General features: G+C 58.6%; 56 protein-coding genes (2 of these 56 running past the window's edge). 32 read left to right on the top strand and 24 right to left on the bottom strand.

What is annotated here, in order from left to right; genetic code table 11:
- The 13 genes from ACB032_RS06115 to rmf form a co-directional block, all read left to right on the top strand.
- Positions 1 to 279, top strand: the 3' portion of a protein-coding gene (locus ACB032_RS06115) for a GAF domain-containing protein (protein ID WP_257702670.1). 180 nt of this gene lie to the left of the window's left edge; 279 of the gene's 459 nt are visible here — the last part of the coding sequence; its start codon lies beyond the left edge, outside the window; it ends in the stop codon at positions 277 to 279.
- A gap of 101 nt (positions 280 to 380) precedes the next feature.
- A complete protein-coding gene (gene proQ, locus ACB032_RS06110) occupies positions 381 to 1019 on the top strand; it encodes an RNA chaperone ProQ (RefSeq protein WP_371137566.1) in 639 nt (212 codons plus the stop codon).
- An 8-nt stretch (positions 1020 to 1027) separates the two neighbouring features.
- Positions 1028 to 3043 (top strand): carboxy terminal-processing peptidase, encoded by a 2016-nt coding sequence (prc, locus tag ACB032_RS06105; protein ID WP_371137565.1) that lies wholly within the window; start codon positions 1028 to 1030, stop codon positions 3041 to 3043.
- A 134-nt stretch (positions 3044 to 3177) separates the two neighbouring features.
- Positions 3178 to 5802: an aminopeptidase N gene (gene pepN / locus ACB032_RS06100; protein WP_371137564.1), complete on the top strand. Its 2625-nt coding sequence runs from the start codon at positions 3178 to 3180 to the stop codon at positions 5800 to 5802.
- Positions 5803 to 5874: 72 nt separating this feature from the next.
- Complete coding sequence (locus ACB032_RS06095; protein WP_005300804.1) at positions 5875 to 6096, top strand: DUF2835 domain-containing protein; 222 nt, start codon at positions 5875 to 5877, stop codon at positions 6094 to 6096.
- Between the two features lie 278 nt (positions 6097 to 6374).
- Positions 6375 to 11234, top strand: coding sequence for an NAD-glutamate dehydrogenase (locus tag ACB032_RS06090; protein WP_371137563.1), 4860 nt, complete (start codon positions 6375 to 6377; stop codon positions 11232 to 11234).
- A 76-nt stretch (positions 11235 to 11310) separates the two neighbouring features.
- Complete coding sequence (pyrD, locus tag ACB032_RS06085) at positions 11311 to 12321, top strand: quinone-dependent dihydroorotate dehydrogenase (RefSeq protein ID WP_219281310.1); 1011 nt, start codon at positions 11311 to 11313, stop codon at positions 12319 to 12321.
- A gap of 87 nt (positions 12322 to 12408) precedes the next feature.
- A complete protein-coding gene (locus tag ACB032_RS06080; protein WP_029303055.1) occupies positions 12409 to 12945 on the top strand; it encodes a cell division protein ZapC in 537 nt (178 codons plus the stop codon).
- Between the two features lie 681 nt (positions 12946 to 13626).
- Positions 13627 to 15798 carry a bifunctional 23S rRNA (guanine(2069)-N(7))-methyltransferase RlmK/23S rRNA (guanine(2445)-N(2))-methyltransferase RlmL gene (gene rlmKL, locus ACB032_RS06075; protein WP_162498694.1) on the top strand — a complete coding sequence of 724 codons (2172 nt, stop codon included), beginning with the start codon at positions 13627 to 13629 and terminating at the stop codon, positions 15796 to 15798.
- Positions 15798 to 16028, top strand: a complete 231-nt coding sequence (locus ACB032_RS06070) for a glutaredoxin family protein (protein ID WP_371137562.1) — start codon at positions 15798 to 15800, stop codon at positions 16026 to 16028. The genes rlmKL and ACB032_RS06070 overlap by 1 nt, the downstream gene beginning before the upstream one ends.
- Positions 16029 to 16102: 74 nt before the next feature.
- A complete protein-coding gene (locus tag ACB032_RS06065) occupies positions 16103 to 18025 on the top strand; it encodes an ABC transporter ATP-binding protein (RefSeq protein WP_371137561.1) in 1923 nt (640 codons plus the stop codon).
- 8 nt (positions 18026 to 18033) lie between these two features.
- Positions 18034 to 19671 (top strand): DUF3466 family protein, encoded by a 1638-nt coding sequence (locus ACB032_RS06060; protein WP_324016591.1) that lies wholly within the window; start codon positions 18034 to 18036, stop codon positions 19669 to 19671.
- 160 nt (positions 19672 to 19831) lie between these two features.
- The gene (gene rmf, locus ACB032_RS06055) at positions 19832 to 20011 is read left to right on the top strand and encodes a ribosome modulation factor (protein WP_005315693.1); all 180 of its coding nucleotides are present in this window, start codon (positions 19832 to 19834) and stop codon (positions 20009 to 20011) included.
- An 82-nt stretch (positions 20012 to 20093) separates the two neighbouring features.
- On the opposite strand, the gene fabA is transcribed toward rmf, so the two are convergent.
- The 3 genes from fabA to ACB032_RS06040 all read right to left on the bottom strand — a co-directional run bounded on the left by fabA (position 20094) and on the right by ACB032_RS06040 (position 23087).
- Entirely contained in the window at positions 20094 to 20654 is a 561-nt protein-coding gene (gene fabA / locus ACB032_RS06050) for a 3-hydroxyacyl-[acyl-carrier-protein] dehydratase FabA (RefSeq protein WP_016350690.1), read from the bottom strand.
- An 81-nt stretch (positions 20655 to 20735) separates the two neighbouring features.
- The gene (locus ACB032_RS06045) at positions 20736 to 22715 is read right to left on the bottom strand and encodes a Lon protease family protein (protein ID WP_371137560.1); all 1980 of its coding nucleotides are present in this window, start codon (positions 22713 to 22715) and stop codon (positions 20736 to 20738) included.
- A gap of 174 nt (positions 22716 to 22889) precedes the next feature.
- The gene (locus ACB032_RS06040) at positions 22890 to 23087 is read right to left on the bottom strand and encodes a hypothetical protein (protein WP_268038673.1); all 198 of its coding nucleotides are present in this window, start codon (positions 23085 to 23087) and stop codon (positions 22890 to 22892) included.
- Between the two features lie 56 nt (positions 23088 to 23143).
- Here ACB032_RS06040 and ACB032_RS06035 point away from each other — a divergent pair, with 56 nt between their 5' ends.
- On the top strand, positions 23144 to 23290 hold the full coding sequence (locus ACB032_RS06035) for a hypothetical protein (RefSeq protein WP_268038672.1): 147 nt from the start codon (positions 23144 to 23146) through the stop codon (positions 23288 to 23290).
- 75 nt (positions 23291 to 23365) lie between these two features.
- Here the strand turns inward: ACB032_RS06035 and ACB032_RS06030 are convergent, their stop codons facing one another.
- From ACB032_RS06030 to ACB032_RS05980, 11 genes are all read right to left on the bottom strand, one after another.
- Complete coding sequence (locus ACB032_RS06030) at positions 23366 to 23620, bottom strand: hypothetical protein (RefSeq protein ID WP_268038671.1); 255 nt, start codon at positions 23618 to 23620, stop codon at positions 23366 to 23368.
- A gap of 468 nt (positions 23621 to 24088) precedes the next feature.
- Positions 24089 to 25099, bottom strand: coding sequence for a zonular occludens toxin domain-containing protein (locus tag ACB032_RS06025; protein WP_268038670.1), 1011 nt, complete (start codon positions 25097 to 25099; stop codon positions 24089 to 24091).
- 35 nt (positions 25100 to 25134) lie between these two features.
- The gene (locus ACB032_RS06020; RefSeq protein ID WP_268038669.1) at positions 25135 to 25401 is read right to left on the bottom strand and encodes a DUF2523 family protein; all 267 of its coding nucleotides are present in this window, start codon (positions 25399 to 25401) and stop codon (positions 25135 to 25137) included.
- Entirely contained in the window at positions 25401 to 26522 is a 1122-nt protein-coding gene (locus ACB032_RS06015) for a hypothetical protein (protein ID WP_268038668.1), read from the bottom strand. Before ACB032_RS06015 ends, ACB032_RS06020 begins: the two co-directional genes overlap by 1 nt.
- 105 nt (positions 26523 to 26627) lie before the next feature.
- A complete protein-coding gene (locus ACB032_RS06010) occupies positions 26628 to 26786 on the bottom strand; it encodes a hypothetical protein (protein WP_153810816.1) in 159 nt (52 codons plus the stop codon).
- A gap of 18 nt (positions 26787 to 26804) precedes the next feature.
- Positions 26805 to 26927, bottom strand: a complete 123-nt coding sequence (locus tag ACB032_RS06005; protein ID WP_268038667.1) for a hypothetical protein — start codon at positions 26925 to 26927, stop codon at positions 26805 to 26807.
- The gene (locus ACB032_RS06000; protein WP_268038666.1) at positions 26924 to 27208 is read right to left on the bottom strand and encodes a hypothetical protein; all 285 of its coding nucleotides are present in this window, start codon (positions 27206 to 27208) and stop codon (positions 26924 to 26926) included. Before ACB032_RS06000 ends, ACB032_RS06005 begins: the two co-directional genes overlap by 4 nt.
- Positions 27208 to 27549: a DNA-binding protein gene (locus tag ACB032_RS05995; RefSeq protein WP_268038665.1), complete on the bottom strand. Its 342-nt coding sequence runs from the start codon at positions 27547 to 27549 to the stop codon at positions 27208 to 27210. Before ACB032_RS05995 ends, ACB032_RS06000 begins: the two co-directional genes overlap by 1 nt.
- A 51-nt stretch (positions 27550 to 27600) precedes the next feature.
- Positions 27601 to 29325: a phage/plasmid replication protein, II/X family gene (locus ACB032_RS05990; protein ID WP_268038664.1), complete on the bottom strand. Its 1725-nt coding sequence runs from the start codon at positions 29323 to 29325 to the stop codon at positions 27601 to 27603.
- Positions 29326 to 29774: 449 nt separating this feature from the next.
- Positions 29775 to 30071, bottom strand: a complete 297-nt coding sequence (locus ACB032_RS05985; protein WP_268038663.1) for a hypothetical protein — start codon at positions 30069 to 30071, stop codon at positions 29775 to 29777.
- 268 nt (positions 30072 to 30339) lie between these two features.
- Positions 30340 to 30702 carry a helix-turn-helix domain-containing protein gene (locus ACB032_RS05980; protein WP_371137559.1) on the bottom strand — a complete coding sequence of 121 codons (363 nt, stop codon included), beginning with the start codon at positions 30700 to 30702 and terminating at the stop codon, positions 30340 to 30342.
- Between the two features lie 124 nt (positions 30703 to 30826).
- Here ACB032_RS05980 and ACB032_RS05975 point away from each other — a divergent pair, with 124 nt between their 5' ends.
- From ACB032_RS05975 to ACB032_RS05935, 9 genes are all read left to right on the top strand, one after another.
- Positions 30827 to 31078, top strand: a complete 252-nt coding sequence (locus tag ACB032_RS05975) for a hypothetical protein (RefSeq protein WP_029300906.1) — start codon at positions 30827 to 30829, stop codon at positions 31076 to 31078.
- A gap of 144 nt (positions 31079 to 31222) precedes the next feature.
- The gene (locus tag ACB032_RS05970; RefSeq protein WP_371137558.1) at positions 31223 to 32713 is read left to right on the top strand and encodes a replication initiation factor domain-containing protein; all 1491 of its coding nucleotides are present in this window, start codon (positions 31223 to 31225) and stop codon (positions 32711 to 32713) included.
- 26 nt (positions 32714 to 32739) lie between these two features.
- Positions 32740 to 33063, top strand: coding sequence for a hypothetical protein (locus ACB032_RS05965; RefSeq protein ID WP_017408443.1), 324 nt, complete (start codon positions 32740 to 32742; stop codon positions 33061 to 33063).
- 300 nt (positions 33064 to 33363) lie between these two features.
- Positions 33364 to 33579: a hypothetical protein gene (locus ACB032_RS05960; protein WP_017408442.1), complete on the top strand. Its 216-nt coding sequence runs from the start codon at positions 33364 to 33366 to the stop codon at positions 33577 to 33579.
- A 39-nt stretch (positions 33580 to 33618) separates the two neighbouring features.
- Complete coding sequence (locus ACB032_RS05955; RefSeq protein WP_234030831.1) at positions 33619 to 35007, top strand: hypothetical protein; 1389 nt, start codon at positions 33619 to 33621, stop codon at positions 35005 to 35007.
- 3 nt (positions 35008 to 35010) lie between these two features.
- Complete coding sequence (locus tag ACB032_RS05950) at positions 35011 to 35325, top strand: DUF2523 family protein (protein ID WP_017408439.1); 315 nt, start codon at positions 35011 to 35013, stop codon at positions 35323 to 35325.
- Positions 35326 to 35328: 3 nt separating this feature from the next.
- On the top strand, positions 35329 to 36531 hold the full coding sequence (locus tag ACB032_RS05945; protein WP_371137557.1) for a zonular occludens toxin family protein: 1203 nt from the start codon (positions 35329 to 35331) through the stop codon (positions 36529 to 36531).
- A gap of 316 nt (positions 36532 to 36847) precedes the next feature.
- The gene (locus ACB032_RS05940; protein ID WP_371137556.1) at positions 36848 to 37195 is read left to right on the top strand and encodes a hypothetical protein; all 348 of its coding nucleotides are present in this window, start codon (positions 36848 to 36850) and stop codon (positions 37193 to 37195) included.
- A gap of 31 nt (positions 37196 to 37226) precedes the next feature.
- Positions 37227 to 37781 (top strand): hypothetical protein, encoded by a 555-nt coding sequence (locus ACB032_RS05935; RefSeq protein WP_371137555.1) that lies wholly within the window; start codon positions 37227 to 37229, stop codon positions 37779 to 37781.
- Positions 37782 to 37921: 140 nt separating this feature from the next.
- Here ACB032_RS05935 and ACB032_RS05930 read toward each other — a convergent pair whose 3' ends face one another.
- The 4 genes from ACB032_RS05930 to ACB032_RS05915 form a co-directional block, all read right to left on the bottom strand.
- Entirely contained in the window at positions 37922 to 38221 is a 300-nt protein-coding gene (locus ACB032_RS05930; RefSeq protein ID WP_139392274.1) for a hypothetical protein, read from the bottom strand.
- A gap of 212 nt (positions 38222 to 38433) precedes the next feature.
- Positions 38434 to 38628: a phage protein gene (locus tag ACB032_RS05925; protein ID WP_265342902.1), complete on the bottom strand. Its 195-nt coding sequence runs from the start codon at positions 38626 to 38628 to the stop codon at positions 38434 to 38436.
- A 351-nt stretch (positions 38629 to 38979) separates the two neighbouring features.
- Entirely contained in the window at positions 38980 to 40257 is a 1278-nt protein-coding gene (locus ACB032_RS05920; RefSeq protein WP_371137554.1) for a tyrosine-type recombinase/integrase, read from the bottom strand.
- Positions 40258 to 40535: 278 nt separating this feature from the next.
- Positions 40536 to 40850 (bottom strand): YebG family protein, encoded by a 315-nt coding sequence (locus ACB032_RS05915; RefSeq protein WP_043122939.1) that lies wholly within the window; start codon positions 40848 to 40850, stop codon positions 40536 to 40538.
- Positions 40851 to 41023: 173 nt separating this feature from the next.
- Here ACB032_RS05915 and ACB032_RS05910 point away from each other — a divergent pair, with 173 nt between their 5' ends.
- Positions 41024 to 41920, top strand: a complete 897-nt coding sequence (locus ACB032_RS05910; RefSeq protein WP_371137553.1) for an esterase/lipase family protein — start codon at positions 41024 to 41026, stop codon at positions 41918 to 41920.
- Positions 41921 to 41969: 49 nt separating this feature from the next.
- On the opposite strand, the gene ACB032_RS05905 is transcribed toward ACB032_RS05910, so the two are convergent.
- On the bottom strand, positions 41970 to 43940 hold the full coding sequence (locus ACB032_RS05905; RefSeq protein ID WP_371137552.1) for an SDR family oxidoreductase: 1971 nt from the start codon (positions 43938 to 43940) through the stop codon (positions 41970 to 41972).
- A 248-nt stretch (positions 43941 to 44188) separates the two neighbouring features.
- Between ACB032_RS05905 and ACB032_RS05900 the strand changes: the two genes are divergently transcribed.
- From ACB032_RS05900 to ACB032_RS05885, 4 genes are all read left to right on the top strand, one after another.
- Positions 44189 to 44770 (top strand): phasin family protein, encoded by a 582-nt coding sequence (locus tag ACB032_RS05900; RefSeq protein WP_371137551.1) that lies wholly within the window; start codon positions 44189 to 44191, stop codon positions 44768 to 44770.
- Positions 44771 to 44858: 88 nt separating this feature from the next.
- Complete coding sequence (locus ACB032_RS05895) at positions 44859 to 46043, top strand: patatin-like phospholipase family protein (protein ID WP_045789864.1); 1185 nt, start codon at positions 44859 to 44861, stop codon at positions 46041 to 46043.
- A gap of 1 nt (position 46044) precedes the next feature.
- Complete coding sequence (locus ACB032_RS05890) at positions 46045 to 46695, top strand: TetR/AcrR family transcriptional regulator (protein WP_016350698.1); 651 nt, start codon at positions 46045 to 46047, stop codon at positions 46693 to 46695.
- Positions 46696 to 46737: 42 nt separating this feature from the next.
- Positions 46738 to 47538 (top strand): hypothetical protein, encoded by an 801-nt coding sequence (locus ACB032_RS05885; RefSeq protein WP_139750244.1) that lies wholly within the window; start codon positions 46738 to 46740, stop codon positions 47536 to 47538.
- Positions 47539 to 47655: 117 nt separating this feature from the next.
- On the opposite strand, the gene ACB032_RS05880 is transcribed toward ACB032_RS05885, so the two are convergent.
- Both ACB032_RS05880 and ACB032_RS05875 read right to left on the bottom strand, forming a co-directional pair.
- Positions 47656 to 49080 carry a wax ester/triacylglycerol synthase family O-acyltransferase gene (locus tag ACB032_RS05880; protein WP_139750243.1) on the bottom strand — a complete coding sequence of 475 codons (1425 nt, stop codon included), beginning with the start codon at positions 49078 to 49080 and terminating at the stop codon, positions 47656 to 47658.
- A 282-nt stretch (positions 49081 to 49362) separates the two neighbouring features.
- The gene (locus ACB032_RS05875; RefSeq protein WP_029303024.1) at positions 49363 to 49740 is read right to left on the bottom strand and encodes a polyhydroxyalkanoic acid system family protein; all 378 of its coding nucleotides are present in this window, start codon (positions 49738 to 49740) and stop codon (positions 49363 to 49365) included.
- Between the two features lie 199 nt (positions 49741 to 49939).
- Between ACB032_RS05875 and ACB032_RS05870 the strand changes: the two genes are divergently transcribed.
- The gene (locus ACB032_RS05870) at positions 49940 to 50683 is read left to right on the top strand and encodes a hypothetical protein (protein ID WP_139750242.1); all 744 of its coding nucleotides are present in this window, start codon (positions 49940 to 49942) and stop codon (positions 50681 to 50683) included.
- A gap of 84 nt (positions 50684 to 50767) precedes the next feature.
- Here the strand turns inward: ACB032_RS05870 and ACB032_RS05865 are convergent, their stop codons facing one another.
- The 3 genes from ACB032_RS05865 to prpB form a co-directional block, all read right to left on the bottom strand.
- Positions 50768 to 52213, bottom strand: a complete 1446-nt coding sequence (locus tag ACB032_RS05865) for a bifunctional 2-methylcitrate dehydratase/aconitate hydratase (RefSeq protein ID WP_139750241.1) — start codon at positions 52211 to 52213, stop codon at positions 50768 to 50770.
- A gap of 129 nt (positions 52214 to 52342) precedes the next feature.
- Positions 52343 to 53470, bottom strand: a complete 1128-nt coding sequence (gene prpC, locus ACB032_RS05860; RefSeq protein WP_113995007.1) for a 2-methylcitrate synthase — start codon at positions 53468 to 53470, stop codon at positions 52343 to 52345.
- 11 nt (positions 53471 to 53481) lie between these two features.
- On the bottom strand, positions 53482 to 54369 hold the full coding sequence (prpB, locus tag ACB032_RS05855; protein ID WP_024945212.1) for a methylisocitrate lyase: 888 nt from the start codon (positions 54367 to 54369) through the stop codon (positions 53482 to 53484).
- 148 nt (positions 54370 to 54517) lie between these two features.
- Between prpB and ACB032_RS05850 the strand changes: the two genes are divergently transcribed.
- The 3 genes from ACB032_RS05850 to ACB032_RS05840 all read left to right on the top strand — a co-directional run.
- The gene (locus ACB032_RS05850) at positions 54518 to 55150 is read left to right on the top strand and encodes a paraquat-inducible protein A (RefSeq protein WP_371137550.1); all 633 of its coding nucleotides are present in this window, start codon (positions 54518 to 54520) and stop codon (positions 55148 to 55150) included.
- Positions 55128 to 55736, top strand: coding sequence for a paraquat-inducible protein A (locus ACB032_RS05845; protein ID WP_371137549.1), 609 nt, complete (start codon positions 55128 to 55130; stop codon positions 55734 to 55736). The genes ACB032_RS05850 and ACB032_RS05845 overlap by 23 nt, the downstream gene beginning before the upstream one ends.
- A 77-nt stretch (positions 55737 to 55813) precedes the next feature.
- Positions 55814 to 56820: the start of an MlaD family protein gene (locus ACB032_RS05840; RefSeq protein ID WP_371137548.1), read on the top strand. Its footprint extends 1546 nt past the window's final position; 1007 of the gene's 2553 nt are visible here — the first part of the coding sequence; its start codon is at positions 55814 to 55816; the stop codon falls past the right edge of the window.

Below are 56820 nucleotides of genomic sequence, written 5' to 3'. Positions count from 1 at the left end.
TTCCAGGGCAAGCCGGCCTGCGTGCGCATTCCGGTCGGGCGCGGGGTGTGTGGTACGGCGGTGGCCGAGGGCAAGACCCAGCTCATCGACGACGTGCACCAGTTTGAAGGTCACATCGCCTGCGACGGTGCCAGCAATGCCGAAATCGTGATCCCGCTGCGGCGTGGTGGCGAGATCATTGGCGTACTGGATATCGATAGTCCAATCTTTAACCGCTTTGATGCGCAAGACCAGATTGGACTGGAAGAAACGGTGCAAATTTTGGAAAGCATGCTCTAAGTCATTGCTTGATGGTTCGCAAAAGGCCCCAAGCTCTCTATAATGGGGCCTTTGTTGTGCTCGGGTGTGCCCGCGCGTTTATATGAAAGCCAAGGTTATACATGGAAAACACTGAGAAGCTGAAGAACAGTAAAGAGATCGTTGCCTACCTGGTCGAGAAATTCCCGGCCTGCTTCATTGCTGAAGGAGAGGCCAAGCCGCTCAAGATTGGCATCTTCCAGGATTTGGCCGAGCGTCTTGCTGACGACGCCAGAGTCTCCAAGACCATGCTGCGTTCTGCTCTGCGTCAATACACCTCCAGCTGGCGTTACCTGCATGGCCTCAAGGCTGGCCAGGCCCGTGTCGATCTGGACGGCAATCCGGGCGAGCTGCTCACCGAAGAGCACATCGAGCACGCCAAGCAAGCCCTCAAAGAGAGCAAAGAGCGTGTCTTTGCCAGCCGTCGTACCAACACCAAGGAAGAGAAGGCCAAGCAGCCACGTCGTCCTGCCCCGCGCAAGGCCGATGCTGCCGCCAAATCCGACAAGCCGAAAGCCGCTCCCAAGGTTGCTCCCGCTGCTGTCGAAGCACCGCTGGTCAAAGTGGATGCCGCTACCCTGAAAGTGGATCAGGGCGTCCGGGTTGTGCTGGGCAAGTCTCCGGTGCCGGCCACCATCAAGGAAGTGACCAAGGATGACGTTCAGGTTCAATTGCAGACCGGCATGATGCTGCGGGTCAAATTCGAGCACCTGGTTCTCTAAGGAGACAAATGTTGAAGCATGGCGTAATTCGTTTTTCCCTCGTTGCCTGTAGCCTGGCGCTTGCCGGGCTTGCACAGGCCATCGAGCCGGTGCTCAAGGAAAGTGATTTGCCTGTGTTGGCTCAGGAGAGCCAACATGCTACGGCTAGCAAGCGAATTGCCAATCTGTTTACCCGCTCGCATTACAAGCAGTTCAAGCTGGACGATGCCTTTTCCTCCGTGATCTTTGACAAGTATCTGGAGAATCTGGACTACAGCCGCAACCTGTTTCTGGCCTCTGATATCAGCCGCTTTGAAAAGTACCGTACCGGTTTTGACACCGACCTCGAGAGAGGACGGCTGGCCCCGGCTTACGAGATGTTCAATCTGAGTCAGCAGCGGCGTTATGAGCGGTTCGAATACGCCCTCAAACTGCTCGATACTCCTTTCGATTTTACCCAGCCCGACAACTACATCTTTGATCGGGAAGGGGCGGCCTGGCCGAAAGACGAAGCCGAACTCAACGAGTTGTGGCGCCAGCGGGTCAAGTTCGATGCCCTGAGCCTCAAGCTCAGCGGCAAGGAGTGGCCCGAGATCAAGGAACTGCTTGGCAAGCGTTACAACAACGCCATCAAGCGGATGTCCCAGACCGAGAGCGAGGACGTGTTCCAGCTCTTCATGAACTCCTTCGCCCGCGCCATCGAACCGCACACCAGCTATCTGTCTCCGCGCAGCGCCGATCGTTTCAACACCGAGATGAACCTCTCGCTGGAGGGGATTGGTGCCGTGCTGCAGGCCGAGGATGACTTTACCGTCATTCGCTCCCTGGTGCCCGGTGGTCCGGCTGCCAAGTCCAACCACCTCAAGCCTGATGACAAGATCGTCGGGGTAGGGCAGGACGACGGCAAGATTGTCGATGTGATCGGCTGGCGTCTCGATGACGTGGTCGAACTCATCAAAGGACCAAAAGGCAGCAAGGTGAAGCTGGAGATCCAGCGTGGCAAAGGCGCCGCCGCCAAGACCGAGCAGATCGAGCTGGTGCGCGACAAGGTGCGTCTGGAAGACCGAGCTGCCAAGTCCAAGGTGATCACAGCCGAAGGCAAGAAGATTGGGGTGCTAGAGATCCCGAGTTTCTACGTCAACCTGCACGATGACGTGATCAAGGAGCTCTCCAGCCTCAACAAGCAGAAGATCGATGGCCTCATCGTCGATCTGCGTGGCAACGGCGGTGGTGCACTGACCGAAGCCTCTGCCCTGAGCGGCCTGTTCTTCGCCAGCGGTCCCGTGGTGCAGATCCGGGATCACATGGGCCGCATCACCGTCAACGGTGATGACGACGGCAACGTCTACTACGGCGGCCCCATGTCGGTGATGATCGACCGCTACAGCGCCTCGGCCTCCGAGATCTTTGCCGCCGCCATGCAGGATTACGGCCGCGCCCTGATCCTCGGCGAGAATTCGTTCGGCAAGGGGACGGTGCAGCAGCATCGCAGCCTCGCCAAGGTGTACGACTTCTACGAGCAGCCGCTCGGTCACGTGCAGTACACCATCGCCAAGTTCTACCGGATCAACGGTGGCAGCACCCAGAACAAGGGCGTCGCTCCGGACATCAGCTTCCCGACTGCGGTAGCGCCGGAAGAGACGGGCGAGAGCCGCGAGTTCAACGCCTTGCCGTGGGACAAGATTGCATCGGCCAAGTATGACAAGCTCGGCAACTTCGCCAGTTTGCTGCCCAAGCTGCAGTCTGCCCACGAGGCACGGATCAACAAGGATCCGGAGTTTACCTACGTGATGCAGGACATTGCCGACTACAAGGAGGAGAAAGACAAGAAGTCGGTCTCCCTCAACGAGGCGGAGCGTCTGGCGGATCAGGCCAAGCAGGACGAGAAGGCTCTCAAACGCACCAACGAGCGCCTTGCCCGTCTCGGCAAGCCGGCGGTGAAGAGTCTGGATGAACTACCTGCCGATTTCGAGGCCCCCGACGAGTATCTGGTCGAGGCAGCCAACATCACGGCGGACTTGGCCAAGCTCAGCAAACGCAGCTGATCATCGGCGAGTCAATTAATCAACAAGGGCGACTGAGGTCGCCCTTTCTTTTGCCTGAATGCAAACTATTTGACCCTGCCAACCGGTTGTGACAGCCTCTGACACGTCAATTACAAGCGTGGAAGCAAACAATAATGACCGATCACTCCCAGGCCATGACGGCCAAATATCGCCAGGATTACCGGGCTCCGCTCTACTGGATCGACAGCATCGATCTCGACTTTCAACTGCAGGAGCCGCTGACCCAGGTGACCGCCATCTCCCGTCTGCGGCGCAATGGCGAGCACAATGAACCGCTGGTGCTGGATGGGGAGGGGCTCTCCCTGCACAGCGTCAGCGTGGATGGGGTGCCCTTCACCCAGTACGAGCAGGGCGAGAGCAGCCTGACCCTGTTCAACCTGCCGGCCGAGTGCGTGCTGACCATCGTGACCCTGCTGGATCCGGCTGCCAACACCGCGCTGGAAGGGCTCTACAAGTCCGGCGACGCCTACTGCACCCAGTGCGAGGCGGAAGGGTTCCGGCGCATCACCTATTATCTGGACCGGCCCGACATTCTGGCCCGTTACAGCACCCGCATCACCGCCGACAAATCCCAGTTCCCTTTCCTGCTCTCCAACGGCAACAAGGTCGACAGCGGCGATCTGGGTGACGGCCGCCACTTTGTGCAGTGGCAGGATCCCTTCCCCAAACCGAGCTACCTGTTTGCCCTGGTGGCCGGTGACTTCGACGTGGAGCGCAGCCACTACACCACCAAGAGCGGCCGCAAGGTGGCCCTCGAGATCTTCGTCGACAAGGGCAACCTGGACCGCGCCGGTTTCGCCATGGAGAGCCTCATCAACTCCATGCGCTGGGACGAGCAGCGCTTCGGCCTCGAGTACGACCTCGACATCTATATGATCGTGGCGGTGGACTTCTTCAACATGGGCGCCATGGAGAACAAGGGGCTCAACATCTTCAACTCCAAGTTCGTGCTGGCCAACCCGGCTACCGCCACCGACAGCGACTACCACGGCATCGAGCGGGTGATCGGCCACGAATACTTCCACAACTGGACCGGCAACCGGGTCACCTGCCGCGACTGGTTCCAGCTCAGCCTGAAAGAGGGGCTGACCGTGTTCCGGGATCAGGAGTTCTCCTCCGATCTGGGCTCACGCGGGGTCAATCGCATCAACAACGTGCGCACCGTGCGCGGCCCGCAGTTTGCTGAAGATGCCGGCCCCATGGCCCACCCCATCCGCCCGGATGTGGTGATCGAGATGAACAACTTCTACACCCTGACCGTCTACGAGAAGGGTTCGGAAGTGATCCGCATGCTGCACACTCTGCTGGGTGAGGCTGCCTTCCAGGCGGGCATGCGCCTCTATTTCGAGCGCTTTGACGGTCAGGCCGTCACCTGTGATGACTTCGTGCAGGCGATGGAAGATGCCTCCGGGGTGGATCTCGGCCGCTTCCGCCGCTGGTACAGCCAGTCCGGCACTCCCGAGCTCACCGTGACCGACGAGTACGATGCCGACAGCGGCGTGTATCGCCTGCACGTGAGCCAGCACACCCCGCCGACCCAGGATCAGCCGCAAAAACTGCCGCTGCATATTCCGCTCGACATTGAACTCTATGATGAGCAAGGGGCCGTCATCCCGCTGCAGTATCAGGGCAAGGCCATTGGCAACGTACTCGACGTGCTGGAAGCGGAGCAGACCTTTGTGTTCGATCGGGTGGCGGTCAAGCCGGTACCCTCCCTGCTGCGGGACTTCTCGGCACCGGTCAAGCTGCATTTTGATTACAGCGACGAGGCGCTGGCCTTCCTGATGCGCCATGCCCGCAACGAGTTTGCCCGCTGGGATGCGGCGCAGATGCTGATCAACAAGGCGGTCATCGAAGGCGTGGCCCGGGTGCAGCACGGGCAGGGGGTAGAACTCTCCCAGACTCTGCTGGCGGCCTTTGTCGCCATTTTGGATGACGGCGAGCTGGACCCGGCCCTCAAGGCGGAGATCCTGGCGCTGCCGGGTGAGGCGACCCTGGCCGAGCTGTTCGAGGTGGCTGACATCGATGCCATCCATCAGGTTCGCAACGAGATCTACACCTCGCTGGCTCACGCCTTCGGTGCCCGTCTGACAAGCAGCTACGAGGCGCTGCGTCTGCCGGCGTATCAGGTGGTGCATGCCGACATGGCCAAGCGGGCGCTCAAGGGCGTGGTGCTGGGCTATCTGGCGGCGCTCGACGCCGGCAGTGCCGATCTGCTGGTACGCCAGCAATATGCCACCGCCGACAACATGACCGATACCCTGGCGGCGCTGCAGGTGGCCAACAGCCATCTGCTGCCGTGCCGCTCCGAGCTGCTGGCCGATTTCGAAGGCAAGTGGGCCAAGGATGGTCTGGTGCTGGACAACTGGCTGCGACTGGTGGGCTCCAAGCCGGCGGAAGACGTGTTGGAAGAGGTGAAGCAGGCGATGGCGCATCCTACTTTCAGCATCCGCAACCCGAACCGGCTGCGAGCGCTGGTGGCCAGTTTTGCCATGAACAACCAGGTGCAGTTCCATGCGCGCGATGGTCGCGGCTACCGCTTCCTGACCGATCTCTTGATCGAGCTCAACGAGGTCAACCCACAGGTAGCCTCCCGCCTCATCACCCCGCTCATTCAGTTCAAGCGGCTAGATGAGGGGCGCAAGGCGCTGATCCGCACCGAGCTGACCCGTCTGGCCAACCTCGAGGGGCTGGCGCGGGATCTGTTCGAGAAGGTGAGCAAGGCACTGCAGCAGTAAACCCGACGGGGTGGGGGAGCCATCTCCCACCCTTTCAACACCCGGGCCGTTTATCAGACCAGAGGAGTCACCGTGAAGCAGTTTACCTTTCGCCTGTCCCTGAGCCACGACGAGGTCATGCTGATGTATCAGGGCCATGCCAAACGGCTGGTGGTACGCAGCGAGCAGGGGCTGACCCTGGAGCTGGGCATTGAGAAAATCCGGCCTTTCGTCGCCATCAGCGGGGTACATGGCTATTTTCGCCTCAAAACCCAGGATGATTATCGCTTTATCAGCCTCGAACGCATAAATTAACAAAACTTGAACATATTTCCGCGCAATTCACTGCTTTCAGTCACTATCTATCCGGTAAATCCGTAACCATCCAGTGGGATTTTCTGTTTTTTGCCAGAACGGCAAAATTTTTCACAGCTTAAGGCGTGATCTGACCCTTGTTTTTAACAACTCATTATCACCTTTGCTCGCCTTCCTTGATCCAAGACATTACACTTCGCAGCAACTCTGTACCGGTGGGCATCCAGGGTGGATGTCTCTGTGTCGGTGGTTAATGTCGTCCGATAAGGAATATAGAAATGGCATTGAAAGACGCCCCTACCTCAGTTCTGCTCGAAAACGTTCTCAGCCTGATCCATCAGAAGTTGCCCAAGAAGAGTGCCTCCCTGGTCGAGTGCTTCGTCGCCAAGTTCTACGGCAACATGGCGAGCACCGATCTGCACGATCGCAATGACAGCGATCTCTATGGCGCCGCGCTCAGCCTGTGGAATGCGCTCAACCAGCGCACCAGCACAGAGCCCTATATCCGGGTCTACAATCCCGAGCTGACCCGCCATGGCTGGCAGTCTCCCCATACCATCGTCGAGATCATTCTGCAGGACTCCCCCTTCCTGGTGGACTCCATCCGCATGGCGCTCAAGCGCCGGGGCATCACGGCGCACATGATGCTGCACCAGCCGCTGCACCTCATTCGCGGCAACGAAGGCAAGATCAGCGCCATTCTGGATCTCGACAACAGCGCCGAACAGACCTCGGTCGAGACCGCCTTCCTCATCGAAATCGATCACCTCACCAGCGAGGAGCAGATGGAAGGGCTGACCGCCGAGCTCAACTCGGTGGCCGGTGAAGTGGCGCTGGCAGTCGGTGACTGGCAGCCGATGCTGGCGCGCCTGAACGAGATCATCGACGAGCTGCCCAAACGCAAGAACCCGGTCAGTCAGGCCGAAGTGGACTCCTGCGTTGCCTTCCTCAAGTGGGTAGCCGCCCATAACTTCACTCTGATGGGCTACCGCCGCTACGACGTCAAGGCGGTGGAGGGGGATCACGAGATCCTGCCCCAGGCCGACTCCAGCCTGGGTCTGATGAAAAACTCCATCAAGGAAGTGGGTCAGCGCCTTGGCAACATGCCGGCCAGTGCCCGTCACGCGGCGCTGAGCTCCGACCTGCTGATCCTCACCAAGTCCAACAGCAAGTCGCGGGTGCATCGCCCGGCGTATGTGGACTATATCGGCATCAAGCGCTTCGACGAGCACGGCAAGGTAGTGGGAGAGGATCGCTTCATCGGCCTGTATGCCTCCTCCATCTACAACACCAGCGCGACCCAGATCCCGCTCATCAGTCACCGTCTCGAGCACATCATGGCCGCCTCCGGTCACGAGAAGGGCTCCCACGCCTACAAGGCGCTGCTGAACGTACTGGAAACCTACCCGCGCGACGAGCTGATCCAGGCCCGTGAAGAGGAGCTGCTGGCCACCGGTCTTGGCGTGCTGGAGATGCAGGAACGCGACATGCTGCGCCTGTTCGTACGCCGCGATGTGTACGGCCGCTTCTTCTCCTGCATGGTCTATGTCACCAAGGAGCGCTACAACACGGCGCTGCGGGTCAAGACCCAGCAGATCCTGCAGAAGTATTTTGGCAGCAGCGAAGAGGTGGAGTTCAACGTCTACTTCACCGAGGGCGTGCTGGCACGGACCCACTACATAGTGCGGGTCAACAACAACAACGTGGATGTGGATGTGAACGAAGTACAGAACAACCTGATTGAAGCGGCCCGCAGCTGGGACGACCGCCTCGACTCCGTGCTGCTCTCTCACTACGGTGAAGCCCGCGGCAACGAACTGCGCCGCCGTTTCAGCACCGCCTTCCCCCGCGCCTACAAGGAAGACGTGCTGCCGGGTTCTGCCGTGGCCGACATCATGGAGCTGGACAATCTGAGCGAAGCCAATCCGCTCGGCATGCTGTTCTACCGCGCCCAGGAGGAGGAGAACGATCGCCGGGTCCGCCTCAAACTGTTCCACCGCACCGAACCCATCCACCTCTCCGATGTGCTGCCCATGCTGGAAAACATGGGGCTGCGCGTCATCGGCGAAACCCCGTATCAGGTGCGCACCCCGGCGGGCGACATCTTCTGGATCCTCGATTTCTCCATGCTGCTGCATGGCGAGCAGCCGTTCGATCTGGAGCAGAGCCAGCAGCGCTTCCAGCAGGCCTTCGCGGCCATCTGGAACAAGCAGCTGGAAGATGATGGCTTCAACCGTCTGGTGCTGGGGGCCGGCCTCACCGGTCGTCAGGTCTCGGTGCTGCGCGCCTATGCCAAATATATGCGTCAGACCGGCGTCTCCTTCAGTCAGTCCTATATCGAAGAGACCCTGACCCGCTACCCGGATATCGCCCAGCTGCTGTTCACCCTGTTCGAACAGCGCCTGGACCCGGCCGGCAAGCAGGACGCCAAGGTGTCATCGCAAGATGCCAAGGCATCCGCCAAGCTGCACGAGCAGCTCGCCGCCAAGCTGGATCAGGTCGCCAACCTGGACGACGATCGCATCATCCGCCGCTATGTGGAGATGATCGACGCCACCCTGCGCACCAACTACTACCAGCTGGACAAGGCGGGCAACATCAAGCCCTACATCTCCTTCAAGCTGGCCCCCTCCAGTATCACCGACATGCCGCTGCCGCTGCCCAAGTTCGAGATCTTCGTCTACTCGCCGCGGGTGGAAGGGGTACATCTGCGCTGGGGCAAGGTGGCCCGTGGCGGTCTGCGCTGGTCCGATCGCAAGGAGGACTTCCGTACCGAAGTGCTGGGTCTGGTAAAAGCCCAGCAGGTGAAGAACACCGTCATCGTACCGGTCGGCGCCAAAGGCGGCTTCTACTGCAAACAGATGCCGGCAGGCGCCCCCCGTGCCGCCATCCAGGAAGAAGGCAAGGCCTGCTATCGCCTGTTCATCCGCGGCCTGCTCGATGTGACCGACAACATCATCGGCGGCGAGGTGATCCCGCCGAAATCCGTGGTGCGTCACGACGAAGATGACTACTACCTGGTGGTGGCCGCCGACAAGGGCACTGCGACCTTCTCCGACATCGCCAACGAGATAAGCCTGGAATATGGCCACTGGCTGGGCGATGCGTTCGCCTCCGGCGGCTCGGTCGGCTATGACCACAAGAAGATGGGCATCACCGCCCGTGGCGCCTGGGAATCGGTCAAGCGGCATTTTCGCGAGATCGGCGTCAACTGCCAGACTACCGACTTCACCTGCGTCGGCATCGGCGACATGGCGGGGGACGTGTTCGGCAACGGCATGCTGCTCTCCGAGCACACCCAGCTGGTGGGCGCCTTCAACCACATGCACATCTTCATCGACCCGACCCCCAATGCGGCCAAGAGCTTCGTCGAGCGCAAGCGGCTGTTCGAACTGCCCGGCTCCAGCTGGGATGACTACAACCGTGAGCTGATATCACAAGGGGGCGGCATCTTCCTGCGCTCGGCCAAGTCCATCAAGCTGAGCACCGAGATCCAGACCCTGCTCGGTACCGACAAGGCCAGCATGGCGCCGAACGAGCTGATCAAGGCGCTGCTCTGCCTGAACGTCGATCTGCTGTGGAACGGCGGCATCGGCACCTATGTGAAAAGTTCCCGCGAGAGTGACGCCGAAGTGGGCGATCGCAGCAACGACGTGCTGCGGGTCAATGGCCGCGATCTGCGGGCTCGCATCGTGGGTGAGGGCGGCAACCTCGGCTTTACCCAGCTCGGCCGGGTGGAGTACGCCAGCCAGGGCGGACGCATCAACACCGACTTCACCGACAATGTGGGCGGGGTGGACTGCTCCGACAACGAGGTGAACATCAAGATCCTGCTCAACCAGCTGGTGGCGGCCGGTGACCTGACCCTCAAGCAGCGCAACCAGATGCTCTATGAGATGACCGACGATGTGGCGCAGATCGTCATCACCAACGCCTATCGCCAGTCCCAGTCCATCTCGGTGACCAGTTTCCGTGGTGCCGAGCAGCTCAAGGAGCAACAGCGTTTCATTCAGGGGCTGGAGCGGGAAGGCAAGCTGGACCGTGCCCTGGAGTTCCTGCCCTCCGACGAGGAGCTCTCCGAGCGGATGGCGGCGGGGCAGGGGCTGACCCGACCCGAACTGGCGGTGCTGGTGGCCTACGGCAAGATGGTACTCAAAGAGCAGCTCAACTGCCCGGAAGTGACCGACGAGCCCTTCCTCGCCAACATGCTGGTGACCAGCTTCCCGGCCAAGCTGCAGCAGCAGTTCGGGGCGGCACTGGCCCAGCATCCGCTGCGCGGCGAGATCATCGCGACCCGGGTGGCCAACATGCTGGTCAACGACATGGGGCTCAACTTCGCCAGCCGGATGAAGGACGAGACCGGTGCCTCGGTGGCGGAAGTGGCCTGCTGCTTTGCCATGGCCCGCGAGGTATTTGGCCTCAACCTGCTGTGGCGCGACATCGAAGGGTGCGACAACCGGGTGGGGGCAGAGACCCAGCTCGAGCTGATGTTCTACAGCCGTCGCATCGTGCGCCGCGCCACCCGCTGGTTCCTGCGTGCCCGCAATCGCAGCTGGAGCATCAGCGAGAACATCGCCTTCTTCCGCCCGGCCTTCGAGACGCTGGGGCAACACCTCTATGAGGTGATGGACGAGAGCGAAGTGGCCGAACACCAGCAAGCGGTCGCGGCGTTGGTGGCCAAGCAAGTGCCACAAGCCATCGCCCGTCAGGTAGCCCATATGAGCAGCCTCTTCTCCAGCCTGGATCTGGCGCAGATCGCCGCGGAGCACAAGACCGACATCCTGCGTGCCGCCAATGTCTACTATCGCCTCGGCGCCAAGCTGGATCTGCACTGGTTCCTCGACCAGATCAACCATCAACCGGTGGGCAACCACTGGCAGGCGATGGCGCGGGCCTCCTTCCGCGAAGATCTGGACTGGCAGCAGCGCAGCCTCACTTCGGTAGTGCTGGAAGGGTGCAAAGACCAGGGAGAATGCGCTACCATACTGGCCGACTGGATTTCGGAGCATGAGCAACTCTTGTCCCGTTGGACCCACATGTTGGCCGACTTCAAGACCACCAGTACCCATGAGTTCGCCAAGTTCTCGGTGGCCTTGCGGGAGTTGAACCTGCTCCAGTTGAATTGCCGAGCACTGTGATTGCCAGTTAAGGCATAACAGCGGTATCACACCCAAAGCCCCGGCCAGTTGCCGGGGCTTTTTTTAAGGAGCAAACATGCTGTACCCTCTCGCCAGGCATTTCCTGTTCAAGCTCAACCCGGAACAGGCGCACGATCTCTCCATCAAATATCTGCCCCGCCTTCTCGGTACGCCGCTTGATTGTTTCTTCCGCCACTCCTTGCCCAAACGCCCCGTCACTGTCATGGGGCTTTCTTTTGCCAATCCGGTGGGTCTGGCGGCCGGTCTGGACAAGGATGGCGAGTGTATCGATGCCTTCGGGGCCATGGGATTCGGCTTTATCGAGGTCGGTACCGTCACTCCCAGACCCCAGAGCGGCAATGACAAGCCACGTCTGTTCCGGGTTATTCCGGCAGAGGGGATCATCAACCGGATGGGCTTCAACAACAAAGGGGTCGACCATCTGGTTGCCCAGGTCAAGAAGGCCAAATATCAGGGGGTGATCGGTATCAATATCGGCAAGAACAAGGACACCCCCATCGAGCAGGGCAAGGATGATTACCTGATCTGCATGGACAAGGTGTATGACCATGCCGGTTATATTGCCGTCAATATCTCTTCCCCCAATACGCCGGGGTTGCGTTCACTGCAATATGGCGATGCGCTGGATGAACTGTTGGCCGCCCTCAAGGTTCGTCAGCAGGAGCTGGCCACGCAATATAAGAAATACGTGCCACTGACCGTTAAAATTGCGCCGGATTTGACTCCGGATGAAATTAATCAGGTGGCCGCATCCTTGATAAAAAATGGCATTGATGGGGTGATTGCCACCAATACCACCCTTGAGCGCGACATGATTTATGACATGCCCCATGCCGCTGAAGCGGGCGGCCTCAGCGGTCGTCCTTTGCAGCACAAGAGCACCGAAGTGATCCGCCAGCTGGCCAAGGCACTGGATGGCGCGCTGCCCATTATTGGCGTTGGTGGCATCGACAGTGCCATGGCGGCCCGCGAGAAGTTGGCTGCGGGTGCCAGTTTGGTCCAGATTTACAGCGGCTTTATTTATAAGGGCCCGGATCTGGTCAAAGAGATTGTGACCCATATATAAGAAATAAATCGGTGCCCTTTATTTAAAGTTGCTGAAATTCTCGACATGGAATAAAGTCGAGTAACGACTTTCAGTAAGGGCACCTGCATGTGTATCCAACCCAATGACAATTGGCAGTGGCATTATGATGCTCATGATGATCGTCTGATGCTGGATTTATCTGATCGCATGATCTTCGCCACCGAATATAAAGGGCGACAGCTTGTCCCATGTTCCTTCACCACCCAGCCTTTTTGCGTGGATGATGCAGCGCTCTATTATCAGTTGATGGACAGGGTTGCCGAACTGGAGTGGAGCGTACCACATCAGGTTCAGCTGGTACTCAATGCCATCGCCGTCAGCCGCTTTTACAAACCCCTGATGCCACAAAGCTGGTTCTTTGGGGAAACCCACCCCGCCATTATTCCCGAAACCGGTGCACTGGTGTGCATGGGCACTCCTCACGGCAAAGGGGAGTTTCTGGTGATCGAAGCCGGTGAACAGGCCAGCGTCTGTTTAAACCTGACTGACGATCTGATATTGACCACCAGCAAGACACTGCCCCGTTTTGGCGTCATCAAGGTGATGAACAATCGCATGAGCCCAAGGCCGGTGGCACAGGCGCAATATCGCCAGGTGAGTTGAATCTCGGGTTATTTTATAGCAAGCCTTTATCCTCTCATTCGGTTCATCCTGATGAACACCTACTTGTATCCATTCTGTTCCTATCATTAGTCTTGATTATTTCAGGCGACTGCTTTTGTGCAAAAAATGCCCTCCGATCAATTTGATAAGAGGGCGGCAAACACACACTACAGGAGGAATAAGCGGTTGTATCAACCACACGGGGTTATTCTAAATCCTGTAGTTTCTCTTGAAACCTGATAGATGTGACAGTCGGACAATAGCGATATGAACAGAGAGAGGAGGAAAAAAATAGCCCTCCCGTTTACGGACGATAACGGGAGAGCCAAACACGGGGTTTGCAGAAAGGACTTGCTCTGTCGTGGGAATAATAACGAGTTGAGTCTTGTTTGACGCCTGTCAGATATGGCAGCGGGATAGCTCACCTATTCCTGACCATGGCCATGTCATATATGGTTGCAGCCTCAGCAAGGTAATGCCGTGCCAATGAGAGATGCCGGAGTACACCTGGTTATTGTTTGAACTTTCCGAGCGGTTGGTACATTTTTTATTCGTCAGATCCTTCCTGCGCGCATGCCTCGCCAGAGCGGCCAAAAGGTCGGAGGCGGCGCATGTCAGATGGCTTCTGTTTATGTCGTCACTGGCAAGCTTTTGCTGCTCCGGATCGCGGCTTAAGGTATAATGCGGCACTATTTTTATGGGTTCCCCGTGAGCGTGATGAAAGAATTTTTTGCAACCTGCCCCAAAGGGCTGGAAAACCTGTTGGCCGTCGAGCTGACCAACCTGGGCGCAGAGCAGGTCCGTGAGACCGTGGCTGGCGTGCATTTCAAAGGCGAACTGGCCATTGGCTACAAGGCCTGTCTGTGGAGCCGTTTCGCCTCCCGCATCGTGCTGGTGCTGTCCGAATTCCAGATGAATGACGACCTGGATCTCTATCTGGGTGCTCACACCATTCCCTGGGAAGAGCACTTCTCCGGTACTTCCACCATTGCGGTGGATTTTACCGGTACCAATCCGGCCATTCGCAATACCCAGTACGGTGCCCTGAAGATCAAGGATGCCATCGTCGATCGCTTTACCAAGCGCGGTCACGTGCGTCCTGACGTGGACAAGAAGTCGCCGGATATTCGCATCATGGCGCACCTGGGCAAGGGCAAGGCCAATATCACGCTGGACTTGTCAGGCCCCGCGCTGCACCAGCGTTTCTACCGTCAGGGCACCGGTGAGGCGCCGCTCAAAGAGAACCTGGCCGCCGCCATGATTGCCCGTAGCGGCTGGGCCGGCGAGCCCATGATGGACCCCATGTGTGGTTCCGGTACGCTGCTGGTGGAAGCCGCCTTCATCGCCGCCGACATGGCACCGGCTCTGCGCCGCGAGCGTTTCGGGTTCGATCGCTGGCTGCAGCACGATAGCGAGCTGTGGCAGAGCTTGCTGATGGAGGCGCAAGTACGGGCCAAGCGCGGCATGCAGCGGTGTGAAGTGAAGCTGTTTGGTTGCGATGCCGACAGCCGCGTGCTGCTCAAAGCGCGCGACAACGCCAAAGCCGCCGGCGTGGCCCACCTCATCACCTTCAAACAGGCTGATGTCACCGCGCTGGAAAACCCGCTGCCGATGCCGGCAGTGGAAGGGGAGGCCCGTCAGGTCGGCATGCTGATCTCCAACCCGCCCTATGGCGAGCGTCTTGGCGAGTTCCCGGCACTGCTGGAAGTGCATCAGGCGCTCGGCGATGCCCTGCGTCGCAGCTTCCAGGGCTGGAAAGTCTCCATTCTTTCCGCATCCCCCGAGCTTTTGAGCTGTCTGCGTCTGCGCGCCGACAAGCAATACCGCCTGTTCAACGGCGCCCTCGAGTGTCAGCTGCGCAACTACCAGATTGCACAGGACTCCGTTGCTTCCCAGAAAGAGGTGGCGCAGGACTTTGCCAACCGCCTGCGCAAGAATCTGAAAACCCTGGAGAAGTGGGCACAGAAAGAGAACCTCGACTGCTATCGCCTTTACGATGCCGATCTGCCGGAATACAACGCCGCCATCGACCGTTATCAGGACTATCTGGTGGTGCAGGAGTACGCGGCGCCCAAGGACATTCCCGCCCAGAAGACCCGTCAGCGTCTGCTCGACATGGTGCAGGCCGCCATCAAGGTGACCGGCATGGACGGCGAGAAGGTGATCCTGAAAGTGCGCGAGCGTCAGGAAGGCAAACAGCAGTACCAGAAGCTCTCCGAAGAGCAGCACCGGATGGAGGTGCAGGAGTACGGCGCCCGTCTGTGGGTCAACCTCTATGACTATCTCGACACCGGGCTGTTCCTCGACCACCGTCAGACCCGTCGCATGCTGGGTCAGATGGCCAAGGGCAAGCGCTTCCTGAACCTGTTTGCCTACACCGGCAGTGCCACCGTGCACGCGGGGCTCGGCGGTGCCAGCGAGACCACCACGGTGGACATGTCGCGCACCTACCTCAACTGGGCACAAGACAACATGCGCCTCAACTCGCTGGTGGGCCGAGAGCACAAGTTCGTGCAGGCCGACTGCCTGAAGTGGCTCTCCGAGGCGGACGAGCAGTACGACCTCATCTTCATCGATCCGCCCACCTTCTCCAACTCCAAGCGGATGGATGAGAGCTTCGACGTGCAGCGCGATCACCTGCTGCTGATGCAGCACCTGAAGCGGCTGCTGGCCGCGGGTGGCACCCTGGTGTTCTCCAACAACAAGCGCCACTTCAAGATGGATCTGGCCGGCCTCGAGGCGATCGGCCTCAAGGCCCAGAACATCACCGGCAAGACCCGGCCCAAGGATTTCGAGCGCAACCAGCATATCCACAACTGCTGGATCATCACCCATGCGGAGGCTGAGGCCTGATGCTGACCCTGTTTCACACCGACGGCTGCCACCTGTGCGAACAGGCGTGGGCGCTGGTGGAGCAGGCCGCTCTTGCGGCTGACACTCGCCAGTGCGACATCATGGACGATGCGCAGTGGCTGGCAACCTATCGGGTCCGCATTCCGGTACTGCGCGATGAGGCGGGGCGTGAACTGGGTTGGCCCTTCACCCTGGCTGAGCTGCAAGCGTGGCTTGCCAGGCAGGGGTGAGCGGGCGATTTGACGATGAAACGGGGGGAGATCCAGTCTGCCACCCGTTTTTTCATTAGCAATAAGGAACAAGAATGGCTCTTTTGACATTGCACGGCGCGTCGTTGTCGTTCAGTGATTTTCCGCTGCTCGATCAGGCCGAGCTCACCATCGAGCGGGGCGAGCGCCTCTGTCTGGTGGGGCGCAACGGAGCGGGCAAGTCCACCCTGATGAAGGTCATCGCCGGCGAACTGCCGCTCGATGACGGTCGTCTGGTGCTGCAACAAGATTTGAAAGTGACCCGTCTCGAGCAGGATCCCCCCGCGTCGAGCGAGCTCACCGTGTTTGACTACGCCGCCGAAGGGCTGGCCGGGGTAGGGGAGCTGCTCAAGCAGTATCACCATATCTCCATGGAACTGGCACATGATGCCTCCGATGCCAACATTCGCAAGATGAGCCAGCTGCAGGAGCAGCTCGACTACCAGAACGGTTGGCAGTTCGAGACCCGCATCAACCAGGTGCTGACCCTGCTGGGTCTGGATCCCGACGTGACCCTCGACAGCCTCTCCGGCGGCTGGCTGCGCAAGGTGGCACTGGCCCGCGCGCTGGCCTGCGATCCGGATCTGTTGCTGCTGGACGAGCCGACCAACCACCTGGACATCGATGCCATCAACTGGCTGGAAGAGTTCCTCAAGGATTTTCGCGGCGCCATCGTCTTCATCTCCCACGACCGGGAGTTCATCCACAAGCTGGCGACCCGGATCATCGATCTGGACCGCGGCGTGATCACCTCCTGGCCCGGCAACTACGACGAGTATCTGCAGGGGAAAGAGGAGTGGTTGCGGGTCGAAGAGCTTAAGAACGCCGAATTTGATCGCAAGCTGGCCCAGGAAGAGGTGTGGGTTCGCCAGGGGATCAAGGCCCGTCGCACCCGCAATGAGGGGCGAGTGCGCGCCCTCAAGGCGATGCGGATGGAGCGGACCCAGCGCCGTGAACTGCAGGGCAAGGCCAAGCTGCAGCTGGATGAGGCAAGCCGCTCCGGCAAGCTGGTATTTGAAAGTGAAGGACTGGGGCTGGACTTTGGTGATCGCACCCTGTTCCAGGGGCTGGATCTGCAGGTGCTGCGCGGCGACAAGATTGCGCTGGTCGGCCCCAACGGCTGCGGCAAGTCGACGCTCATCAAGCTGCTGCTCGGTCAGTTGAGCCCAAGTCGTGGCACGGTCAAAGGGGGCACCAATCTGGAAGTGGCCTACTTCGATCAGTACCGCGAGCAGCTCGATCCAGAGAAGACGGTGGTGGACAACGTCGGGGAGGGCAAGCAGGAAGTGATGGTGCGCGGCCGCTCCCGCCACATTCTCGGTTACCTGCAGGACTTCCTGTTTGAACCAAAACGGGCACGCACCCCGGTGAAAGCCTTGTCAGGGGGCGAAAAAAACCGTTTACTGTTGGCCAAATTGTTCTTGAAGCCCAGTAATTTACTGATCCTCGATGAACCAACCAACGACCTGGATGTCGAAACGCTGGAATTGCTGGAAGAGCTGCTGGCGGACTACCCCGGCACCCTGTTGCTGGTGAGCCACGATCGTCGTTTCATCGACAATACCGTGGCTGGTTGCTGGTTGTTTGAAGGGGACGGGCAGATCAGCGATTATGTGGGCGGTTACGCCGACATGATGGCCACCCGTGCTCAACAACAGGCACAGCAGTCTGCGCAGCAAGTCGCCAAACAGGCGCAGAGCAAAACGCCAGAGCCTGTCGTGGCGCCGGCGCCTGCTGCCACAAAAGCCAAAAAGCTCTCTTACAAGTTGCAGCTGGAGCTGGATAATCTACCGGCTCGACTGGAACAGCTGGAGGCAGAGCTGGATGCCCTGCAGACCGAGATCAACCACCCCGGTTTCTTCTCCCTGCCGAGCGACCAGACTCAAGCCAAACTGGATGCCCTGAATGCAGCAGAGGCTGCATTGGAACAAGCCTTCTCCCGTTGGGAGGAGTTGGAAGCGTTGAAACATCAGGACTAAGGAAGTAGATGAAAAAGCAATTATCCATGCTGGCCATTCTGGTCAGCGCCAGCCTGCATGCCCAGGCGGCACAAAGTCCCTTTTTCACCATTGTCGATGCGTCCGACAAGGGTTACGCCAGCGGGATCAGCGGCGACGGCAACGGGCTCATCGGGATCAATACCAAGAACAACATGGCCGAGCACTTCTCGACCGTACGCTTCGCCGACTTCCTGGTCGATCGTTTCCGTTTCGAGCAGGGCTGCATGCTCTCCAACTCGGTCTGCAACTCCTTCTGGAACGACAACAGCAACTTCGCCTATCAGTGGCGTCGTGACTTCCTCGATGGGGTCGATCAGCGCAACAACGTAGGTTACGTACAGCTGGGCGAGACCGACGGTCTGGTGACCGCGCTGGGCGACGTACCCGGCACCCGAGCGGGCTACAAGATGAGTGGCAAGCTGCGCACAGCTTTCGCCGTGGTCGAGGAGGGCAACCCCGTCGAGCTGAAAGACGGCGCCGGCACTCACAGCCTGAGCGTACCGACCAGTATCAAGAAACTGGACAACGGCCAGTATCTGGTGACCGGTACCGCCGCCACCGGCAAGGATATCGTCGTTAATTCCGAAACCTACAACTGGTGCTTTGCCGGCAACGACGGCCAGTACGGCGACTACCGCTACTGCCCGGGCCTCAACACCCAGGCCAGCTTCTGGCTGGTCAACAGTACCGGCACCTTCAACAAGCTGCTGCAGGCCAACGAGTATGCCCGCGCCCGCAACGAAGTGGTGCAGACCGCCTCCGCGCTCGGGGTGGGTAAATTCAACGGCAATCTGTACGGGGTAGGGTACTCCTCCACCGGCGAGATCGGCACCAACTACCTGGACGGTCGCAACCTGGCCGCTTACTGGACACTGGATCTGGATGGCAGCAAGGTAGGCACTACCCAGATCATCCCGCTGGCCGAAGGCGAGCCCGGCAAGGATGACGCCAAGCTGCAACACAGCTGGGCCGTTGGGGTCAACGACAACGGTTATGTGATCGGCAACCAGCTCTATCGCATCAACAAGGGCCAGAACCGCCCGGTCGAGATGTTCGTGTTCAACCTGAACACGCCGACCACCAACGCCGTGGTCTCCTTGCAGGACAAGCCGCTCAGCGGCTCCGGCTCGGAAGCTGCTGCCATCAACAACCACAACATGGTGGTTGGCTGGCGTGATTCCCGCCATCAGACCCAGCCCGTGGTCAACGGTACCAACCGCATGCAGGAAGGTTTCCTGCTGAACGCAGCGACCGGCAACAACTGGTATCTGAACGATCTCATCTGTGGTCTGGATGATGCAGGAGCCAAGCAGTGTACCCAGAACGGTTACTACTACCACATCGCTTATGCCAGCGGCATCAGCAGCAACGGTACCGTCGCGGCCACGGCTTATCGCTACAACAGCGAGAGCGATCTGAACAACCGCACCAATGCTACCGTGGTCAGCGTCAAGCTGGCGCCGGTGGTAACCGACTACAAGAACAACGATCCGGCCGGTTATGTGGTCGCCAACGCACCGGTCAACAACCAGACCGGTCAGGATGGTGGCAGCGGTGGTGGCAGCCTGTTCTGGTTGACTCTGCTGGCCCTGCCATTCGCCTGGCTGCGCCGCTTCCAGCGCTAAAAAGTTGTGTCACTAAAAATTAATGCGGTTCAGTGTCTTGTGTCACAATGACCGGATAGCATGAAATTTTTTGTTTGACCCTGCCGACCCCCTGGGGTAAAGATGAAAGCGACCGATGAACAATTGGTCGCTTTTTTTGTTCCACGGAAGAGGGTCGTAGATGATGAAGAGACAAAAACGGGACCGTCTGGAAAGAGCTCGTGCTCGTGGTTATCAGGCTGGCGTGGTCGGCAAACAGAAAGAAGCGTGTCCGTATCAATGCCTGGATGCCCGTGGGCATTGGCTTGGTGGTTGGCGTGATGCCATGGAAGGGCGGGGCTCAGGCCTCTTCATGAAGTAGCCGGTACTTCATCACTCATTGCAAAAGGAAAGGGGCCATGATGGCCCCTTTACGTTGTTCAGTTCGACCTGCTGGTCGGCACTTAGAATGCGGTGGTGTCCTTGAACAGACCCACTTTCAGATCGGTAGCGCTGTAGATCGGGCGACCATCCACTTCCACCACGCCATCGGCGATCCCCATCACCAGCTTGCGGTTGATGACGCGCTTGAAGGTGATCTTGTAGGTCACTTTCTTGGCGGTCGGCAGGATCTGGCCGGTGAATTTCACCTCGCCAACCCCCAGTGCACGACCCTTGCCAGGGCCGCCTTTCCAGCCCAGGAAGAAACCGACCAGTTGCCACATGGCATCCAGACCGAGACAGCCAGGCATGACCGGATCACCCGGGAAGTGGCAATCGAAGAACCAGAGATCCGGCGTGATATCGAGCTCTGCCAGGATTTCGCCCTTGCCATGCTCACCACCGTTGTCATTGATCTTGACGATGCGATCCATCATCAACATGTTGGGGGCGGGCAGCTGACTGTTACCCTCACCAAACAGTTCGCCACGGCTGCAGGCGAGCAGCTCTTCACGGGTAAACGAGTCTTTGCCTTGTTCACACAGGGAAAGGCGGGCATCAATGGTGGTATTGTCTACGGTCACGCTGTTTATCCTTCAAATGGGTCAAAGCCGGGCCAATTTAGCGTACAGTTGTTCGCTAAACAACTCCGATCACTTCTTTTCTCACCGTCCGAACACTCGACCAAGCAGGCGGCGCAGCACGCCACCCTTGATGACGTCGGTGCCATTGAGCTCATCCAGCCGCTGCTGGATCCGGCCGAACAGGGTATCAGGCATATCCGGCTCACCAGCAACACAACCGGTCAGCAGCTCGATGGCCTCTTCCACATGATCCACCGGATGGATATGGAATTGGCCGGCTTCGACGGCTGCAATCACCTCATCGGACAGGTTGAGTTGCTGGGCATTGGTGCCGGGTAGCAGGATCCCTTGTTTGCCGGTGAGACCGTGGATCTTGCACACCCGGAAGAAGCCTTCGATCTTCTCGTTGACGCCGCCGACGGCCTGCACATTGCCGAACTGATCGACCGCGCCGGTCACCGCAAAGTGCTGGTAGATGGGCTGGCGGGCGAGGGCAGAGAGCAGGGCACACAGACCGGTCAACGAGGCGCTGTCACCATCGATCTCGTGATAGGACTGCTCGAACACCAGGTTGGCCGACAGCGGGGAAGGGTTCTCGGCACCGAACTTGTTGGAGAGATAACCGTGGATGATCATCATCGCCTTGGCGTGGATATGACCCGCCAGCTCCGCTTTGCGCTCGATGTCCGCCACATCGCCATCACCCAGATGCACGGTGGCGGTGAGGCGCACCGGCTCGCCGAAATCATAGGGATGCCCTGAGACCTGGATGACGGAGAGGCCGTTGATCTGGCCCACTTCCTCACCGTCGGTCTGCAGCAAGATCTGGCCGTCGATGACGCCCTGGTCTGACTGTTCAACCAGATAGTTGAGGCGGTAATCCTGCTCTTCCAGCGCACCGCGAATGTGCTCGTCGGTGACGACGTCCGCTTCCAGCTCGCGTGCCAGGCTGTCGGCCATCCGCATGATGGCAGAGAGTTGTACTTCGGAGAGCGACAGCCACTCCTGGTGGTCGCACAGCCGGCTGGCGTGACGGCAAAGGGCGGCGAGGGCGGCCGGGGTGAAGTCCAGCAGCTCCCAGCGCGCGCGCAGCCAGGCCAGATATTGAAGATAATCGGGCAGATCCTCTTCGATGTTCACCTCGGAGACCAGATCGGCGCGCAGGAAGATGCGCTCGGACATGTCGCGGTCCAACATCTGGAACTCGGCCACATCCAGCCGATCGCCGACCAGGATCAGCTTGAGCTTGATGGGGGTGGCTTCCGGGGTGAAGAAGGGGGTCAGGGTTTTACCTTCCTGATAGGCGTTCCAGTCCAGCTCACCTTTTTGCATCGCATTCTTGAGCTTGAACCAGAGATGGGGCTGATCCAGCAGCTCATCCAGCTGCAAAATCAGATAGCCACCGTTGGCCTGACGCAGCAGACCCGGTTCCAGCAGGTGCTGGTTGGCATAAACCGAACCTTGCTCGGTCTGATAGTTGATGGAGCCAAACAGGGTATCCCAGTTCAAATCACGCCCATAGATGACCGGCGCTTCCTGCTCTTCATGGTGGATCAGCAGGTTGATGAGTACCGGATGTTGAAACTCGAGCCCCTGTGCCACGTGCGCCGCCAGATCGGAGAGGAAGTCATCGATCTTGGGATCGTTGTTCTGCTTGCGCATGATGCGGGTGACCAGACGCTCGGCATCCAGATGATGGCTCATCAGCTTGAGCAATTCGCCGACCATTTCACAGAACTCGAAGCCGGTGCCGGGTTGCAGGCGCAACCAGATGGGCTTGAATGGATTGTTCAGATTCTCGGTGTAGCAGAGATCGAACAGGTCGCCATCCTTGCCGTTGGAGGCGGCGATCAGCGTCTGGCAAACGCCTTCATAATCCACCCCGGGAAAACCGTTGAGCAACATGACCGGGCAGTCTCCATCAAAACTGGCGAGACGCTTGATGCCGGAAATGGCTCTGGGTTGCAAGGCGGCAAAGGGAATGGGTTCGAGTTCGCTGAGGGCAGGAAACTGTTCAATCGAAAAAACAGGTTTTAATTGTTCTGATGTTAATTCAGCCACTTAAGACATCCGGTCGGAGATAGGATCAATTGTTGCCATTATACACAGTTCAATAGGTGGTGACAGGAAACAAGATATTTAATTTAACATAATATACATTATGCGCGGTCATGCTTAGGGGTAAGACAAAGGGGCCGGAGGCCCCTTAGATAGGCAGATGCCATCATTCCGCATCTATCCGGCAAGGTGCGATTGCCTTGCATAGAGATCTGCCAACTCTCTTTTGATGCTATCCACGTAGATTTGGGACACCGAAGCATTTGAAGAACCCTTGTACTTACCACGGTTCCGAGCGTTCATTTCAGTCTGGGCCGCAGTCAACTGCTGCTCTTTGAGAGCGATAATCTCGCTCAAACTCTCATTTGAAGTCATACAATGCATCCTGGCTGTATCTGATTGCCTACATACCGACACCAAGAGGAACATGCATGTCGCTAGAAGACTGGGTAAAGATCGTTGGGTACGTAGCCTTTGGCGTACTCATCGTGGTGAGGGTCTGGCGTTGGCATCTAGAAAGAAAAGTCAAAGCAGAAAAGCAAAAACTCGCCATAAAGGCATCTCAAGAGAACGTCTAAGTAGAGAGCCCCCACGAAGAGCATCAAGGGGCCATAGCCCCTTGTTTTTAATGCCGATAACTGGATTTATCGGCATCATTCTGTTTCAAGAGCACCCTCGATCAGATTCGCGTAGTTGCTCAAATATTCGAGCTGTGTCCCAAGATCGCCGCCTGCTGCGACACTCGTTTTTATCAATTCAAGGGCACACGCTACAGCCATAACTCGGCGAGTCTGTGATTGCGCACCAGCGTAACCAGTTACATGAGTTGTAGTTAATCGTCTCGCAAGGCCTAGGCTTTCAACAAAAACCGCACCGGATTCAGATTCAGACACAATCTTATCAGACATACATTTCTCACTTTTCGTTTGAGCACCATGCTCCATACGGATATTGGGGCTGTTGCTTGCAAACCAAGCCCTTACTGACAAAAAACTACCTTGTAAGAGATAACCCCCCTGCCCCTTTGCTGTATCGACTATGTGAGGATTGAATTCCCCCCGTATTACTTGTTCGGGGGGTAAAAGATTGCTTACCGGGTCGGATGGGATCAACTTCAGCTGGCTCGTAGTTCATCGTGTGTGGCGCTACGAGCAGGGCGAAAAGTTACTGAACCACCGTCGCCGATTAATGGAGTATCGGCATCAATGCAGGGTGAAAAGTTACGAAGTTGGTTCGAGGCAGGAATCAACTTAAGGACCCTAGAAATCAACTTATGGAACCTAATGGAGGTTATCGCCATTCGCCAGCCCGTCGCCCGCAAGCGGCCGCCGCCCTGTCGCTGGCGCTGGCGCCTACGGCGCCCGGGTTGTGTGTCGTCAGCGCTGAGCAAGCTGGATCCCCTGCTCTAGCGCATCCACCCATAACGAGCGGTCAGTGATGAGCCAGAGATCTGGTCCGTTCGGACCACCCATAACGACGATATGCCCCCCCTCCTCTCTCCAGTGCTGCACATCAGCCCAGGTCAGCGAGACCTCACAGCGTCCGTCGGCATCCTCCTGGCAGAGCAGTAGATCGGTTTTCCCGGCATATCGTTGCCAACCGTGGTAGGCCAGCACCGGCAGCGAGGGCGTTGCGGGTGCCGCAGGGGTCAGGGTTGGCGCAGCGCCGGAGGGTTCCTGGTAGAGCGGCAATTCGGTCCCCTGCCCCGCATCCACCTGGACGACCGGCGTCGGTTTGTCCTGTTCATTTTTGGCTGCCATCCCAGAGAACGAGGCAACCATCAGTGCCACGCCACCGACCATAGCCCCCAACGGAAGGACCGCTTTTTTGATGACTGGCCACCACGACTGGGGTTTGTGCGTGTTCTCAACTGTGGATTTGTACAGTGAAAAAATCTGTTTATTGAATTTTCGCTTTTCTGGGATCGGCTTGAGCTTCGGTTGGCATGCCGCCTCGCAGTACGACCACTCATACCAGACTGAATGCTCCTGTGCCCGGGGGCGATACGCATGCAGATGCCGTCCCACCAGGGCCCGGATGTCCTGGTCAATCAGCCCTGGGTGTTGGGTCAACAGGATGAAATCGACCCCCCTATGTCTGTGGGTGTTAAGAGCAGCCACCGATTCTGGACGTTTCGACCCTGAGGGCCGTGATGGCCAGAAATCCTGGCATTCGTCCACGACGATCAGGCTGCCCTCGGGCAGGTCCATCCAGCGCAGAGGATCGAACTCAGACACGGCGCCGATTTCTGGTGCGAGGTCGTTGACGTTCGAGAAAATCAGTCTGGACCGGGTTTTCGGATCGTCATCGTTGCGCAGCTCTGCGAGGAGCTCCACACAGCGCAGGGTTTTTCCGGCGCCTGGCGTGCCGGTGATGAGGGTGATCAATCTGTTATCTCCGACATTTAGGTAACGGTAACCCGTTATTTGGGCAGGAACCGGGTTGCTGCGGACAGGGCGAGCGCCGCCGCCTGACCGGCAAACCAGGCAGAAATGGGCACGTCCGCGTGCATGTACCCCATCAGCCCCAGCAGGTCGACGGGAATGGCGCCGAACAGGCCCTGGATTCGGTTCATGGCCAACGTGAGCAGTTCGGAGAACCCGATCATGCTGACGATCCCCACACCCAGCGCCAGCAGGGCGCGGGCGAGGATTGACCCGATAACCGTCGACGTCAGCGCAGCCCACATCAGCCACCCCCTGTGCGCACGCGCAGCACGATGGACAGAAAAATCAGGATCGCCGTGAGGTCGGATGCCGGCACCACGTAGGCGCCGATGAGCGGACAAAAATCACGCTCGTACTGGGAGAAGTCGACCGTCCATTCGGGGATCCGGTCGATCGGGGTGATCGGCCCGGGCAGACTGCAGCTGCGTGGCAGCCAGCCCCAGCTGTCGGGGGTGAACCATGTCCGAACATCAATCACGCTGCGATCGACATCATTCATGCCCGCATCAGACGGGAGTTCGGTCTCGCCCTCCCCCGGCTGAGTGGTCTCTGGATCCTGTTCGAGATCCGCCACATTGAGGGGTTCCCAGAGCTCGGCAGGGAGCGCGTCGTTGATGGCCAGCGGGCCGATCACCTCGGGGGTCATCAGCCCCTGGGTGAGCTCCTCGGGGGTCAGCTGGGTGGATACGACGGGCATCTCCAGCTGTTTTTCAGGCTGCGGGCGGATGATCTCTCGCATCCCCCGCACCGACAGTTGTGGCTGACTGGCCTCGATCATCCAGACATCGCGCTGCTGGTCCGAACCGACACCGTACTGGTTTAGCCAGGTCGGGTCAGGGTTCCACGGGTACGCGGGCGGCAGGCGCAGGACCAGTCGGGTCGGTGCACTACTCCACTGGTAACAGGGCAAATAGGCATACGAGTTGTGTTTTACCCCGCCGACGTCCGCGACAGAGACGAGATTGCTCTCGCACAGCTGCCAGGCGGGCATCGTGCTGGGCCGAATGGCCACACCGTTTTCGACCTGGACCTCGGGCCAGAGCTGGGTCAGGGATCCCCTCATCGCCTCGGCGAGCAGCAGGGCAATCGACGCGCTGGCGACCAGCCGCCCGCCCAAAATTCGCGTGGCCAGTGCACCGCCCTGGGCAGCGACTGGTCGTAGGGCCACGGCGCTGCGGCGCACGTTCCCGAGGGAGTCGGTCCAGCGCACCAGGGCGGAGGCCCTGCCGTCGACGACCCGGTTGAGCGTCTCGATCGTGCCGGTCCGTCCATCGACGAACGGCACGGTCAGGGCTGCAGAGGCCGGAGCTGTCAGCGTCAGGCCGACCAGAACGGCGACCAGCTTCAGGCGAAAATGATCCATAGTGCCCCCGCGAATGCGAAAAAAACCAGCAAACCCATGAAAAATCCCTCTCAATTTTGGTAACGGTTACCAATAAAAAAGGCCCCTTTCGGGGCCTTGTGTCGATTAGCGGCCCAGCGCCGATTTAACGACGTGGAGCAGTTTCACTGCGGCGGTCAGGCCGAGGATGACCGCCCCGACACCCACGACGGCGCCGGTTCCACCGGACATGGCAGAGGTAGCGGCAGAGACGAGCTGTGCACCGATATCGGCTGTTTGTTCCATTTTTGACTCCTGTATTTTTTATTTCAGCGTTTTAGCGACGACCCGGACAACCCAGGCCGTTCCCCAGAGGGCGGCCACGGAGGCCGCCAGTTCTACACCCTGCTCGGGCGTCAGCGAGAGCAGGATCTCCAGCGCGCTCACGCGGAGCTCGCTGTTTTGAGACGATAATCCGCCAGCATCAGCCCTGCTGGCGATGAGATGACCGGCAGTGCAACCAGGGTGCCGACGAGCCGCTGCAGGTGCTGCTCCTGAGCTGAACCTGCAAACCGTTCAGGGCAGAGCACCACGTACAGATCGGCCTCTGCCTCCAGGATCAGAAGCACGGATGGGTCAGCATCGGGGGTGCTGCGCTCGATACGGTCGACGTGCGTCAGGACCGCGTGTAACACCAGACCGAGGTCGTTTGGGACAATTGCGGCCATTAGACCCCCAAAATTTGTCGTTTCGTGTCCAGCATGAGGGCATGCCCTGCCCCACGTTTGCCGGTGTACGCCTGCACCCACACCGGCAGGCTCAGGGTCTGGCCGCGCAGCCCGTCGAGCTGACGCGGCACGCCACTGTCCACAGCGGCCTGAGACAAACGAACCTCGACCAGCTCGCTGGTCTCCCCGCCGTAGGCGTCGACCGTGATCACCCTGAATCCGGCTGTGTGGCGGACTATCTGCTGATCGCCGTTGCGGAACGAGTCCTGTTTTACCCCGGCGACCTCACCGACCAGATACAGGCCTGATGCGCCGACAGTGGGTTGGGTTTTGTCATTCATCTGATGAGTCCTTTTTGGTAACTGTTACTGAAATTAGTGTCATAAAATCCCTTACACCAGACGCAACTGCGGGTGGCGGGGTATGGCGGGAACGCGGAGATCGGCCACATCTGACTGGACGACGATCCGATCCCAGTCGACCTCGGGTGGGAACAGCCCTGCGTGGGAGCCCAGACCGTGACCGGCCGATCGGTCGAGGAATGCAAAAATTTCGGCATCGGTATCGGGGCGATTATCGACCGGACCGCAGAGGCCATCGTCGGAGCCGATGCAGTCGACCAGACCGTCGCCCACGGCGCGGCGGTGACGGTGCGGCACAGCCATGAAATCCTGATCGTCCAGCCAGCGGTCCAGATTGGCTGGTTTAAACCACGCTGGCGCGGAGCTGACTGCCTGCACCTCGAGCACCGACCGGAGAGAGACGACGACACCGGCCGCGAGGCGGCTCTCAGCGGTCCCGTCACAGGACTGGAGGGCTGCCAGCGAGATCCCAGCGTCGACGAGCTCGCCGATCGTCCTGTACCAGGTGGCCTGAGATGCAGGGGGGGATTTTTTGGAGGCTGCCCAGCCGCGATCGATGATCGATCTCAGATGCGTGAGGGCGCGGCGCGTGCCCATGCTGCGGGCACGGCCAACGGCATTCTCCTCGTAATAGGCGGTGATTTTCTGCTCGAGCTCAGTCTCGTTTGCGAGCGACATAGACGCGTCTCCCCAGAGTGCGGTTAGGACTGGGCGCCAAACATGTGCCCAGAGGCTGTGTACAAAATTTGTTCCGGCATCAGCGAGCTGGCGCTCGCAGCGCATGAGATCGACGGCGGTGCCGTCCCAGTCGGTGATACCCAGGCGTTCGAGCTGACCGACCAGCCCGCGGCGCATCGTGCGGGCCTCGAGGCGCAGCAGTTTTTCGCAGTAGGCCCGATACTCGGGGTCGGATAGGGCCTCGACCCGAGCTGCCAGAGCGGCGTTACTGGGGTCGCGGCGGAGTTCCTGAGTCAGGCGGCGGAGCTCCTCGCGGGCCTCGCCGCCCTTGTCGTAGGCTGCCCCGCGCTGATGCTCACTGCGCGGGTTGACGTACACGGTGTCGCCGGATTTAGCGAGGATCTTCTGCTCACGCTCGGCGTAGGTGCCCGTAGAACCGGCGGCGTGGACGTGCCCGATCTGCACGTGACCGATGCGTTTCAGCAGGGCGCTGACGTCGGCCACGGTGGCGCAGTGCACACCGGAGGTCGAGTCGACCCGCATGACCTGACACCCAGCCACATCGACCAGCGCAGCCAGGTCAGGGCAGCCACGGACAAACGCGGACATCGCGACCGGGAGGGCCTGACCGAGCGTGCGGATGTCGCTGAAACCGTTGCGACCGTAACTGATTTTGGTCGGATTGATTTTGGCGGATATGTAGGGGTCTAACCCCAAACGCGAATTGCCACGAGGATAAATTTTGATTGCCATCGAGCCGAGATGGGACTCGATGGATTCGAATGGGGTTTTCAGGTCGTCAGTGATCACTGACCCGTCTGGCTGGAACGTGACCTCTGCACACAGGCGCAGGCCAGGCACCAACGAGGCCAGTCTTTTCAGATCGACGTCAAAAGTTTTTTCGGTGGAGAGGCTGACGATGCCATCGGATTCAACCGCATCGGAGGAGCCCACACAGCAGCGTGGGTCGAACAGGAACCAGAATCGGAGCTCGACGAAATCGTTGAACGTCACGAACGACGCAAGAGCCGTTTCGATGGCAGTACTGAGAGGGGTTTTCTGTGATACCGGGTCCATGCGCCTATCCGAGAGCAATGCAGTGAAAAAAAATCCGGCCTCGGCGCCAAGGCCGGACCAACAACAGTTTTTTTCATTACCCCTGAAGGGGTGCATTGCCCGAAGGCGTCCTATCCCGAAGGATTTGATTGAGACACGAATGTGTCTCGAACTGACCGCCCCGCATAAAAATACGGGACTCGATCATCCTGCCACAGGGTCAGACGGGACACAACCGATTTTTACAGGTCAAAACAGACCCTAAAACAGGCTCAAAAAAGAGCTTCAAACGACATCGAATTTATCACGGTGAGAATTGGGTGGGAGATTATAGTGCTCCCACCCGACCCTCCCCCAGACCCAACACGACACACAACAACAAAAAAACCGCCCCCTACGGGGTCGCGCTCTCTGCCGCTGGGCAGGCCGACCGGCGCGGGAGGGCGAACGGATGCCCTACTTGCGGTCAGCTACTCGGTGACGGGGCGGAGCTGGGTATGGGTCGCAGCCAGGATCGAATCCAGCAGGCCGGGCAGCAGCTCAGGTTGAATGGGAACCTCATAACCACCGACCAGCCCCCGAATATGCAACTCCAGCGCCTCGACCGCCTCGCGGCCGAATGTGACCGATACGGTGCGGACCCGCTGCCGTTCGCGGTATCGGGCCTGTTTTTGGGCTGGGGTCAGCGCCGTTCCCGTGCTGGGGCGGCCACGGCGACGGGGAGTTGGAAGGAGGTCGTTGGTTTGGGTGTCGTTGGGATCGCGCATCTGATATCCATTCTGGTAACGGTGACCAAAACAGAATAGCACCATTTATGGTAACTGTTACCAAAAATCGCGCTCTAGGCCTCTTCTCTATTTTTCTCTCACAGGAACGTGAGGAAGAGATGATAGAGGTGACGCCTAGTGGTGGGTGGTGAGAGTGCACAGACCACCGCGCATAATGCGATTTATATTAAAAATCCTCCGCCAGGCAAACAGACGCCTGGCTACGGACCCCCCTGCCCCTGCGGGATTATCGCAGGGGGGCGAGTTTTCAACATAAATACTGAACATTATGCGCGGTTAGGTCATGCCCGTGACTAGGGGTCAGAAACACCGCAGCCGCAAGGGCTACAGCCGTGCCTGCTCCTTTGGTGTACTTCGCCAGGATGTCGTACCAGGCCTTTTTCAGCTCTGGATCTGTCTCTCTGACGGCAGCCAGACTTAACAGGACTTCCTGCACGTCCAGGCCGATTTCTTGGGCCAGTCTTTTTGCAGTGGCATCAGTGAGTTGCACCTTGCCAGTGGTCAAGCTGGAGATGTGCGACTTGGTAAAACCTAGCTCTGCGGCGACTTGCTGGTACTGGCTAAAGTTTTTGGCTCTCATGTAGGCCTGAATCAGTGCTTTAGAGTCCATTTGACTGTCTCCTGACTTTTTCGACTGGGCATATAACACACCTATTAGGGCTAAAAGTCACCCGTTGTTAGTTAGATTTAGTTCTGATTCAATCCAGTCAGTTCATAATAAATCTGACCGACCTATGACCCACTGTAGCCCACAAAACCAGGATCTGCCGGCGCTCAACGAGCGCAAGGTCTACTGGCAAGCAGAGCCTACCGGCGATGTTTCCGCCTGTGTGGCCGGTCAGGTCGAGATGTTCCGCGACCTGCACGAGATGCGGATCTACCTGTCCATGACGTACCCCGACACCGCCTTTGAGCTGGTCGAGGTGACCGAGGACACATGGCAAGGCTTCTATGACCAGGGAGTGTTTTTCGATGACTGGTCATAGCTCCGTGATGCCGATAAATAGCGTTATCGGCGACAACCTGGATATGAGCGTCGAGTCGTTGGTTATCGAGTTCGCTGTGCTCCTGGTTCTTTGCCTGCTGGTTGCGCTGCTTTACTTGTCGGTTACCTACGGGGACAAGCAGATATGAAGACCCTGATCGACTATCTCTCCTTTACCTGGGCCCCGACCGAGCTGCGCCAGATGACTGAGCTCGCCAAGCAAGGTGCCCTCTTGAAGGCTATCCCCCGCTTCGAGACCCAGAACAAGGCGATTCAGGCCGCCTTTGCCGCCCAGCCGGTTGAGGGCTTGCGTTACCTGTGGAAGCGCCCTGTCGGGTTCGCTCCCCTCACCCGCTTTGACAAGGTGACTGAGCGCCTCTATGACAAGGCCGAGCGCCTGCAGCAGGCCGCCGCGTCCCCTGCCCCTGCACGGACGTTTGACAAGGCCACTGAGCGGTTGAGCCTCAAGGGGCTGCCCAAGTCCCCTGCCCCGGTGCTGACGCCTTCCATGACCGACATGATGGAACGTGCCCTGCACTCTGGGTACCGGTCCCGCGCCGACATGCGCCAGGAGCTCAAAGCCGTCTGCGCTGACCTGCTCAAGTTCTCCCAGTTCGAGGTGGTCGAGGGTGCCAAGTATTGGGAAGCCTATAACGACCTTATCGACAGCTACGGCGTCCAGTTCCTGGATGCCCTCTGCTGCAACGAGATCGAGCTGTGGCTGGAAGAACTCAATACCCGCATCGGTGTCCCCATTCCCGAGCCGCGTTTCACCATGCGCCCTCGCCGCTCCGGTCTGCACGGTTACGCCAACTCGGCTGACCTGCTGTGTGACGGGATGCCCTGCGGGCTGATTGGTTGGGGTGCGGCTAACCATGGCTGCATGGTGAGTTTTTCCGGTGTGGGTTGTGCGGCCCTCGATTTCCAGGCTTTGCACTCTGTTATCTCTCACGTGCCTGGTCTGCGTATCACGCGGGTGGATCTCGCCCTGGATGACTACAGCGGGAAACACATCACTTACCAGGGCGCGATAGCCGGCGCCGAAGCCGGCGAGTTTCACCCACAGCGTGGCCGTGCGCCTTCCTGGATGAAGATTGAATCGGGCGAGTTCGTGATCACCGAGGTGGCCAAGGGCATCGCCAAGCGTTTCGGCATGGTGCCGAGCAAGGGTTGCTCCTTCTACGTGGGCAGCCGTATTAACGGCAAGTGCGCGCGGATATATGAAAAGGGCAAACAGATGCAATCGGCCGAGTTCCCGAATTGGGTACGCGCCGAAGGCGAATTACACAATAAAGACAGAGTCATTCCGCTGGATGTCCTGGTAAACCCTGACCCTTATTTCGCGGGGATGTATCCGCAATTTGCCAAATGGCTGGATACGGTTTGCCAAGAAGAAATAACACCGGTGCGTGTGACCACCTTTAAGAATAAATTCAAAACGTCCAGGGACAACGCCGTATTTAATATGTCCAGGATGGCCGGTCGCCTTGTCAATTGGTTAGCAAACATCGAGGGGCTATCCCCTGAGAAGATTGTTAACCAATTAACAGCGCACCTGGAAGAAACCGATATTCCTGCGCGGTTAAGAATGCCAGTTCCTCCTGACCTGGACGAGCTGCCATTATTTTCGACCTAACAATGGTTCTTCAAAGGATAAATAATATGTCTCTGCTGACTGGTATTTTGGTTACCCGCGTTACTCACGGCTATGGTGTGTCCCGTAAATCTGGCTCGCCGGTTCCCTATGACTTTGCCCAGGTGGAATACCTGGCACCGGCTAATAACGTGAACAAGCCGGAATGCAATATCACCTCCTGGGGCTATGAAGTGCGCCAATTAGCCCTGCGCAACGATGCGGCCACTATTAAAGAGCTGGCCGACTGCCCGAAATTGGTGGCGGTGGATCTTGTCCTGGAAGCGGATCCCCAGAATCCAACCCGCAACGTGGTTGTCGGCTTCCAGCCCACCAAAAAGCAACCGGTATAACCACCGCGCCGCGAGGAGGAGGAGCGAGAGCGCGCAGCGAGCGACGACGAGGGCGCGATAATGCTTTGTCTAGATATTACCTCTGAAGGATATGCCCGCTTAGCTGAGGGGGATTCTTGTAATTACGTGCTCCTGACTATCCAGGAACACGCCAAATTAACGGATATATCGAGCTGGTTTGAATTTGATGTATCCACTGTGTCGATGGCCTTTGGCTTTGGATTATTAATCTGGGTCACTGGCCTCAAACTGGGCGCAATTGCCCGTGTCATCGTAAGTGCAAAAAGAGGATAAACGAGTATGAAAAACTATTTCCGTAATGGCTGTATCGCTGCTGTGTGCTCCCTGTCTACCGGTGCGGCCTTCGCCGAAGGTGGTACAGCCGCTGCTGATGCCGCTGCCAAGGCCCTGGACGCCACCCAGTCGGACGTGACCGCAACCTCTCCCAAGGTGATGCTGGTTGTGGCCACCTGTGTGGGTGTGGGCATCCTGATCAGCCTGATGCGCAAAGCCTAAGCATGTCTTTGCTCATCGGAACGCTGTGGTTCCTGTTCTTTGTTGAAGGCTACAGATCATCGTTTTCGATATGACACAAAGGCGGCTCCGGTCGCCTTTTTTATTGGGGGTACTGTGCGCATCGCTTGGCTTTTATTGTTGTTTCCACTGGGGGTTTCGGCGAGCTGTCCTGTCGGGATCCGCCTGTCCAACCTGCCGATCTCTACTGTGCTGCCGTATTGCGTGAAATGGGAAACATCCTCTTTGGGTGGCTGCTTTGTCGCGTGTCCTGGTATCTGTATTCAATCCCCTTCTGCCGGCACCATGGGGCCGATTGAGAGTACCGGCCAGGAGTGTTCTATGGGCGGTGGATCCGATGGGGATGGCGGCTCTGATGGCGATCCCAATGGTGATGGCAACAATGGAAATAACGGCAACAATGGCGATGTGGTTCCCAATTTGCCGCCCAACGGGATTCGTGTCGGTGGTGACAAACAGGAAATGACCACCGATGCCTTGCGCCATGTGAATGAGACGTTGATAACGGGTTTTACTAGCTTGATGTCGAGCTCTGCGGGGGCTAATCGGAATGCACAAAATATTAATGTCAAAATGGATGATGTTCTTCGTTATATGAAGGCCACCAATAATGGTCAGGTTGGCATGGAGAACAGTATTCGGGAGCAGACAGCGTTAGAGCATAAGTTTTACGATGAATTTCTTGGGCTTAAAAATGCCATTGTAAATCCGCAAGATGGACCTGGACAGAGCACTGGCGAATATCGAGCATTGAAAGAATTACAGAATAACTTCTTCGGACCTGACTTTGACAAAAATTATGGTGGCTACCATATGTACGGGGTTATGCGGTCAATGCTATATGACATCGAGTCGATGAAAGGCCGCGTGCACGAATCAGCCAGCGACATGCACAACCTTTATTCCTACACCATGCAGGATATGCGAAACAATAGCATTGAAATGAACCGCAATATTAAGGCTATTGCTGAGGCCCTGCAAAATGGCGGCACAAATGGTGGCGATGGTTCCAGCGGTACTGGAAATGGCAATGAAGGCCCTGGGATTGATTACGCGCAAATGCCAGGCTCTGCGCAAAATCCATTGCATGTGGCAGGGTCTGAATATACATCCCAGCTCTGTAAAGATGGTGCGCACTGTTTCTTTGACCTGGAAACCATTAATAAGCAGTTCCAGGAACGCAAGGATCAACTGAAGAACACCCATGAAGGTATTAAAGATGACATGGTCGATATGTTCCAATATAGCCTGAGCGGGTCGGCGGCGGTGCCCAAGTGTTTTGATATGTTCTCGATGTTTGGCCGCTCTTATTCCGTCTGCCCAGAGGTGGAAGGATATTGGGAAATGATAGCGGCCATCATGATGTTCATCTTCTATTTTCTGGCGCTGATGATTGTGGCTAAGAGGTGATATATGGAATGGATGAGTGATTTCTTTAATGGATTTTTCAACGATATATATCAACTGGCAGTGCAGTTTGCCGCCTGGATAGCGGTTAAATTGGCGATTCAGTGGGTCGAGTTCAAGATATTTCTACTCACTTTTTCCTGGGACGTTGCCAAGCAGATACTGATTAACCTGCAATTTAGCGACCTAATCTCCGCCTCCTTCAATAACCTGCCCTCTCAAATGAGGGGGATCTTGCTCTATTTGCACGTTGATAAAGGGCTGTCGATATTGACGCAAGCCTTTGTGACCCGTTTCTTGCTGAATATGCTGGGGTGGTAAACCATGTCTATCAAAATCCATCATGGCGCCCCTGGTTCCTATAAGTCGTCAGGGGCCATTCATACCGATGTGATACCGGCCATCAAGGCAGGTCGCCATATCGTCACCAATGTTCGCGGCTTTACTGCGGAACGGTGCAAAGAGGTATTAGGCAAGGAAGTGCCTGACGAGTTCCAGGTAACCTATATCGAGACAGAATCCCAAGAAGGACGCGATCACCTCGCCCGCTTTTATCATTGGGCTCCCAAAGGGGTTTTCTTCCTGGTCGATGAGGTGCAACGGATATTTCCGCCTTCCTGGCGGCAGAGTGATTTAGACCGGCTGAATTATCCAGGTGGGCCGGATGTGGCCAAAGCCGATGGACGGCCAGAGACGATTGACGTGGCCTTTGATATGCACCGTCACCATAACTGGGACTTTGTATTTACAACCCCGAACATCAAAAAGGTGCACCAGGTAATCAGGGCTGCTGCCGAAACGGCCATTCGCCATACCAATATGGCGATATTGGGGATTGGTGGTCGATATAAGACGGTGCTTCACCTCTCTGATAACTCCGGTACGTCCATGAATGACGTATTGCAAGCCAAGCCATTTAATAAGGTGCCAAAGTATGTTTTCAAGCTTTATGACTCGACTACAACCGGTAAGGTCTCGGATACAATCGCGGGTAGCTCGATATTACGAGACCCTAAAATTCTGTTTATTCTGGCGATTTGGGGACTCTGCGTATTCTTTGGTTTCATCAAGCCTGAATATATTGATGCTCCTGCTAAGGCCGCTGAAACCGCTTCTGCCGCTGTTCCGGCTGCTGGGGCTGTGGGTGCTTCGCCCGCTGCTGATGTACGTCCTGGTGGCTCTCCTGCTGCGTCTGCTGCTGGCGTCCTTGCTATAGGGCCGTTTGCCGGCCATCAGCTCATTATCAGCTGTCACGTCCTGATCAAGGATCACCTGGGCGAGTATCGGGTCGAGTATTGCTTCTCGCTGCGCAAGGGGGACGAGGTGCAGCCGCTCGATAGGGACGATTGGCCAGACGAGCTCGCCAGGGTGGATCCCATGAGTGCATGCCATGCGGTGGTGAAGTATCAGGGGCAGCCTGTGGACGTGTACTGTGACCCCGAGGGGGACGCCCTGCGCCGGAAATACAATGCCACCCTCTTTGCGGGTGGCAACAACAAACAAGTCCATTCTGATGACCGGTCATGACTCCCCTCTCCTGCCGGTGGCCGCCTTTCTCCAGGTCGGCCACTGAACCCCAGGGGCGTGAGCCCCTATAAGGCGACACTCTGAGGCCCATTGTCGTGAAGGTGGTAGGCTCGCCGAAACTTCTTTGGAATGCTCTTGTGAGGCGGTGACCCCCCCTTCCCTGCTAAACCGGCTTTTGAGGCTGTCTTGTACCGAGGTAAGTGAACGCGACAGCGCTTGAAATGACTTCAGAGATCTCGCGGATTCATATAGCTATCCATACATGTTTCTTTTCAATAGAATATGCACCATTATTCTCTAATTGAATGAGGTTGCCGTGTTATCAATCCAAGACTCATTTTATGGTATTTGTGGACTTTTGGCCGCATTAGCTCTAACCCATCCCAGATTTTACGTAAAATACTCAACGTATCTTATTGCTGCCGCTGCTTTTAATTTGGTTCTAATTCTTGCCATTACATTAATTATTATTATGGCTGGAGATAACATTTCAGGATATAGGGATGAATTTTATAGCTTTGCTAAAATATTTGCCGATTTTGTCTTAAAAACAAATCGTCTAGAAGTTTTATCATATATGATTATGCTACTCGTTGTTTGGGGTAATCTGTATTTGCTATCAAAAATGATAAATGCTTTTTCTGAAAAAACTGAATCAGAATAATATTTCAATAATTAATTGTGAGGGATATCACATGGCTGAACGTGAAGTTGTCAATGCGATTAAGGAGCTTTCAACCAATCAAGTTAATCTGAGCAATGCTTTTCAAAAAATGGCTGAGAGAGCAGCTAATGAGGAAGCACTTAGGCAAATCGAAGTTACTAAAGAGATTTATGCAGCGGCCTCATCGGCTTCATCTAATTATACAAATCTAATTATAGTTGCGGGGTTTGCCGGTTTCTTATCTTTGCTTAACTCTTTAAGTGCCAAAATGAGTGCTTTGAATTTGTATATATGTGGTTTTTTTATCACACTTTCCCTGTTGTCTTTTATATCTTTTGAAGTATATAAAATGATATCTGGGTCGCTTAATTTAAATAGAGTTATTATGTTGATGGGTAATTCTAAGCTAACACCTGTTCAGGCATTAGATAAGATAAAAAGAGAGACTGATAACTTTAATGTTGTAAATAGGCGGCTTTGGATTTTTTTCTTGCTGTCTACTATTGTGACAGGAGGTATAGCAACAATTTTTCTTCTTTACTCTCTTGTTATTCATATTCTGGTTGTTATGCCATTGCCGCAGTAAGGCTTATGTGTTGCCTCCCCCCCCGTGTAGTAATACGGGGGGAATTCTACCTCTGCCGTCTACACCTTCTGCCTTTTGACCGCTCTTGATGGTTGAGGCTTTCGGCTTAGGCCCACTCGGGGGAACGGTTGAACCAACCTTCAGCTTGCTAGCTTGTCAGTAATCCAAGCATGCGCTTCATCCATTCTAAGGAAGTCTTTGACAACGTGATGCTTCAGTGAAGGGATTCGGCTTAATGATATCGAATACAGGGTTGGAGAGGATATGACATGCCCTTGAGCTACCAGCTTGGTATGTCTTAGCCATTGGTGAAAGCCTTCTGCTATCTCAAGGGCTTCGCCAGTGCCACCTGTGTAGCCTCTGGCATCTATCAACAGTCCAAAAGGTTCATTTTTGATGGGCTCAATCATGGATTTCATTCCATTAACCCATGCTTTCATGCCCTCTTTGTTGAAGGTCCCGCTCATTTCGCACGAGATCAGGTGATGGGTTATTGGTTTTATTGCGAACTCACCATGTTCGAATCTCAGTGGCATATGACCTCCGATGGCAAGAAGATGTATCTTGATTCTCGCTCTACACGGAGTGGTTTGCAAATAGGTCTGATTGGGTATTTTTTGCCATAAAAAAGGGGGAGTGCTCCCCCATGTGATTAACCTATCCCGAGCTTTTTCCTCCAGTAGAAAGCAGCTATCTGCTGTTCGGATCTCTCCACCTGGATGATGGCAAGTGCCTCTATCCTGCGTCTGTCGAACCTCACTCCGGTGGGTGACACAAGGCAATCATTCATCATTCTCCAGCCTTCCCAGTGCTTCCAGATAGTGGGTAACTCCCTACCCGATGCCATCCGCATAAGCCGTTTATAGACAGGAGGGATCTCTGTACCCTTATCCCAATATGTGACCTGTCTCACAGAAACGAAACATAGATTTGCCGTCTCCTCTTTCGATAAACCGCATTCAAACCAACGAAAAATGAAGTTTTTGGTCAACTCTCGTTCCATCCAAGTAAATACCTGATAAACCAGCAAAATTGCGTGGGTTGGCTTATCGGCAGGTTTCAGATGGGCATTTAACTAAACACGGCATTATGCGCGGTATTGGGTTGTGGAAGAATCCGAATGATGTTGGTTCAAAAGCTCTGGTCATCACAGCCGTGCTCCTGAACTTGTCTCTTCGTTATCTCTCATTTTAAATGCCTAGTCGTGCAACCGGTCCAGCGGTTTGTGATTGGCACTTTCGTGGCGCTCGCTGTTGCCGGTGTGTAGGTATTTGGAGGTGGTGTCGATGCTGTCGTGGCCGGCATCGGCTTGCACGTGTGATAACGGCCGTTCGTTGAGATTGATGTCGTGGGTGATGCCGGTATGACGAATGGAGTGCGGTGTCAGGTTGCGCATCTCGGCGCCGTCCTGCACAAACCCATCTTTTTCTGCCAGATCGGCAGCGGTCTGGATGATGCTCATCACCAGGTCACGCAGCTGGCGGATCCCGAGGTTGGCGTTGAGCTCACCTTGTTCCCGGCCATGCGCCGCAGCCTTGTGGCGCACAAACAGCGGAGTCTGCTCATCGGGTGCTGGTAATGGTGAGAGACCGAGAAACGTCCGATAGCGTTTGAGGGCCTCGAGCAAGGCATGGGACACCGCCACGGTGCGGCGCTTACCACCCTTGCTGCGGGGAATGAAATAGCCCCAGACACCGGTTTTACCATCGCGGCGGAACTGCCCCATGACGGGGGTAAACCCTGGTCTTGCCGCCACTTCCGAGATCCGCAGGTAACAGGCGTACATCAGGCTTATCAGGAAACGGCTGCGCTCGTGCTGCTCGGGTGATTCGGCCGCCAGCAGGTCGGCTGCCTGCATCACATAGGACCACTGCAGCTCGCTGAAGGCCTGGCCATGGTCGTCCGGCTCCTGCTGCATTGAGCGCTTCACTCGTTGCAGTAACAGCGCCGGGTTGCGGTCCATGTACTCCTCCTGGATCAAGAACTGGAAGAAGGCAGAAAGAATGGCGAGCTTGGTCTTCATGGCCTGTTCGCTGAGGCGGTACGGCAGCTCGCGCCCCAGCTCCCGCTTGCCAAGGAAGGGTCGCCATTGGGGATTGGGCAATCGTTCTCCCCACTCCTTGTCGAGCACGAACTGGGCAACGTTGCGATAGGCAATCAGGCCCGCCGGCGGCGCCTGACAGTAATCGAGATAGCGCATCATGATGCGCCGGGTCAGATCCTTGGGGCTGATGCGCATTTCGCCGAAGCACCAGTGCAAAAACGTGGTCAGCTCGCTGCGATAGGTTTTGTAGTTGTTCTCGCTGTTGCGCTGCTCCAGCAGCCAGTCGACGGCGAGCTCGTAGACCAGCCCGGCATCGGGCACATCGTTGAGGCTGAGATTGGCAAGATATTGATTGACCTGGGGGTTGCCCGCCTCCAGGTAGGCCAGACCATCGAACAGCGGCATGGCGGGTGGAAGTAACATAGTGGTCATGATGATGCTTGTGAATGAGAGACTCGGCTCGGGGCCTGTGTGATGGTGATGCCGATAAATGGGGTTATCGGCATCACGTGGGACTGGAACGTCGATGCTGTACAGCGAACAGCACCGCTATCAACAGCTGATGCTGCATGGTGTATTTATTCAATGGATATGCACATTGGTTGGAAAATTCTCAGGGTAAACATCCATATAAATGCTTTAAAATTCTCATCAATGCATAAATTGAGGCTGTTTTCATCCTGTGACGGGCAGCCTCCCCCGTGTCGTCCTCACGCTACACGCTTGAGGGATTTGTCTTTTGGCTTGCCCGCCTCGCTCTGCTCTTCCTGCGGCTCCGACTTGCCGCTCCCCTGCCCCTTGGCCCCGCGCAGCACGTTTTGCAGCAGATCGCGCTGCTCGGCCAGGTAGAAGGCCAGGCTCTCTTGCTGATCCGGTTCAAGGCGAACGGGCGCGCCCGCCAGCAAATGCATCAACTCATCGGCAGTGTCCAGCAGCTTGTCATAGGCATCGGCCTCTTTCTTGCTGGCAAAGGTCATCTTCTCCACTCCCCCACGTACCACAACATATTTGATCTCAACGGCCATCGCGGCGTCCTCCTTCTGATAGTGAACACAAGTATATGTATGGATATACAGTATTGCAAATAACCCCATGCAGAAGTTTTTGATTGGCGCGCCGACGGGTGATTGCGCGCCTGCCATCACATTGATGAAAGGGTCATTTGACTTCCATGCCAAACTGGTCGGATGATTGAGTCATGACGATCACAAAGCAACTACTGATCCTGCTGCTGGTTGAGGTGACGCTCCTTGGAGGCATCGCCCATCTGGTCATTGGCCTCTCGCTACCGCTCTCCATCCTGTTCGTGGTGGTGGCCCTGTTGGGGCTGCGCACCCTGGTGGTGCTGCTGACCTGGGGCTTTTCCCGCTTCTACCCGGTGCCTGCCATCGGTTGGCGAGCATGGTTGCCCATGGTGGGACGAGAGATAGCCGCCTACCTGCTGACCTTCACCTGGTTGCTGCCGTTCGAGCGCTGGCTGATGGCGCCAGACAAGCTGACGCCCTCCCCCCTGCCCCTGCTGCTGATCCACGGCTATGGCTGCAGTCGCGGCATCTGGCGGGTGCAACGGGCGCGGCTGGAAGCTGCCGGCTACACGGTAGCGACCGTCACCCTGACCCCTCCCTTCGGCCATCTCGACGACATGGTGCCGCTCTTGGCCAATCGCATCGACGAGGTACTGGCCGCCACCGGTGCGTCGCAGCTGGTGCTGATCGGCCACAGCATGGGTGGCCTGGTATGCCGCGACTATCTGGCGGTGGCGGGCGGTGACAAGGTGGCGCAGCTCATCACCCTGGCCACCCCCCATCAGGGCAGCCAGCTGGCTACCCTGGGACTGGGCGACAATGCCCGCGAGATGGAGCCCGGCTCCGGCTGGTTGCAGCGCTTTGCCGCCGTGCCGCTCAGCGTGCCCGGAGTCTCGGTGCGCACCAGCCACGACAACTTCGTGCTGCCTCAGTCCCGCCAGCGACTGGATGGCATGGAGGATGTGGAGCTCGCCGCCCTTGGTCACCTCTCCTTGCTCTACTCCCGCCGCACCACGGCCTTGTTGTTGACCCTGCTCTCCCGCCCGCAGCCGCAAATGAAAAGGGCCTGATTGTTCAGGCCCTTTCCGTTTTTGGTACCTCAGTTCGTTGTCATCACCGTTAGAAGTGGATCCCCTTGATCAGGGTGGAAACCGCCATCTGATCCGCCGAGGCCTTGGACTCGTTGCCCTCCTTGGGGTCGGAGAAGGTGCGGAAGCTGGTGTTCATGATCACCTGGGCCACTCGCGGCGCCAGGGCATGGATCACCTGGCCGAACACCCCGAGGCGGGTAGCCAGTCGCACGTGCTTGTTGATTATGGTGTCGCACACCAGATCGGCGGCCTCTTCCGGCGTCATCATGGGCACCTGCTCATACACCTTGGTGGGTGCCACCATGGGGGTTTTCACCAGCGGCATGTTGATGATGGAGAAGTTGACTCCCTTGTCGGCAAACTCGGAGGCGGCGGTGCGCACCCAGGCATCGAGCGCCGATTTCGAGGCGACGTAGGCGGAGAAGCGCGGCGCATTGGTCAGTACCCCGATGGAGGAGATGTTGATGATGTGGCCCTTCTTCTTCTCGATCATGGTGGGCAGCAGCCCCATGATCACCTTGAGGGTGCCGAAGTAGTTGAGCTGCATGGTGCGCTCCAGATCGTGGAAGCGATCGAAGGAGTCCTCGATGGCGCGGCGGATGGAGCGACCGGCATTGTTGATGAGGATGTCCACCCCGCCATGCTCGGCTACGATCTGGCGGGTGATCGCCTCCCCTTGGGCGAGATCGGCCAGATCCCCCTGATAGACCTGCAGGGTCAGTCCCAGCTCGGCAAACTCGGCCTGGGTCTCGGCAATCTTGTGCTCGTCCCGGGCGATGGTCAGTACCTTGGCCCCCGCCTCGGCCAGCTTTCTTGCCGTGGCCTTGCCGATGCCGGAGGTGGCACCGGTGATCAGCACCACCTTGCCCTCGACCCGGCCGCGCAGGGTACGATCGATGAACAGCTCGGGGTCGAGGTGACGCTCCCAGTAATCCCACAGTCGCCAGGCATAGCTGTGCAGCGGCGGCACTTCGATGCCGGTCCCCTTCAGTACTCGCTGGGTTTCGCGGTTGTCGAAGCGGGTGGGATAGTTGATGAGCCGGAAGATGTCCTTGGGCAGCCCCAGATCGGCAATGGCGGCATCGCGAATGCGCCGCACCGGCGTCAGCGCCATCAGCATGGTCATCAGATGGCGGGGAATGAAGCTGAACAGGGCCGCATTGATGCGAATGGCCGGCTCAGGGGCATGGGCGGCGCGGGAGAAGGTGCTCAGCATGTCGCCGACCCGCATGGGGTGGGAATCGGTCAGGTGGAACGCCTTGTTGTCCTCCCCTTCCAGGTGGGCGATGTGATCGATGGCATCCACCACGAAGTTGACCGGCACCAGGTTGATGCGTCCCCCTTCGACCCCGATGGCGGGCATCCAGGGCGGCAGCATGCGGCGCAGCTTCTGGATGGTCTTGAAGAAGTAGTAGGGGCCGTCCACCTTGTCCATCTCGCCGGTGTTGGCATCACCGACCACGATACCGGGTCGATAGATGCGCCAGGGCAGCGTGCTCTCCTTGCGCACTATTCCTTCGGCTTCGTGCTTGGTCTGGAAATAGGGCATGTCGAGGTGTTCGGCCTCATCGAACATGTCTTCCCGGAACAGGCCGTCGAACAGACCGGCCACCGCGATGGAGCTGCAGTGATGGAAGCAGCGGGCCTGGAGCCGCTCGGCCAGTTGCAGGGCCTGACGGGTGCCTTCGGCATTGACCTGCTGTTGAATGCCCGCCTTGGCGTTGAGATCGTAGATGGCGGCGAGATGCAGGAAGTGATCGATCTTGCCGATGAGGGGCTCCAGCTCGGCACTGCCCACTCCGAGCAGCGGGTGGGTCATGTCGCCGACCACGGGGATGGCGCGATCCGCCTCAACCCCCCAGTAGGCCAGCAGATCGGGTACCCGATCGAGATGGGCGGCACGCATCAAGAAATGCACCCGGCTATTCGGGCGCTGCAGCACTTTTTTAATCAGCCGGCGACCGATAAAGCCGCTGCCCCCCGTGATGAAATAGTCCATGGTATTTATATCCCTTACTGATTGGGCTGTTAGTTGCTGTTAGATATATCACGCTTTAACGCAAAATATTCATTCGAATATCATTCTTCGTGACCCAGACCAAAATTACCAGGGTTGCTTGTTCCGTTATTAGGTAGAACCCTCTATTTTTTCTCCATAGACTGAGGATGAAAGCCAAGTAATGCCACAACGAATATATCAAGGTTGTTGTCATTACCATCATCTATATCACGAGCAAGGAGATTGTCATGGCCAAAAAATTGAAAGCACTGGCAAGTTCGGTGACCGACAACCAACTCACCTCCACCATCAAGGAGTCCACCCAGCAGATCTGGTTGGCGGGTCTGGGTGCCTATGCCAAAGCCCAGGAAGAAGGCGGTAAAATCTTCGAAGCCCTGGTGCAGGAAGGGGAAGCCCTGCAAACCCGTACCCGCCAGAGCGCAGACGAGAAGATCGCTGCCATGACCGACAAGACTGCCGGTACCTGGGGGCGTCTGGAGCAGGTGTTCGAGGATCGCGTGGCCCGCGCCGTCGCCAGCCTCGGCATCCCGACCCGCAAGGACATCGACAAGCTCTCCAAGCGCATGGCCGAGCTGACCGAGGTGGTACAGCAGCTGATCGATGCCCAGGACATGGATGAGGTTGCTCCGGCTGACGAGGCCAAGCCTGCCGCCGCCGCTGCCAAAAAGCCGGTTGCAGCCAAAAAGCCGCCGGTCAAGAAAGCTGCCGCCCCCATCGCCAAGGTGAAGGAAGAGGTGAAAGCACTGGCAACGGAAGTGGAGAGCGTGGCCAAAGAGGTCAAGGAGAAGAGTGAAACCACGCTCTTCTGATCCACTGACCGGCTTGTTCTGATTGCGTAATGATCCACCGGCCCATGCCCTCTGCTGGGCCGGTTTTGCATGAGAAGGGAGGCAAATCATGAGCACGATTGCGGTTGCCCTCGCCGGCGGGGGACCTCTGGGGGGGATCTACGAGATCGGAGCCTGCGCCGCCCTGGCCGACAGCATCAAGGGGCTGCGTTTCGAGCAGGCCGATATCTATGTGGGGGTGAGCTCGGGTGCGGTGATCGCCTCGGCGCTGGCCAACGGCATCTCGCCGGACAAGCTGGTGCGGATCCTGTTAAGCGACGACACCGGCGAGTTCTTCGACCCCTCCACCCTGCTGCGTCCTGCCTTCGGGGAGTATTTTGACCGGCTCACCTCGCTGCCGCCGCTGGTGCTGACCTGTCTGGCCGATTACCTCTCCTCTCCCTGGAACAAGAGCCTGCTCGGCTCGTTGCAGGGGTTGTCCCGAGCGATCCCGACCGGCATGTTCGATAGCCGCGGGGTGGATCGGATCCTCACCCAGTTTTTCTCCCGCCCCGGTCGCAGCAACGATTTTCGTGAGCTTGCCAGCCGGCTGTTCGTCATCGCCACCGAGCTCGATACCGGCCGCGCGGTGGCCTTCGGCAGCCCGGGGCTGGACCAGGTGCCCATCTCCGCCGCAGTACAGGCCTCGGCCGCCCTGCCCGGCTTGTTCCCGCCCTCGCTCATCGATGGCCGCTACTACGTGGACGGGGCGCTGATCAAGACGCTGCACGCCTCGGTGGCGCTCCAGGAGGGGGCCGACCTGGTGTTTTGCATCAATCCGCTGGTGCCCTTCGATGCGGGACTGGCCAGCGAACATCCCGCCAAGCTGGTGGACCGCGGTCTGCCGGTGGTGCTGGCCCAGACGTTTCGCGCCATCATCCACTCGCGCATGCACGTGGGGATGGATCGCTACAAGCACCAGTATCCCGACGCGGATGCCCTGCTGTTCGAACCCTCTTCGGCGGACGGCGAGATGTTCTTTACCAATGTGTTCAGTTACCGGGATCGGCGCCATCTGTGCGAGCACGCCTTCCAGCATACCCGCCAGGATCTCTGGCGGCGACGGGCCGAGCTTGGCCCCATCCTCGCCAGACATGGGCTGGAACTGGATCTTAGCGCGCTGGCCGATGAACAGCGTTCCCTGCTGACCCCGGGCACCGGCTCGGTGGCGGCGCTGGATGCCTCTTTGACCCAGCTGCAGCACTGGCTGACCCGCCGCTATGGCGGCAAGGGTCGCCGGCAATCGAAGGAGTAGCATGGACTGCAAACCCAAGCGGCGCACGCGGGATCGCATCCTGGCCACCGCCCTCGCCCAGTTCAACCTGCTGGGCGAGCCGACCGTCACCACCTCCGCCATCGCGGCCGAGCTGGAAATGAGTCAGGGCAACCTCTATTACCACTTTCACAACAAGGAGGAGATCGTCAACGCCCTGTTCGGCGAGTTCGAACAGGAGATGGCCCACCTGCTCGATACCATTACCCCGCCGTTGAACGAGGCGGAGGACATCTGGTTCTTCTTGCACCTGATGTTCGAACTCATCTGGAAGTACCGTTTTTTCTACTACGACATCAGTACCCTGATGAGCGGCAACCACAAGGTGGAGCTGCGCTTCTCGGCCCTGCTGCGGCGCAAGGAGCAGACCGCCGCCGCCATCTGTCACAGCCTCTGGCGCAGCGGCCTGCTGCAAGGCGACGAGACGCAGGTGACGGCGCTGGCCGCCAACATCGCGCTGGTCGGGACCTTCTGGATCTCCTACCAGCGGGCGCTGCATCCGCGGGCCGATGCCGACATCGCGCTCGGGGTGTTTCAGGTGATGCAGCTGGTGGCCCCCCGGCTGCGAGCCGATGCCCGTGCCGATCTGGATGCCATCGCCACCCATTATCAGCCCGCCACCACGGCGAGCTGACAGCATCGTGTATTTGATTGTGTTTTTAACAGGGAGAATCATATGACCACTTCACAGCCCAAATTGTCCGATTTCACCCCCTTCCCCTGGCCGGACGCGGCCTATGACTATACCGGGGAGCGCCTTGCGCAGCATTGGGAGCGGCTGCACCAGGGGGATGCCGAGCCCTGGCCCGAAGATGAACAAGTGCAGGAAGCCTGGCGCGCCTATCACGCCGGTGATTTCGCCCGCGCCGTCAGCCTGGGGCTGGGCGCCGGCGAGGATGGCCTCAACGTGGCGAACAAGGCGCTGGTGATCCACGCCAGCTACCTGCTGGATGACAAGTATGCCAAGCGCGAAGCGTTCGAGCTGGCCGCCAGCAACGCCGAGAAGCTGCAAAAGCGCCAGCCGGGCAACGTCAACGCCTGGTACTTCCACGCTCTGGCGCTGGGTCGCTACAGCCAGGTGATCTCGGTCTCCAAGGCGCTCTCCATCGGCATCGGTGACAAGATCAAGAGCAGCCTGGAGCAGGCGCTGAGCCTTGAACCTGATCACGCGGAAGCCCATATCGCCTTCGGTGCCTGGCATGCGGAGATCATCGACAAGCTGGGCGCCATGATCGGCGGCATCACTTACGGCGCCAAGAAGGATGAGTCCGAGCGTCACTTCAAGGCGGCGCTGGCCATCATCCCCCACTCCGCCATCGCCCGCATGGAGTACGCCAACGCCATGGTGATGATGCACGGCAAGAGCAAGATGGCGGCCGCCGAGGCGCTCTACGGCGAGGCCGCCGCGTGCGAGCCGCTGGATGCCATGGAGCGGCTCGACGTGGAAGCCGCCCGTGAGGAGCTGGCGGACGAGTAAGACAGCCATTGCTGCAATGAAAGAGGCCAACCCCCTGGGTTGGCCTCTTTTCTTTTTCACTTTTTTTCTTGCAGGCTTCCTTTCTTGCCGGCTCCTTGCCTTGCAGGAGTGGCGCGGTCAGCCGTGCAACAGCTGATCCAGCATGTCGGGATCGTAGAGCAGGTCCGGCTCCATCAACACCAGCAGCAGCAACTGCTCAAACTCCACGGCGAAGCGTTCGACGATGAGATCCGGGTCCGGTACCCGCTTCTTGTCGGTGATGAGGCCGAGCTGCACCTTGTTGTCATAGGAGAGAATGGAGACGCCGACCGCGATGTCGCCGGCCTGGGGTACCCAGAACAGCGGCTGACGCAGGCGGGCGCCGGCCAGATAGAGGGTCTGCTGCGGGCCCGGCACGTTGGTGATGACCGCGCTGGCCTTGGCCGAGAGAATGTCGATGGCCTGCTGCTGCACCGCCTTGGGCGCCATGCCCATCACTTCCAGCAAGTTGAGCACCACCGCCGGCTGCAGGGAGGACTTGAGCGCCTGCATCCGATCTCGCACCACATAGAGCCGCTGCAGCGGATGTTCGATGTTGAGGGGCAGATCCAGTGCCACCAGCCCGAAGCGATTGCCCAGCGCCCCCTTGTCATCCGGGGCACGCATGTTGACCGGCACCAGCGCCCGGATGTCGATGTCGGTCTGGTCGCCCTGCTCCAGCAGGTAGTGGCGAAACGCGCCGGCGGTGGCGGCGATCAGCAGATCGTTGACCGAGCAGCCGAGCACTTGCCCCACCGCCTTCACGTCCGGCAGCGGGATCTGTTCTGACCAGGCTACTCGCTTGGTGCTGCCGGTCTCCCCCTTGAGCCGGGTATTGGCATCGTCGGAGAGGGTGGCGATGGTGTAAAGCTCGGCGGTCACGTCCCGGCTGGTCTTGAGGTAGTCCATCGCCTTGGTGGGATGGGTCAGTACCTCGACGTACTTGGACCAGAGGGTGCCGGTCAGCTTGAGGCTTGCCCGCAACAGGCGACTGCCCTGCTGATCGTGCTCCTCGTCGCCGTCGTCGTTGGCCACCGGCTCGGGTTGCGGCCTGGGGGGCGCCACCGGGCTCTCGTCCATCATGGTCAGCATGGCCCGCACCAAGGAGAAGCCGTCCCCCATGGCGTGGTGAAAACGCACCACCAGCGCCTGGCCGCCCAGAGAAGTATCCACCAGGTGCATCTCCCACAGCGGGCGCTGGTGGTTGAGCGGAGTGGAGGCAAAATCGGCCACCAGCCGCTCCAGCTCGACCTTGCCGGCCTTGCCTGGCAGGATCACCCGTTTGAGGTGCAGGTCGAGGTCGAAGTCAGGATCGGTGCGCCAGTAGTATTCGCCCCCTTCCAGACAGGCCTTCTGTCCGAAGCGCGGCTGTACCCGAACTGTGTGCAGCAGGCTCTCCCGCAAGATGGCTTCATCCAGCTGACCGTCGAACATCAGCACGCCGACGATCTGCATCAAGTTGTTGGGCCGGTCCATCCGCAGCCAGGCGGTATCGACACAGGAGATGAGTTCACACACAGACATGTATTATCCCTATCGTTTCGCGTTATTTGTCTCCTGCCGTTTCATGAATTGGCGTGATCAGGAGTGAATGAACAAATAGCACTTATATGTTGGTGAAACTGCACGGCGATTAATTCAAGATGATGTTTCATGACAAAAATGGAGGCAATTTTCATGCCTCTTAAAATAAATCAAACAAAGAGTGAATGGCCCTTTTAATAATAAATATCAGGCCGGGTAACGATAGTGGAATCGGTTATTTCATGATTGTTTCTTGCGCTGGATCAGTATTTATTGGCCTCATCAGCGCCGGGTTGGGCAAGGCAGGCGCTGATCGACGTATTCGAGGATCTCCTGCTCCAGCACGCTGCGTACCGGCAACAACATGAGGCCGAGGCGCACCTCCAGCGACAGGGTATCGTCGGTGAGGAACAAAGAGCCGTTGACCCCGGCGCCACGAAACAGCAAGCGGGTCTCCTCCTCGTCTTCCCACTCGCAGTCGAGTTCGTACTCTTCGCTCATGTCCTGGGCAATGGCTTCGGCGGCCAGTCTGGCGCCGGCGAGGCCGAGCGGGTGTTGGCGGCTGACCTGGATGGTCGACAGGCTGCTGCCGGCAAGGGGATCGTATAGAAACATGCTAACTCTCTGAGCGATGACAACATTTATTGATATTAAACACATGAATCAAACAAGTGAAAGCCATTTGCAACATTTTTGGGACTCACTTAACAAAGCCCATTGAGCAAAAGCTCCATCGATTCCGCCTGGGCTGCCACCGCGTTACACTGGGCCGGCAACACGTGACGAGCCTCGGCAAGGTGCCGCCTGTCGTCATGTCTATCCGTGACAGGCCATTGGAAACAGGTCAAGAGAGCCGCAGATGACCCAACAGCAACAACCATTCGATGACCCGCAACCGGATGAAGAGAGTACTCTGGCGCGACTCTATCGCCAGCTCAACCGGGTAGCCGCGCTGCGCGAGCAGATGCGCACCCATCCGCAGGATCAGCAAGACAGGGACGCATTGCGCCAATGGCAGGCCGATCGGCTGGGGCGCACCCACCGCGACCTGCTGGAGAGCAAGCGCTACGGGCCGGCCGCGCAGTTCTTCCTGACCGACCTCTACGGGCCGGGAGATTGTGCCCGCCGGGATGCGGACGTGATGCGGGTGATGCCGACCGCCGAGCGACTGTTGCCGGAATCCGGTCTCAAGGTGCTGGCGCAGGCCATTGAACTCGATGCCCTCTCCGAGGAGCTCGACTACCTGATGGTGGTGGCGCTGCGTCGCGGCGGCAGCATGGCGCGGCTGAACGCCAAGGCCTATGCCCTCGCCTATCAGGAGGTCGGGGAAGAAGCGCGTCGCCGTCATCAGTTGCAACTGGTCAACGAACTGGGGATGACCCTGGACCGGCTGGCCAGAAAGCCGCTGCTCGGGGCGACCTTGAAGCTGATCTCGGGGCCGGCTCATCTGGCGGGACTGGGCGAGCTGTTTACCTTTGTCGAACGGGGTTACCGGGTGTGTCACCACATGGGGCGGGCCAACGAGTTTCTCGAGACCATCGCCAGCCGCGAGACGGCCATCATGCAGGCGCTGCTGGCGGGCGACGACACAGTGCTGGATTGACCCTGGGAGCCAAGCGGGCAGACATGACAAAGCGGGCCGAGTGGCCCGCTTTTTGTTTATCGCAGTGTGTCGATAGGCGAGCGGTCAGATCACCAGCAGATCCATAAAGGTGTGCACCGGGGTGGCGGCCAGTTGCTTGCCATCCTGGCAGAGGGCCAGGATGGCCTCGGACCGTTTGGCCGGGAAGCGGGTGGCCAGGTTGTGGCGGAACTTCTCTACCAGCAGCGGGATCCCCTCTTCGCGGCGGCGACGGTGACCGACCGGGTACTCCACCTCCACCTTGGCGGTGTGGGACCCGTCCTTGAAGAAGACCTGGATGGCGTTGGCAATGGAGCGCTTGTCCGCTTCCAGATACTCGCGGCTGTAGCGCTTGTCCTCCTGCACCACCATCTTGCCGCGCAGCCCATCGATGCGGGGATCGGCAGCCACGGCGTCCTCGTAATCCTCGGCGATGAGACGCCCGAAGATGAGCGGCACCGCCACCATGTATTGGAGGCAGTGATCCCGGTCGGCTGGGTTGTTGAGGGCGCCGACCTTGCTGATGATGCGAATGGCCGACTCATGGGTGGTGAGCTCGATACGGTCAATCTCATCGAGGCGTCCCTTCACCTGCTCGTGCAGCTTCATGGCGCACTCCACCGCCGTCTGGGCGTGGAACTCGGCGGGATAGGAGATCTTGAACAGCACGTTTTCCATCACATAGCTGCCGTACCCCTGATGCAGGGCGAACTGGTTGCCCTTGAACAGCACGTCGTAGAAGCCCCACTTGGGGGCGCTCAGCACGCCGGGATAACCCATCTCGCCGCTCATGGTGATAAGGGCGAGGCGCACCGCCCGGGAGGTGGCATCACCCGCCGCCCAGCTCTTGCGGGACCCCGCGTTGGGCGCATGACGGTAGGTGCGCAGGCTCTGGCCATCGACCCAGGCCTGGGAGACCGCATCGATCACCTGATCGCGGCTGCCGCCCAGCATGTGGGTCACCACGGCGGTACTGGCAACCTTCACCAGCACCACGTGATCGAGACCGACCCGGTTGAAGGAGTTTTCGAGCGCCAGCACCCCCTGGATCTCGTGGGCCTTGACCATGGCCGTCAGCACATCGCTCATGGTGAGCGGTGCCTTGCCTTCGGCCACCCGGGTCCGGGAGAGCCAGTCGGCGGTGGCGAGGATGCCACCCAGGTTGTCGGAGGGGTGCCCCCACTCGGCGGCCAGCCAGGTGTCGTTGTAATCAAGCCAGCGGATGATGGCGCCGATATCCCAGGCCGCCTTGACCGGGTCGAGGCAGAGCTGGGTGCCGGGTACCCGGGCCCCGAAGGGCACGACGGTGCCCGGCACGATGGGACCGAGGTGTTTGGTGCACTCGGGAAAACGCAGGGCCAAGAGGCCACAGCCCAGGGTATCCATCAGGCAGTAACGGGCGGTGTCGAGGGCGGCCTGGCTGGTGATGGGGTGATTGCAGACGTAATCGGCAATATCGACCAGCACCTGATCGGGGTCTGGTCTGTGGTTGACGTCGACGTTGGCGGACATCGTGACTTCCTTATCGTTGTTGTGAATGAAACAGGGTGATGAAACGGCGCCCTGCCCGCTCGTCTGCGCGCATCGACCCCGGTGCTGCCGGGGTCGGGTAAGGCAAGGGAGTGACAGGGCTGCCCATGTTTATCGCTGCTGCAGCGAGACGAAATGACGGGGCGCCGGGCCGACATAGTCGGCGCTCGGGCGGATGATCCGGTTGTGTTCGCGCTGTTCCATCACGTGGGCGCACCAGCCGGTGACCCGCGAGCAGACGAAGATGGGGGTGAACAGCTTGGTCGGGATCCCCATGTAGTGATAGGCGCTGGCGTGGAAGAAGTCGGCGTTGGGGAAGAGCTCTTTTTCTTCCCACATCACCTTCTCCGCCTCGCAGGAGACGCGATAGAGCCGGTCATCGCCCACTGCCTCGGCCAGCTTGGCAGACCAGTTCTTGATGATGACGTTGCGCGGATCCGAGGTGCGATAGACGGCGTGGCCAAAGCCCATGATCTTCTCCTTGGCCGCCAGCTTGGCCAGCAGCTCGCGCCGAGCCTGGGCCTCATCCTGCCAGGGTTCGATCATCGCCATGGCGGCCTCGTTGGCGCCACCGTGCAGCGGGCCGCGCAGGGTGCCGATGGCCGCGGTGACGCAGGAGAACATGTCAGAGAGCGTCGAGGCGCAGACCCGCGCCGCAAAGGTGGAGGCGTTGAACTCATGCTCGGCGTAGAGAATGAGGGAGACATGCATCACCCGGCGCTCCAGCTCGCTCGGCGCCTTCTGGTGCAGCAGCGCCAGGAAGTGGCCGCCGATGCACTCCTCATCGGTGTCGAGGGGAATGCGTACTCCGTCGTGGCTGAATTTGTACCAGTAGAGGAGAATGCCCGGGAAGGCGGCCAGCAGCCGATCCGCCACTTCATGCTCGTGCTCGAAGCCATCTTCCGGCTCCAGATCGCCGAGCATAGAGCAGCCGGTGCGCAGCACATCCATGGGATGGGCGTCGGCGGGAATGCGCTCGAGCACCTCCAGCAGGGCGGCAGGCAGGGTGCGCAGACTGCGCAGCGTCCGCTTGTAATCCTCGAGCTGCTGCTCGTCCGGCAGCTCGCCCTTGAGCAGCAGGTAGGCGACCTCTTCGAACTGAGCGCCATCGGCCAGCTCCTGGATGTCATAGCCGCGATAGGTGAGCCCGGTGCCGCTCTTGCCCACGGTGCAGATGCTGGTCTCCCCCGCGCTCTGGCCACGCAGGCCGGCGCCACCCAACGGTTTTTGCTGTCCCATTGCCTTTCCTCCTAGTCCCTGGATGTAAACAGACGGTCCAGCGTCTGCTCGTAGTGGTGATAACCGAGGAAGTCGTAGAGCGACTCCCGGGTCTGCATGGTGTCGACGACGGCCCGCTGATGGCCATCCTGGCGAAGGTGCTGATAGACGTTGAGGGCCGCCTGATTGGCCGCCCGGCTGGCACTCAAGGGATAGAGCACCATGTCGACGCCGTGGGCGGCGAGCGCCTCCTTGTCGAACAGCTCGGTTTTCCCGAATTCGGTCATGTTGGCGAGAATGGGGACCCCGGCCGCCTGCTTGAACAGGTCATACTGACCGAGCTCGGTCACCGCCTCGGCGAAGATCATGTCGGCCCCGGCGGCCACGTAGGCGGCGGCGCGCTCCAGCGCCGGGCCAATCCCCTCCACCGCCAGCGCATCGGTGCGGGCCATGATGACGAACTCGCCATTCTCGCGGGCATCCACCGCCGCCTTGATGCGATCGCACATCTCCTCCTGCGAGACCACCGCCTTGTTGGGCCGGTGGCCACAGCGCTTCTGGGCCACCTGATCTTCCATGTGCACGGCGGCCACCCCGGCCCGCTCGAAGGCGCGCACGGTGCGGGCGATGTTGAATGCCCCGCCCCAGCCGGTGTCGATGTCGACCAGCAATGGCACACGGGTGGCTGCAGTGATGCGCTCGGCATCGATCAGTACGTCATTGAGGGAGGTCATGCCGAGATCCGGCAGGCCATAGGAGGCGTTGGCAACGCCGGCGCCTGACAGATAAATGGCCTGAAAGCCGCTGCGCTCCGCCATCAGTGCCATGTAGGCATTGATGGTGCCGACGATCTGCAGGGGGCGTTCGTTGGCGAGGGCGGTGCGAAAACGCAGGCCTGCCGAGGGGGTAAGGCTGGACATCATGACTCCTTTCACTTGTCTGGTGAGACTATCTAATATCACGTTTACGTTAACGTCAATCATACTTTCGTGGCATGCCCCCGCCAGGCAAGACAGGACGCGGCTTTTAGGGTAAATTTCACCAATTCCTTCAACAGGTTGAAACGTAATGTCGGATCTCAATCCCGTGATCGTCTGCCCGGCTTGCGACTTGCTGATCGAACGCAAGTTATTGCCGCTGAGGCGCCACGCCCACTGCCCCCGCTGTCACCAGCATCTGTACGGGCGCTATGCATTTCGCCCCTCCCAATTGATGGCGCTGACCATCACCGGCTTTCTGTTGCTCCCGTCCGCCTTCTTCGAACCGCTGATCTACCTGCGCCTGGCCGGCGTCAACTCGGACGCCAACCTGCTCAAGGGCATCATGGTGCTGCTGCTCGAACACGAGATCTGGGTGGCGGGGCTGGTGTTCTGGTGCGCCGTACTGGCGCCAGTGGGCTTGCTGCTCGGGATCTTTGCGCTGGCCTCGGGCCTTGCCAAACGCTGGCAAATACTGGCGCCGACCCTGAAGGCGGTGGAGGTGTTTCGTCACTGGGCCATGCTGGAGGTCTACATCGTCAGCCTGCTGGTCGCCCTGTTCAAGTTGATCGACATCGCCGACGTGCGCCTCGGCGGCGGTCTGTTGAACCTGGGGATCCTGATGCTGCTCAACCTGACGCTGCTGATCCTGTTTGACCCGGCCCCCTACTGGGAGCGAGTACCGCTGGAGGAGCCGGACCATGTTCCAGACCAGCGCCCGTGAACTGGGGCTCTGCCGCTGCCACACCTGCGGCCTGCTGGTGCGCTATCAGGCGGGCAGCGTCTGCCCTCGCTGCCACAGCCGGCTGCAGGTGCGCATTCCCCACTCCCTGGCCTGGTCCTGGGGGTTGCTGGCGCTGGCCAGCTTCATGCTGCTGCCCGCCAACCTGCTGCCCATCACCCATTTCTACAACAAGGGATTGTTGCAGTCCGATACCATCTTCAGCGGTATCATGATGCTCTATCGCAGCAAGATGTCGGGCATCGCCACCATCGTCCTCACCGCCAGCATCATAGTGCCGGTGGGCAAGATCCTGGGGCTAGGCTGGATCTGCTGGCAACTGCAGCGAACCAAGCCGGTGCGCCGCAAACGCCAGCTCATCATGTATCGCATCATCGATTTCATCGGCCGCTGGTCCATGTTGGACTTGTTCGTCATCTCGCTGATGGTGGCCCTGGTGGATCGCGGGGTGCTGCTCAACGTACGGGCCGGCCCCGGCGCCACCGCCTTTGCCGGCGTGGTGGTGCTGACCATGATGTCGGCTCGCATGCTGGATACGCGTCTGCTGTGGGACAAGGCGGCCCGCTAGGGTCGGCCATCACATATGCCTGAAACTGTTTGTCTTTATCTGAACTGCTGTTTATCTCAGCCAATTAAGGAGTCGGTATGATCGGGGCTGAACCCGTCATTGAGAAGCGTCGCTGGTTGTCACCCGTCTGGTTGCTGCCCTTTATCGCCCTGTTGCTGGCGGGGGGCTTCATCTACCAGCAGTTTGCCAGCAGTGGCCAGCTGATCCGCATCAACTTCGCCCAGGGCAACGGTATCCTGCCGGGCAAGACCCAGGTACGTTATCAGGGGGTCGCCATCGGGGTGGTGCAGGAGCTGGAGCTGGCCGAGGATGGCCGCAAGATAGCCGTGCTGGCCAAGATTGACAGCCGGGCCCGCCCGCTCATCCGCAAAGGCTCGGATTTCTGGCTGGTGAGCCCCAAGGCGTCGCTCACCGAGATCTCTGGCCTCGATACCCTGGTCTCCGGCAACTACATCAACCTGCAGCCCGGGCGGGACAACAACCCGCTGCAGGAGGAGTTCGATGCGCTGGACGGCCCTCCCCCCGGTTATCAGGCCCAGGGACGAATGCTGCACCTGACCGCCGATTCGCTCGGCTCGGTCGGCATCGGCGCCAAGCTCTATTTTCGCGGCATCGAGGTGGGCAGCGTCATCAACACCCGCCTTGGCGAAGAGAACCAGAACGTGATCCTGGATCTGGTGATCGAGCCGCGTTTTGAGCACCTCATCAAGGCCGACACCCGCTTCTGGAACATCAGCGGCATCAAGGGCTCCTTCAGCCTGGCCGGGGTCAATGTGGAGGCCGGCAGTCTTACCTCCATCCTGAGCGGCGGCATCGCCTTCGACTCTCCCAAGGACTCTCCGGAGCCGGAGAAAGGCCAGGTGTTTACCCTCTACAAAGGCTTGGCCGAGGCGGCCCGCGGCGAGCGAATTGACATCCAGGCGGGGGATCTGCCCATCAAGGAGGGGATGCCGATCCTGTTCGAAGGCATCGAAATTGGCCGCATCGACCCCATTCGTCTGACCGACAAGGGCCGGGTGGTGACCGCGCTGATCAACCCGGAGCAGGCGTTTCGGATCACCGGCAACAGCCGTCTGGTGTGGGA

The organism is Aeromonas sp. S5(2024) (assembly GCF_041403025.1).
GTDB lineage: Bacteria > Pseudomonadota > Gammaproteobacteria > Enterobacterales > Aeromonadaceae > Aeromonas > Aeromonas hydrophila.
This window is presented reverse-complemented; position numbering and strand designations above follow the sequence as displayed.

What these genes read in the sequence shown, in the direction of transcription:
- proQ (WP_371137566.1), top strand. Translation starts at nt 381, where the DNA reads ATGGAAAACACTGAGAAGCTGAAGAACAGTAAAGAGATCGTTGCCTAC.
- prc (WP_371137565.1), top strand. Translation starts at nt 1,028, where the DNA reads ATGTTGAAGCATGGCGTAATTCGTTTTTCCCTCGTTGCCTGTAGCCTG.
- pepN (WP_371137564.1), top strand. Translation starts at nt 3,178, where the DNA reads ATGACCGATCACTCCCAGGCCATGACGGCCAAATATCGCCAGGATTAC.
- ACB032_RS06090 (WP_371137563.1), top strand. Translation starts at nt 6,375, where the DNA reads ATGGCATTGAAAGACGCCCCTACCTCAGTTCTGCTCGAAAACGTTCTC.
- pyrD (WP_219281310.1), top strand. Translation starts at nt 11,311, where the DNA reads ATGCTGTACCCTCTCGCCAGGCATTTCCTGTTCAAGCTCAACCCGGAA.
- ACB032_RS06080 (WP_029303055.1), top strand. Translation starts at nt 12,409, where the DNA reads ATGTGTATCCAACCCAATGACAATTGGCAGTGGCATTATGATGCTCAT.
- rlmKL (WP_162498694.1), top strand. Translation starts at nt 13,627, where the DNA reads ATGCGGCACTATTTTTATGGGTTCCCCGTGAGCGTGATGAAAGAATTT.
- ACB032_RS06070 (WP_371137562.1), top strand. Translation starts at nt 15,798, where the DNA reads ATGCTGACCCTGTTTCACACCGACGGCTGCCACCTGTGCGAACAGGCG.
- ACB032_RS06065 (WP_371137561.1), top strand. Translation starts at nt 16,103, where the DNA reads ATGGCTCTTTTGACATTGCACGGCGCGTCGTTGTCGTTCAGTGATTTT.
- ACB032_RS06060 (WP_324016591.1), top strand. Translation starts at nt 18,034, where the DNA reads ATGAAAAAGCAATTATCCATGCTGGCCATTCTGGTCAGCGCCAGCCTG.
- rmf (WP_005315693.1), top strand. Translation starts at nt 19,832, where the DNA reads ATGATGAAGAGACAAAAACGGGACCGTCTGGAAAGAGCTCGTGCTCGT.
- ACB032_RS06040 (WP_268038673.1), bottom strand. Translation starts at nt 23,087, where the DNA reads ATGACTTCAAATGAGAGTTTGAGCGAGATTATCGCTCTCAAAGAGCAG.
- ACB032_RS06035 (WP_268038672.1), top strand. Translation starts at nt 23,144, where the DNA reads ATGTCGCTAGAAGACTGGGTAAAGATCGTTGGGTACGTAGCCTTTGGC.
- ACB032_RS06030 (WP_268038671.1), bottom strand. Translation starts at nt 23,620, where the DNA reads ATGTCTGATAAGATTGTGTCTGAATCTGAATCCGGTGCGGTTTTTGTT.
- ACB032_RS06020 (WP_268038669.1), bottom strand. Translation starts at nt 25,401, where the DNA reads ATGTGGGCTGCGCTGACGTCGACGGTTATCGGGTCAATCCTCGCCCGC.
- ACB032_RS06015 (WP_268038668.1), bottom strand. Translation starts at nt 26,522, where the DNA reads ATGGATCATTTTCGCCTGAAGCTGGTCGCCGTTCTGGTCGGCCTGACG.
- ACB032_RS06010 (WP_153810816.1), bottom strand. Translation starts at nt 26,786, where the DNA reads ATGGAACAAACAGCCGATATCGGTGCACAGCTCGTCTCTGCCGCTACC.
- ACB032_RS06000 (WP_268038666.1), bottom strand. Translation starts at nt 27,208, where the DNA reads ATGGCCGCAATTGTCCCAAACGACCTCGGTCTGGTGTTACACGCGGTC.
- ACB032_RS05995 (WP_268038665.1), bottom strand. Translation starts at nt 27,549, where the DNA reads ATGAATGACAAAACCCAACCCACTGTCGGCGCATCAGGCCTGTATCTG.
- ACB032_RS05990 (WP_268038664.1), bottom strand. Translation starts at nt 29,325, where the DNA reads ATGGACCCGGTATCACAGAAAACCCCTCTCAGTACTGCCATCGAAACG.
- ACB032_RS05985 (WP_268038663.1), bottom strand. Translation starts at nt 30,071, where the DNA reads ATGCGCGATCCCAACGACACCCAAACCAACGACCTCCTTCCAACTCCC.
- ACB032_RS05980 (WP_371137559.1), bottom strand. Translation starts at nt 30,702, where the DNA reads ATGGACTCTAAAGCACTGATTCAGGCCTACATGAGAGCCAAAAACTTT.
- ACB032_RS05975 (WP_029300906.1), top strand. Translation starts at nt 30,827, where the DNA reads ATGACCCACTGTAGCCCACAAAACCAGGATCTGCCGGCGCTCAACGAG.
- ACB032_RS05970 (WP_371137558.1), top strand. Translation starts at nt 31,223, where the DNA reads ATGAAGACCCTGATCGACTATCTCTCCTTTACCTGGGCCCCGACCGAG.
- ACB032_RS05965 (WP_017408443.1), top strand. Translation starts at nt 32,740, where the DNA reads ATGTCTCTGCTGACTGGTATTTTGGTTACCCGCGTTACTCACGGCTAT.
- ACB032_RS05960 (WP_017408442.1), top strand. Translation starts at nt 33,364, where the DNA reads ATGAAAAACTATTTCCGTAATGGCTGTATCGCTGCTGTGTGCTCCCTG.
- ACB032_RS05950 (WP_017408439.1), top strand. Translation starts at nt 35,011, where the DNA reads ATGGAATGGATGAGTGATTTCTTTAATGGATTTTTCAACGATATATAT.
- ACB032_RS05945 (WP_371137557.1), top strand. Translation starts at nt 35,329, where the DNA reads ATGTCTATCAAAATCCATCATGGCGCCCCTGGTTCCTATAAGTCGTCA.
- ACB032_RS05935 (WP_371137555.1), top strand. Translation starts at nt 37,227, where the DNA reads ATGGCTGAACGTGAAGTTGTCAATGCGATTAAGGAGCTTTCAACCAAT.
- ACB032_RS05930 (WP_139392274.1), bottom strand. Translation starts at nt 38,221, where the DNA reads ATGAAAGCATGGGTTAATGGAATGAAATCCATGATTGAGCCCATCAAA.
- ACB032_RS05925 (WP_265342902.1), bottom strand. Translation starts at nt 38,628, where the DNA reads ATGGCATCGGGTAGGGAGTTACCCACTATCTGGAAGCACTGGGAAGGC.
- ACB032_RS05920 (WP_371137554.1), bottom strand. Translation starts at nt 40,257, where the DNA reads ATGACCACTATGTTACTTCCACCCGCCATGCCGCTGTTCGATGGTCTG.
- ACB032_RS05915 (WP_043122939.1), bottom strand. Translation starts at nt 40,850, where the DNA reads ATGGCCGTTGAGATCAAATATGTTGTGGTACGTGGGGGAGTGGAGAAG.
- ACB032_RS05910 (WP_371137553.1), top strand. Translation starts at nt 41,024, where the DNA reads ATGACGATCACAAAGCAACTACTGATCCTGCTGCTGGTTGAGGTGACG.
- ACB032_RS05905 (WP_371137552.1), bottom strand. Translation starts at nt 43,940, where the DNA reads ATGGACTATTTCATCACGGGGGGCAGCGGCTTTATCGGTCGCCGGCTG.
- ACB032_RS05900 (WP_371137551.1), top strand. Translation starts at nt 44,189, where the DNA reads ATGGCCAAAAAATTGAAAGCACTGGCAAGTTCGGTGACCGACAACCAA.
- ACB032_RS05895 (WP_045789864.1), top strand. Translation starts at nt 44,859, where the DNA reads ATGAGCACGATTGCGGTTGCCCTCGCCGGCGGGGGACCTCTGGGGGGG.
- ACB032_RS05890 (WP_016350698.1), top strand. Translation starts at nt 46,045, where the DNA reads ATGGACTGCAAACCCAAGCGGCGCACGCGGGATCGCATCCTGGCCACC.
- ACB032_RS05885 (WP_139750244.1), top strand. Translation starts at nt 46,738, where the DNA reads ATGACCACTTCACAGCCCAAATTGTCCGATTTCACCCCCTTCCCCTGG.
- ACB032_RS05880 (WP_139750243.1), bottom strand. Translation starts at nt 49,080, where the DNA reads ATGTCTGTGTGTGAACTCATCTCCTGTGTCGATACCGCCTGGCTGCGG.
- ACB032_RS05875 (WP_029303024.1), bottom strand. Translation starts at nt 49,740, where the DNA reads ATGTGTTTAATATCAATAAATGTTGTCATCGCTCAGAGAGTTAGCATG.
- ACB032_RS05870 (WP_139750242.1), top strand. Translation starts at nt 49,940, where the DNA reads ATGACCCAACAGCAACAACCATTCGATGACCCGCAACCGGATGAAGAG.
- ACB032_RS05865 (WP_139750241.1), bottom strand. Translation starts at nt 52,213, where the DNA reads ATGTCCGCCAACGTCGACGTCAACCACAGACCAGACCCCGATCAGGTG.
- prpC (WP_113995007.1), bottom strand. Translation starts at nt 53,470, where the DNA reads ATGGGACAGCAAAAACCGTTGGGTGGCGCCGGCCTGCGTGGCCAGAGC.
- prpB (WP_024945212.1), bottom strand. Translation starts at nt 54,369, where the DNA reads ATGTCCAGCCTTACCCCCTCGGCAGGCCTGCGTTTTCGCACCGCCCTC.
- ACB032_RS05850 (WP_371137550.1), top strand. Translation starts at nt 54,518, where the DNA reads ATGTCGGATCTCAATCCCGTGATCGTCTGCCCGGCTTGCGACTTGCTG.
- ACB032_RS05845 (WP_371137549.1), top strand. Translation starts at nt 55,128, where the DNA reads ATGTTCCAGACCAGCGCCCGTGAACTGGGGCTCTGCCGCTGCCACACC.